The organism is Klebsiella sp. HN106 (genome assembly GCF_051209435.1).
In the GTDB taxonomy this organism is placed as follows: domain Bacteria; phylum Pseudomonadota; class Gammaproteobacteria; order Enterobacterales; family Enterobacteriaceae; genus Klebsiella; species Klebsiella oxytoca.
In genome coordinates, this window is the sequence record NZ_JBLURD010000022.1 from 1 (window position 1) to 44,217 (window position 44,217).

A 44,217-nucleotide genomic window follows, 5' to 3' on the forward strand; every position below is an offset into this window, starting at 1 on the left:
TAGCGCTGATGTCCGGCGGTGCTTTTGCCGTTACGCACCACCCCGTCAGTAGCTGAACAGGAGGGACAGCTGATAGAAACAGAAGCCACTGGAGCACCTCAAAAACACCATCATACACTAAATCATTAAGTTGGCAGCATCACCGATTTTTTAAACATATAAAATACCATCAATGAAGTGATTAAGAAGTTATAGAGTAACAGAGAATTAATAAGATTCTTTTCTCTGAGACGCCAGAATATTTGTTCTGGCGTCTGATTTTGAGTTTATTTGACTAATGAAAATAGATCATTGAGTGATTCGCTCATCGACGGATGAGTAAATATCTGATCGCGTAATATGCTATAAGGCAGCCCGGCATCCATCACCATTTTCACTATATTGATCATCTCGTGGGCTTTGTTGAATAAATCGAACTTTTGCTGAGTTGAAGGATCAGATCACGCATCTTCCCGACAACGCAGACCGTTCCGTGGCAAAGCAAAAGTTCAAAATCACCAACTGGCCCACCTACAATAAAGCCCTCATCAACCGTGGCTCCATAACTTTCTGGCTGGATGATGAAGCTATTCAGGCCTGGTATGAGTCGGCAACGCCTTCATCACGGGGAAGACCTCAGCGCTATTCTGATCTCGCCATCACCACCGTTCTGGTCATTAAACGCGTGTTCAGGTTGACCCTGCGGGCTGCACAGGGTTTTATTGATTCCATTTTTACACTGATGAATGTTCCGTTGCGCTGCCCGGATTACACCAGTGTCAGCAAGCGCGCAAAGTCGGTTAATGTCAGTTTCAAAACGCCCACCCGGGGTGAAATCGCGCATCTGGTGATTGATTCCACCGGGCTGAAGGTCTTTGGTGAAGGCGAATGGAAAGTCAAAAAACATGGCCAGGAACGCCGCCGTATCTGGCGAAAGTTGCATCTGGCAGTTGACAGCAACACACATGAAATCATCTGTGCAGACCTGTCGCTGAACAATGTGACGGACTCAGAAGCCTTCCCGGGTCTTATCCGGCAGACTCACAGAAAAATCAGGGCAGCATCGGCAGACGGCGCTTACGACACCCGGCTCTGTCACGATGAACTGCGGCGTAAGAAAATCAGCGCGCTTATCCCGCCCCGAAAAGGCGCGGGTTACTGGCCCGGTGAATATGCAGACCGTAACCGTGCTGTTGCGAATCAGCGGCTGACCGGGAGTAATGCGCGGTGGAAATGGACAACAGATTATAACCGTCGCTCGATAGCGGAAACGGCGATGTACCGGGTAAAACAGCTGTTCGGAGGTTCACTGACACTGCGTGACTACGATGGTCAGGTTGCAGAGGCTATGGCCCTGGTACGAGCGCTGAACAAAATGACGAAAGCAGGTATGCCTGAAAGCGTGCGTATTGCCTGAAAACACAACCCGCTACGGGGGAGACTTACCCGAAATCTGATTTATTCAACAAAGCCCCATCCAGCATTCATCAGAGGAAACCGACTTCCTCAAACTGACCAGGCCATCATTATCAGTTCGTAACGACCTTTTATTCTTTTTGATGCCAGGCGAGTCTCCTTTTGCCTGGCCACTTTGATTTATTGCCTGGGAGTAACCTATGGATGAGCAAGATATTCTCCGCGTTATAAACGGCCGTGAGATTGATGCTTCTGACCTCCTGGAAGAAGCTATGCCGAACGCAGCCCGACGCTTTTATCGTTTAACTAACAGCATGAACAAATTGCTTTAGGAGGTCAGGGAGCACTTTCCTGACGCGATGTATTACTCTGCCAGCGGAACGGTAAGCCTGCTGTTGGGGAGCAGCCACGACAACAATGACCATCCGGTTAGAGAAATGGTCGCTGTAAGGTCACCAGATCTAAACATTGAAGGCGGTGATTGGTAGGTCAAGCAGGGGATCTATGTGCACTTCATGTCCTAACTTCATCCAGTGCTGAATTCAGTGCACAGACAGTAGGGGACTTCTCCTTTAATCAGAATGGCAAAGGGTTACGTGAGGATCAGATTCTATTTTTTTGCCTCGAAAACGGATAAACCCAGGTTTTGGCGCTTTAACCGAAAAATCAGCAGAACGGTAAATGATAGGCTGTCATGGATAACCATTTTGAGGCAAAAATGAACGTTTCAACTGACAGCAGCAACATATCGATAGCAGAACTCAAAGAAGAATTTATACCCGGTCTTCTGCTTAATGCTGGGGCAATAAGCCATTACGGCGACTCGGCTTTATCTTCGAAGGCTATGGATAAGTATTCAAATCTTCTGGAGAAAGACGCAGTTACCGCTTTATCAGGAGCCTTGAACCGTATCGTAAGTGCCTTAGCGGAGGCAGATCCACGTTCTATCAGTAGCAATCCATCCTGGTTTTCCCGCTTTACGGGCAAACACCTTGAAAAGCGCGTTCGTTACCAACACGCACGTGAGAAGGTGGAAAATCTTATTAATGAGGGGAACGGATATCTGACACATGTGAATGAGACGCTACTGGCTTTAGAAGAGCTGCTTGAAACATATGTGTCAGAAATCAAACGCCTTAAAATTTTTATCCAGGCAGGCCATGAGTTCCTTAGGGATTCTACCGAAGAAAAAAATAGTGACGATCTAAGCCTTGTCTTCGATAAACCGAGGGAAAGATTTGCCAGACGTTTAGCTAACCTGGCAACACTGCTTGCGTCTCATGAAATGGCCGCCATGCAGATGGAAATCACTCGCGGGACTTGTATAGATATTGCTGACCGCTTTAACGAAACTATAAAAGTCCTGGTTCCAGTATGGCGGCAACACACACTTTCGCTGTTATCAGTAAATAACACTGACCCTACGATTGTTAGAAAAGCTAATCAGGCCCACGAGGCTCTTCTAAAAAGCCTGCGACAAAATTTAGAGGGATTCCAAAAATGATTAATAATTTGACCACCAAAACTGAGGTTGTTGCTTTTACTTTGACTTCCGCTGAACTGGAAAAGTTCGGGCTGAATGAGCAAGATGAACAAGAGATTAAAGCCGTCGCGGAATGCATTAATGCCGATGATCCAGGAACAGTTTATCGTTTTGGCCGGGCAATGGGGGAAAACACTGCTAATTATGCGGATAGCCTGCTTGAGCAAATTCGCAATAAAGATTTAGACGAAGCCGGGAGCAAATTAACTGAAATTATCAACCTTGCAAGAAATGTAAACATCTCGAACTTAACTGAAAGTCGTTCAAATCTGCCAGTTATTGGCCCTTTGTTGGATAAAATCCGCACCCGTGGGAAGAATTTCGCCGCACAGTTTGAATCAACTCGTGAACAAATCGATGCTCTGGTTTCAGAGGTTTCAGTTACACAGAATAGCCTCGGTTCTAATAATATTTCGCTCCAGCAAATGTTTGATGAAGTCGTTAAAGAACACCACTTAACAGGTGTACATATTGCTGCCGGTAAATTAAGGCTGGGAGAATTACAATTAAAAGCAGAAAATCTCAGAGCTAATGTTGGTAACAATCCTGCTAAGTTCCAGGAAGTATCTGATCTGGATACGCTAATTGCTAATTTAGAAAAACGTATTGGCGATTTAGTTGTTTCTCAGCAGTCTGCTATGCAAGTATTGCCAATGGTACGGATTATACAGGCAAATAACCAAAGTCTTATCGACAAGTTTCATAGCGTCAAAGAGGTTACTGTCCCTAATTTCAAGCGTCAGTTTCTGTTAGCCATTTCTCTAAATGGACAGCGTAACGCTGTAAATCTTGCCAATGATATCGATAATGCCAACAATGAGTTACTCCGTAGTAATGCAAAATTACTGCATCGCAATGCAGTAGAAACTATGAAAGCAAACCAACGGCTGGTTATTGATATAAGCACCCTTAAAGAGGTGCAGGATACGCTTATCCAGACGGTTGGCGATGTTGTTAAAATCCAGAGAGAAGGGGCTATTAAGCTCAGGGAAACAGAAAAACAGGTTCTTGCCATGCGTGAGAATTTGCGCACCCGACTGACACAAAAAGGGGTAGATCATGGTGCGTAACCTTAAGAGTAGTGACGATTTTTCCCGTGAACTGTCATTTCTTTTTCACCGGTCTATAAAGATTAGAAATTCAGGTTTCGCGATATTTGGTGCGGGCCTGCTGATAATGATTTTTGGTCTTTGCTTGTGGTTGCTGTCATTACACCTCTCACCTTCAGTTCTGGACTTTGATATTGATGTGCCCTTGTCATTCTTCAATTCATCTGAAGGTGAAGATAAGTTAGTGGTTTCGGATTTTGGCGATGCATTTGGAGGCTTCCTAACTACATATTCTAAGTTGCTATTAGGGATTATGGGGCTATTAGTAGTTTCTTCAACTGCCTTTAAAATTTTAAAGGGGGAGGAAATAGGTGAGATATTCCCGATGCTTCTAATTGCTGGCGCTTTTCTTATCGGCTTGTCAGTTTTTACATCTGCTTTAGGTTCGGAAGAGACTGATGCCACTTCAGCTTCGACTGTAAAGGTTATCAAGAAATATGTAAAACATGAAAAATACGATAAACTTGTCGCATATTTAAATGATAGTAATTGGCCCTCAGGCGAAGAGGTATCTGTAAACTATTTAAAGGCGCAACTACATATAAAACTCGGCAAGCCAGATGTGAAGTTAACACAGAATGTTGTTAGGGCGTATATGTCTGGTGTATTACAGTCAAATATTCCCGTGAAAGTTCGTTATGCATTGGAAAAGACAGCTTTAGATAAATCCGTCTCACCACTTGCGATTCGTTATGAGCAAAAACGTATGTCTAAATCACATACCTTTTCAAAAGCGTCGGTTAATTGTCTTAAAGTAGGTAGTCCCGTCGCATTCGTTGGCGTTTTGTTCGCTCTTCTTGGTATAAAAATCAGGCGGCGAGTCAGATTCTTAGAATCAAATTGAATGAAAGCCCGGTACGCTGGGCTTTTTTATTCAGTAACTTTTATCAAATATGTAGTAATTTACCGGAATCTGCTTCTCCAGCTTGTTAGCTGAAAAGCTTACTCAAGTATAATAATCTACTTCTGATTATGTTTTTTATGGTTTTATTTTTACACAACTTATTAAGGATACATGATGTGTAACTTTACTCCTGTTCAAATTATTGCTGATTATATACTGAGGTTTCTTAAAAATAATACTGATGCCAAGCTTTATGAGGCAATGCAGCGTCTTGAAAAGAAAATTGGTCAGTTTGTCGCTGATGGGGTTGATGAACATCAATTACGCTCTTCATTAAGCAAAGTCTGTCGATCTCGTTCCAGGGCGGCTCTTAAAGAGGAGTGTGAACAACTCATTCCATAAAAAGAACATCATACGGGAAAGTTACTTTAACGGTGAATGGCTCGCTTCTGGCGGTTTAAGTTGACGGCCATTCCTACCATAGCCATCATAAAGTATGATTAGCATTCGAGTGTGGCACTACTAATTTTAATGGGCTACGCATTCAGTCTCCACCTCTCTAACTATAAAGGTTCTTTTCATGTCCAATAGCTTCGATAAGCCGCAAACGCTCCCGGTACATAATTCTGATGCCGAACCCTTTTTTCCGAAAAACCTTGGTCCATTTATCGAGCAGGTATCCGGAAGGGATCTGGCAATGCTCACAGAATCAGAGAAGGAAAAACTTGCGCACCTGATCAGAACTGGGCGTAAATATGGAGTTTCTGTCGCTATCGTTCCTGATACAGATTCTGCTGAGCTTCATGAATTACTGTCTAATGCCGATTCCATTGAAAGGCAGTTTTCCATCTATGAACGCATCCAGACGAAGATTGCGTTCACGCGGTGTCAGGAAGCATAAACAAAGTGAGAAATACAACTACGTGGTATGACGTAGAACATATTGAAATCACCACAGGCGAGCGAGGCGGCAGGATATGGGTGCTGAAGCTCTCCTGTGGCCATACAGTATTTCGCCGAATACCTCCTATACGTCTTCATAACCTCACAGCTTTTTCTCTGCGGGAGCCCCCAGAAAAATGTCGGTGCTCTCTTTGCAATTCAAGTCCATAATAAAGCCTTTTTAAAGGCCACAAACTGCATATCACTGGATAAATCATCCTCTACAGCGTTCATTCTTAAACGCAAAATTTATATTTCATTCATTCTATTTTAAAAGCGTTATAAAAGACGGAATCCTATTTAGTCTGTTTGATGCTTAAATCATCTTCAGTGCCTTTTATCTTTTACCCAGCGACTTTAACATTAACCTGAGCAGAAAACTTGTTTTCAAACTAAGTTCGAAAACTTTCTGCTCAGGTTATTAGCCGGGTAAGCCACTTTGTTATATTTGTTTCATGTTAACAGAGGAGGCGATATGCAAATTGAAAAGGTGATGTCATTACTTGAAGTGCTTTCAAGCTGGCTTGAAGATAACATCAATATGGATTCTGAAATTATCTTTGATAATGACGAAGATAATACCAACTCAGAAATTCTGTATCCTGCTGTAGAAAAGGCTAATGCCGTTTTGCGCAAAATGGCATCTTTATCTTCAGATTCTGTTCATGCAATTCGACAGCGCTTGCAGCTTGCCGTAGAAGGCAAAGCTGAATTGTCCCTCAAGGATGTGGGAGAGCTTCTGCTGGCAACAAAGTATCTGATGTTGTCCACTGAAGAGGGAGAGTAAGCCTGTGACCACTCTCGTATTTGAAATGGCAGATATCAATAAACTGATCGAAGAAATTCGCACCGCAAAAACGTTTTCGGTCACCCCAGATCAGATCTATGACCCGGCATGCTATCCGGGGGGAGCCCTCCTTAACGCTGAGGGACAGACTGAAGAAGAGGCGCGTAAAGCTGGTAGGGTTTTCTTTCCCTCATCCTCAAAAATTGCCAGCACACATCTGGTGCCAAAAGTGCTTCTCGCGCACAGTCATGGTGTATACCTGATCACTAATGCTGAGCTTGAGGGCTCTCCCGCATCCCGCGATACTGTGGCTTACGCCCAGGGGATGAATCCAAAACTGGATGAGGACTGGGATTACGCTTGTGATGCCGCTTTGGGTGGGTCTGATTGTAGCTATACCATTCCCGTTGAGTGGCTGGAGTTAGCGGTAGAGCAGGGTTTTCAGGAGTTTCGACTTCGAATGAGTGAAACCAATATCAAACTTGTCAGCAAATAGTATGTCCTTGCTGTTTCCAGTCAAACATTGTCCGCCAGTCGAGCTGCTGGCGGATTGTTTTATATAAGGCCGGGAAGGTATGTCAGGTTTAAGCAGTTCCGCCCAGAAGCTTACAAGGGCGCAGATTTACGTGTTAAGACGGATGGCATCCGGCACGATCTATGATATCTCTGGCAATTTCAGACGGGCCAGAGAACGGCGTACGTTTATGGGGAATCCTGATGATGTGACGTGCAGGAGCTCTCCGGTCCTGTTCCGGCTGGGCCTCGTGGAGTTATGCCAGCCAGTAAGGCATCTGGAGCCAGGTTTATACTATCGGCTCAAGTTGAGCTCCTCAGGGCATGAAGCTCTTAAGGCGAACGCACACCTCTAACATTTGAGATAGTTCGTTCGCAGCCAGGAAAGTAACTTTCATCTCAAGTGTGACCCTTACTACCTCATTTATGAGTAAAACCCCCCTCTGATATGTCGAAAATGCTCATTTATACGAAAATAGTTTCTCTTCAGGTGTGATGTAATTACTGAGAATTCTCCCTGAATGGAAGGCAACCGATGAAAATGTTTTTTACCCCTTATGTTCGTATCGTTTTCTATTTTTGCGCATTGATTTTTATTGTTTACAGTTTCAGTGATTTTTTCCAGGGCGTCCCTGACAGCACCTTCTTCAGTGCGGTCATCACGCTACTTGTTATCGGAACCATTGTTGCCCGGCATCTGGATCGCAAAAAATCTCTCAAATATACTTCACAGATTTAAGTTTCCACTCAGGCCACTCTCGGGTGGCTTTTATAATTTAATAAGGACCGGTTCATGCATAACCACGAAATTCAGACCATTGCTATATTTAGTGCCCAGTATAAAAACATCGAAGATGCTGAAAATGCAGGTGCTTTATATTCAGTAGATATTGAATATCCGATGACACTAAATGATTTATCGCGGCTTTGCGACTCTATTGCCGAAGCAGTAGGTGTGCCTGGCGGCGTCAAATACCAGTTCGTGTCCCAGCCGGAAGCGCATGAAACCAGCTTCTGATAACCAGTAACCAAACTGCCTAAAAGCAGGTGCAAAGCCATGAAACAAACAAAGTCTTCTATGTCACGTATTGTGCAGCTGTACGACGGGAGCCGATACGGAAACTGCGAGCAGGCTGATAACGAAGGAGAGCTTTTTACGGTGGTGTTGAATAAGCCTTCGCAGATCGATGACATCCGTAAAATCGTAGACACAACCGCCGAAGTACTTGGCAAAGCTTTGCCAGTACTCCTCTTTTAAAGCTTACATCCGTGAAGGATAATTACGGTCTTACTACTTTCAGTTTTTCATTCCAGTGCCGTCCATTTTAATTTATCGATTTTAAGCGGTCGGCGCTATTTCATTGTTTCTTTTCCGACTGTAATTCCTTATATATAGGAATATTTCAAAGAATTTATCTCAGGTTATTTGTGGCGTGGTGCCAGTTGTTATAATGATTCCACATAATCTGGAGAGTCAATCATGATCACATCTCTAATGAATTTCCGCGATTTAACCGGAGAGGCAGTCATCCAGGCGCGGCAATGCGTTATTAATGCTGAGATCGAAGCGGCCCGGGAAAAGGTAATTCATGCTCGTTCGTTATTCAAAGCGGGTATACATAATGTTGTAAACGGTAGTTCTGGCATTAAGGCTGCGGCAGCACATTTTCTGGTGATAAAACGTTTACAGACTGACACTCGGTATCTGGACGCGGTTATCACTGATAACCTTTGCATGTTTTCTCCTGAGGGTTATCTGTATCTGTTTATGCAACAACGTTATTTCCTATAAAACAATGGGTTAGGTAAGTATCTTTCCATTAAAAACATTAAAAAGGTGACTTGATGAAACCATTTGGACTTGCCGGAAAACCCCGGCCCGAACCTTGCGGCTGCTGCTGGTATACCCGTGAGGACTGCCCTTACGTCAGCGCAAAACAGATCTATCGCCGCAGGCAGCGCAAGGCAGAACGCCAGCGTCAGCGCAGCACCATTGTGATGGCCGTTTCTGAATTTCGCTGACCTCTTCTGGAAATATCATTTTTTCTCCAGAAGAATTTTAAAATAAAGGGAAATCTTTTCACGGGTATCTGATGTTTATTGTTTATGGTAAATTGCGCCACATTAATTGTTTGTGGCGCAGTTCGTGATGGCTTAAGGATATAATATGAAAATCAGCCAGCTGGAATCCGGGATGCAGGTTTGGTCTGTAACCCGTACCAAAATGGGAAATACCACCATTTCAACGGTCATTGTCCACCCCGTTGTCATTATTGAAATTCATGATAACCATGTGATTGCTCGCTGGAACGGCAATGCACCACGTCGGTTTGGAGAAACGGCTATCAGGGGCTGGAAGAAGGAGAAGCCACTGCTTGTCCGTGAGCCTTTCGGAAATGTTCGTCTGGCCACCCGGGCTGAAAAAACCGCTATGCAGGAAAAAGAGTAATACCCCCTTTTAGCACCCACAATTTCACCGTCCATCTGCCTTTAACCTTGCCTGTTATTAACGGAATCCTTTCTGACTGGGCGGATCCCACGCATAACCTGAACTGTTGGCTAACCGTCTTACAGCCAAATTCCCTCCTTTATCTGGCAGGAGTGCGTCCGTGAGCTCTGTATGATCTACGTGTTTGTTAAGTAGAGCACATAACAGGAGTGGGGTATGACTGAATTAAATAAAAGCCCGTCCGGTTTTTCCGGAGCTGATGTCAGTAAAGAACAGGCTGCCATAAGGGCACTTGTAGAAAGAGTAGTGACCAACTATCGCAGCCGGACAGCACCTGATCGGGTTCAAAAGGCTTCGGTAGCGTTTAATGGGGGATTAATCCTGACCCTGATGCTGGCCTTGACGCTATTGGGCTACCTTGTGGCGGAATTGCTCAGGGGGTATGTTGCGGATAGTTCACCCTATGTGCCCGGTCTAAGTTATTCGCAATTTTCGATGCTTATGGTCGTTGAGCTGTGTCTATGCTTTCTTGCATGGTTTTTGGTTGTCACAGGGGACTATCCCCGGCCGTGGATATTTCAGGTAGTCCCGATGGAGCAGTACTGGTTCTTTGACGAAGTGGATGACGACGATCTTGCCCGGCTTTCCTGTAACCCTTACATCAAGCGCTGGCTACTTGATGAAATGTCCGGTATTCATCGACTGACCTACACGAGGCTGCATGATCGACTGGAGCGCATCTGTAATATTGCATCCCATCTCGAATACAGCCGTATTCAGGCACATAAGATTTCCCTAATCAACGGAAGCAGTGCCTCCTGATCCTACCATTGCATCCGGAAATTAAACGGGCAGGAACTGCACTGTATGTTCCGACCCAGCAGCTGCCCGTTACCCTTTTCTTTAGTATAAAATGACTTTCGCCGACAACCGGAAGTGAATCATGTCAAATAAATGAAAAATCAGTAATTTATGTAGGCGGGGTGTTTGGCTGATCAGGGCAGGGTGGTATAATAACGCTGGTGCTGGAGGCTTTTGCCCCAGCCAGCGGTAACACTGTTTGACTGTGGTAAAAGCAGAAAGCCCCGAGTAATTTTTCAATTAACCCGAGGCCCCTGTATGCTAGTCACATTCAGGTTACTATGGCGAAGATATAACCGCAAATATTTACTACACCGATATCCCTTGGGTACAGAAAGAGCTACTGAAATAGATTTTTGTATGCATATTTTATTACATATATAAAGTAAAATGTCATTTAACTAAAATTTTACACCTAAAACCCGCTATTTAATTACATTTTAATATGGCAAAAAATAGTAGTAGTTGGCGAAGTTCAGTTATTATTAGTGCCGTTCAATTCCTAGAAGAGCTTAAGCTATAGTGTTAACCCCAGCTCGCGTCCTGCATTCCAAGGAATTAGCCAAATATAGCAGCTAACGCATTGATCGGATTGCCCCTATCGAAACTGTGTTCAATGGTTAGATTGCAAGTAAAAGGGTTAATTGAACTACAATATATCCCTTAGGCCGCTTTGAGCGAGAAGCGGACGCCCGCATAGCGTTAACAGGCGTCCGATATTTTGAAGTGGGCAGATTACTTAACCCGTTTACCCGTTTCGTCAATGACCTTCTCACCATCCTCTTTGGAAAACACTCCTTTCTGACCTTCCGGTAGAATATCCAGCACCATTTCGGAGGGACGACAAAGACGTGTGCCGATCGACGTCACTACAATCGGCCGATTAATCAGGATCGGATGCTGAAGCATAAAATCAATCAACTGCTCATCAGAAAATTTGTCTTCATCAAGACCCAACTGCTCATAAGGTTCGACGTTCTTACGCAGCAATGTACGTACTGAAATGCCCATATCTGTAATCATTTTGCTAAGTTCATCACGAGTTGGGGGAGTATCGAGGTAATAAATAATGGTTGGTTCGTTACCGCTGTTACGGATCATCTCCAGCGTGTTACGTGAAGTGCCACAGGCTGGATTGTGATAGATGGTAATGTTGCTCATATCTGTATCTCATTACAAAGTGATGGAGAGCCGCAACGCCAGTGCGGCCAGAGTGATAAACAGCACGGGCAGAGTCATGATAATGCCGGTGCGGAAGTAATATCCCCAGGTAATCGTTATATTTTTCTGGGCAAGCACATGCAGCCAAAGCAGGGTTGCCAGACTGCCAATCGGGGTGATTTTCGGGCCTAAATCGCAGCCGATCACGTTGGCATAAATCATTGCCTCTTTGACGGCGTCAGTCGCCATACTCCCATCAATCGACAACGCGCCAATCAGCACTGTCGGCATATTGTTCATCACCGACGACAGGAACGCGGTCAGGAAGCCGGTGCCAAACGTTGCTGCCCATAACCCCTTTTCTGCCAGCAGGTTTAGCACGCCAGACAGATACTCCGTTAGCCCTGCATTGCGGAGGCCATAGACCACCAGGTACATACCCAGCGAAAAAATAACGATCTGCCATGGCGCACCGCGCAGGACTTTTCCGGTGTTGATGGCATGACCTCTTTTCGCCACTATAAACAGTACAGCTGCGCCAGTAGCGGCTATCGCGCTGACCGGGATCCCCATAGGCTCCAAAACAAAGAAACCGACAAGCAGCAATAACAGGATAATCCAGCCCACCCTGAATGTTGCCGGATCTTTTATCACACTGGCAGGAGTCTTCAGCAGCGAAACGTCATACGTCGCCGGAATGTCCCTGCGGAAGAAGAGATGCAGCATGACAAGCGTAGCCGCAATTGCTGCCACATCTACGGGGATCATAACGGAGGCATACTGCGTAAAACCCAGACCGAAAAAGTCCGCCGATACGATATTCACCAGGTTGGAAACAATGAGCGGCAGGCTGGCCGTATCTGCTATAAATCCTGCTGCCATCACAAAGGCCAGTGTTGTACTCTTGCTGAATCCCATTGCAAGCAGCATCGCAATCACAATTGGTGTCAGGATCAGCGCGGCGCCGTCATTGGCGAACAAAGCAGCGACAGCGGCACCGAGCAACACTATCCAGGTAAACAGCAGGCGACCACGTCCGTTACCCCAGCGGGAGACGTGTAGTGCGGTCCACTCAAAGAAGCCGGACTCATCGAGCAGCAGGCTGATGATAATGACCGCAATAAATGCCGCTGTCGCGTTCCAGACGATATTCCAGACAACGGGAATATCAGTGATATGGATGACACCGGTTACCAGCGCCAGCACAGCCCCGATACTCGCACTCCAGCCAATGCTCAAGCCTCTGGGTTGCCAGATCACCAGTATCAGCGTCAGTAAAAATATACTCCCTGCCAAAAGCATCTCAGACTCCGTTATATATGATTATGTAAATGTGTTTTCTTTTCTCAGCAGGAGGTGCAGGCTGCTTTATCCAGCCATTCACGCACATCCTCCCGCATACACTGCCAGGACGTCGTGATTGTCTCAGCTGCCCATGCCGGTATGTGGGGGGACAGACGATAGTGGATCCATTTGCCTTCACGACGATCCAGAACCAGCCCAGCCTCACGAAGGATAGCCATATGTCGCGAGACTTTGGGCTGCGATTCGGAAATGGTTGCACAGATATCACAGACGCACAGTTCTCCTGACTCCCGTAGAATCATGACGATGGCGAGCCGGGTTTCATCCGACAGGATTTTGAAAAGCTTAACAGGTTGTAGCATTTTTCACTCCGTTCTCTTTAGAATATACATATGATAAATCATATGTGTTAAATTTGAAATCATCTGATCTCACCGGAGTAGAAAAATGGAACAATTTCCAGCCCTGAATAGTGAATGCTTTGATCAACACATAGCCGAGCGCCTGCACCTGCAAAAGCCGCCACGAATTCTGATCCTATATGGCTCAGTTAGAGAGCGCTCCTACAGCCGCTTTGTTGCGGAAGAAGCTGGTCGCCTGCTGGCGGCGATGGGCGCGGAGGTAAAACTCTTTAATCCCTCAGGTTTACCCCTGCCGGATGATGCGCCAGATACTCATCCTAAAGTCACCGAGCTACGCGGTCTGGTCAGATGGTGTGACGGGATGGTGTGGAGTTCTCCGGAACGGCACGGGGCTATGAGCGCAGTTATGAAGGCGCAGATTGACTGGATACCATTAAGTGAAGGCGCAGTTCGTCCTTCGCAGGGCAAAACACTTGCGGTAATGCAGGTTTGCGGAGGTTCACAGTCCTTCAATGCAGTGAACCAGATGCGTATTCTGGGCCGGTGGATGCGGATGTTTACGATCCCCAACCAGTCCTCCGTAGCCAAGGCATGGCAAGAGTTCGACGAAAACGGACGAATGAAACCTTCGTCATGGTATGACCGCATTGTCGATGTAGCCGAAGAGCTGTTTAAAATCACTCTGCTGCTTAAGGGGCAAACCGATTATCTTGCAGATCGTTACAGCGAGCGAAAAGAGAGCCATCAGGAGCTTTCATCCCGAGTCAATCAGGACAAAATATAACGTTGTTCTTTGCATAAGCTTAACAACGTCCGCTATTGGCACGAAGCAGACATGTCCGGAGTCGTAAGACATCTGCTGTGAGCGAAAAGCGGACCTTCAAATCCGAACAGGTTCAATTGATTAACCTTGGCTGTCAGTTCCGCCATCGTTAACATGAAGCAGATCGAATAATTCCCTATCCCATTTTTTACAAATACGCAGTGGCAAGAAAGATAGATTCTGGCTCATGACAAGTAGAGTAATTCATTTGTATAAAGAGACTTCGCCTTCAGGACGCGTTTTGAACCTGCGATGCATCCACAGGTATTGCTCAGGGGCACGGAGAATTTCACACTCGATGATCTTGTTCATATAAGCCGCTGCGGCGATCTTGTCTTCCCCTGGATAGCCTGACAACGGATTGCTGATATACATGTGATAACCTTTTTTATCGCTACGTCGAATCATGCTAAGTATGATCAAGTGTGCACCAGCGAGTTTTGACAGAGCATACGTTCCGTTCGTCGTGGCTGCTTTTTTTACCGAGAAAAAAGGTGCAAAAACGCTTCCCTTAGACCCATAATCCTGATCTGGTGCAAACCACACGGCTTCCCCGGCCTTCAGCGCATGAACAAAACCAGATAAATTACGCCTATTAATCATGGCCTTATTTGAACGCATACGCCCTTTTGTCTGTACCCATTCCATTAATGGATTATTGTGTGGGCGATACGTTACCATCATAGGATGGCATAAACCCATTACTCTTCCACACAATTCAAGGGACATAAAATGAATCCCGACAACCATTACTCCTCTGGTCGCACTGGTCAGGTTTTCAAGCCCTTCGACATCAAACCATTTTTTGACTCTCGCATCGCTCCAGAACCAGGCCATTCCTGTTTCCATCAGTCCCAGCCCGAGAGAAACAAAGTTTTTATTGACCATCTGGCTCCGGGCAAACGGTGTCATCCCTGGAAAGCAGAGTTCGATATTTCTAATCGCAATTCCTTCCCGGCGTTTCAGAAAGGGTCTGGATATTTTTCCAAGGCCAGAGCCCAGAATATGTAAAACCGGGTAAGGAAGTTGAACGAGAAGCCACAGCAGACCCAAACCAGACCAGGTAAGCCAGTAGCGGGGATGAAGTAAATTATGAGTAAAAGTCTGTGCCATAAATTGCCTTAATGCTAATGAAGGTTATAACGTAAAAGGAAAACAATGAGACAATTCGTCTTTAGCGATACATTTTTTTAGACAATTTAAACTTGTCTAAATTCAGAAAAAATAAATAACTTTGCAATGGCTGGTAAAGAATTTAAAGAGTCAGGAATGAATTGTAACCCAGCAAGGTTATTCTGTTATAAATTCATGGATTTATCATTGATATTCAAGAAATTGTCTTCTTGATTCATCATCATCAAGGTACTCAAAAGAAAGAAGGCGAATTTTGGTAAGTTTATAAAACCACTCGCAATTGTTTCGTTGAATAATTTCGCCAGGTTTGAAACATATCCCGGATTCCACCCGGATAATCGCATATTTACCATTACTAAACCTGACCCGGTGAATACAAAAAGGTTGACCGGCCTGCCCGTGACAGCTGTTCGACAGGATATGCCCTTCAATAAAAACAGATTTTTTAGATTTCATTATCATACCCTCGACAACTGCAGTACAGGAGAAATATTGTCATTTCCTGACATCACTTATGTTAAGTGGCAGAAGTTGATCAGCCGCCGATACACCAGCATTCTGAAGGTCTGAACAACAGTCCGCAGACTGGGCACTCAAGAACCGCATCTTTTCTTAGTTTTCCTGCTTTCTGAGCAGATCTGTGTGCGCATACCGGACAGGCAACATGAACTGCTCTTTCTTTAAAGTGCCTGAGTCCTTTTGTATAAGACATAATTAAAGCTCTCCGAGGAATACAATAATTATTATACGCTTTAATATAATAATAACTGGTTTAAGTTATGTTGATTTATGACTGAACCAGAAGAAGAGATATTGAAAATTAAACGTCTGATTTATGATATACTAACCTTCCATGAGAAATTTATGATGAAATCAGAAGACACCCTTGACTGGTATCCGGCACAACTACCGCCAGTGAAAATTATTCTTGGCGAAGCCGTGCTGGCTGTGGGTAAACAGGGCCGACCGATTAATACCCGCACCTTGCTGGAATACCTTCAGGTCATGCAGGATAAACAAAAAAGGCGGGATGACAAAATAGCCATGCAGACTGCGATTGATGTTCTCAGGGATAATCAGCGCATTAACGGCAGACGTTAATGCGCCTCCGGGATCAGTGTCAGTTCTGAATGATCTCAACCGTATGGTTTTGTCCATCATCCTTCAGCGGTATTCTGTCATCAGAGAGGAGAACACCATCCAGTGTCACGCGATATTCTGCGTCGCCGCGTGAGACACTAATCTGATAATGGCTTTCGCCATACTGATAAGTAATAGAAAAAGACGGCCACGCATCCGGTAACCGGGCATGAATAGTAAAGTCAGCGCCAGTGCGTTTTATCCCCAGTAATTCCTCGGTAAGTAAACGCCAGGCCCAGCCTGCAGAACCGGTATACCAGCTCCATCCTGCACGTCCGGTATGGGGAGCGACGCTGTAGACATCAGCACTCATGACATAAGGCTCAGCTTTATAAACCCCGACAGAGCCCGCATTCAGAGTATGATTTATAGGGTTGAGCATTGACCAGAGTTGCCAGGCACGTTCGGCATTCCCCATCCGGGCAAATGCCATCACGGCCCAGATGGCGCCATGCGTATACTGCCCTCCGTTTTCCCGCACACCGGGCAGGTACCCCTGTATGTAACCTGGATTTGGACCGTGTCCATCGAAAGGAGGCGTTAACAGTTTTATCAGCCCCCCTTCGTTATCCACAAGATGCTTATCCAGCGCCTGCATGGCCATTGCACACCGCCCCGCGCTCGCGGCCCCGGACAATACAGACCAGCTTTGCGCAATCGCATCAATCCGGCAGTCCTGTGAGGCTTTCGCCCCCAGGGGAGTTCCATCGTCAAAATACCCGCGCCGATACCATTCACCATCCCAGGCGTGGGTTTCGAGATTGCTTTGCAGGCGCAGAGCCTGTGAACGGCACATCGAGGCGACACTTTCGTCCAGCCTGCGATCCGCCAGCGCAGCAAACCGCTGCAAAATATCGTACAGGAAGAAGCCCAGCCAGACGCTTTCACCTTTGCCTTCGATACCCACCCGGTTCATCCCGTCATTCCAGTCACCAGCCCCCATCAGCGGCAGGCCATGCTCCCCGAACAGCAGTCCATGTCGGATAGCTTTGACACAGTGTAACCAGAGAGTCTCTTCGGTACCGCTGATGACCGGCGTGTCATAGACAGACTCTTCACCAGGCTGAAGCGGGCGTCCCTCCAGATAAGGAATGCGTATTCCCAGAGCATCTATATCCCCCGTCGTTTCAACATAGTGGCAAACTGCAAGTGGCAGCCACAGGTAGTCATCGGAACAACGGGTACGGACACCGTTGCCATGTGGCGGGTGCCACCAGTGCTGCACATCCCCCTCGATAAACTGCCGGGATGCACAGAGTATTATCTGTTCACGCATTCGGTTCTGATCAGCATGGCTCAGTGCCAGTGAATCCTGCAGCTGATCGCGAAAACCAAATGCACCGCCAGACTGATAGTAACCACTGCGGGCCATGAGGCGACAGGCGACTGTCTGATACAACAGCCAGCCATTAACCAGTAAATTTACGGACGTGTCGGGGGTGTTGACCACGATTTTATCGAGCACATTGTGCCAGTGGTTATGAATCCGGTTCAGCTCCTGGCGGGCTGTATCCTCGTTCATGTAACGGGCCATCGTCTCATGAGCACAAACATCATTCTCTCCTGCGCCGAGGATAAAAATAAACGTCCTCTGATCTCCATCAATTAATGTTACCGTCGACTGTACCGCCCCGCAGGGATCCAGACCGGCGCCCGTGTTACCTGAAAGTCTGCGCAGTTGCATGGCAGACGGTGCGTGAAGGGAACCATTACGGCCGATAAACTCCCGGCGGTCCCCTGTCAGCGAACAGTCATTACCGCTGACGGCAAAAAATGCAGTTCGGCCGCCACCATTATCACCATAAAAGTTGTTCGCCAGCACCCCGCAGCCGCCAGGCGTTCTGGCCGCATGTGTCACAATGTGAGGGGCTGAGCGAGTTCGTGATCCTCCAAGCGTCCACTCCACATAGCCTGTGACGGAGAGTTGACGTGTCCGTCCCGAAGAGTTACTGAGCGTCAGGAGCACCAGTTTAACTGGCGCCTCTTCGGCAACCAGGACCGTCAACTCGCTGTCTATACCACTCTCACGGTGGGCAAAAACGCTGTAACCAAAACCATGTCGGGTCAGGTAATCACCGTGTCCGCGAACAGGCAACGCTGTCGGTGACCAGTTTTCCCCTGTCTCTTCATCACGCAGATAAAACGCCTCGCCAGAGCGATCGCTCACCGGATCGTTTTCCCAGGGTGTTAATCGGTATTCATGGGCATTCTCATACCAGGTATAGGCCTGTCCTGCATCTGAAATCACGCTGCCAAAACGGGGATTTGCCAGTACGTTTGACCAGGGAGCCGGTGTCTGCGCATTTTCCCGCAGAACAATTTGATATTCCCGCCCATCCTGAGAAAATCCACCGAACCCATTGAAATAGTATAACTGACTGATATCGGGGCTCCAGTCCGTATGTTGATTACGCTCGCGAACAGCACGCGGAATGAATGCTATGGCCGGCGATTTCAGAGTATGGATACGCTGGTTAAGCTGCTCATTAATACTCCCTGCGCGATCATCAAGATAAACACAGGCCACGCTCATCAGTAGCAACTTATCTTCTGCGGAGAGATACTCGCCATTACGGACAAAAATCCCGCCCGTTTTGTCCAGCAGACTGGCTTCAGACCCCGCATAAATTAACTCCATAATCTGATTTTGTAATCCCTGCTGGTAGCCGCCGGGGCTGTTATTCAGGATAACCAAATCAACATCCAGTCCTTTCTGTCGCCAGTAACGGTGTGCCTGAATCATTGTGATCACTGAGGCGATACTTTCTTCGCCGGTTATACTGAGCAGCACTATTGGCAGATCGCCTGAAATTGCCCAGCCCCACAGACTGGACTGACCACGCCGATTGCGGCTGATCACCTGGCCTTCAGCGCGTAGCTCCTGGACAGGGTAAAGCACAGCGCTGGCGAGACGATTAAACAAAGTTGCATCATCTTCACTGGCATTCATCTGGCGTAATACCACCAGACTGTGAGACCAGGCCAGTTCAAAGACGCGATCGGCAATAGGGTAATCGCGATATTTTTCCAGCAGCGCCAGGCTCTGCTGACGGGTCTCGCTGATACCATAAATGATATCAATCGTGACCGGATGCCCCGGCTGTAGAGTGATGGCGTGGCGAATTGCCAGTATCGGATCCAGCACTGATCCCGACGTGTTGCTGAGCGTCCCTCCCGCCTCTATTGCCTGGGCATCAGCAGAGTTTCTGCCACGACCAAGAAATTTTGCCCTGTCCGTTTCAAACGAGACGTTATGTCGGTTATCGCCATGCACCACCATCATGTGAAACAGGCAGGGGCTCGCTTCATCCGGAGAGCGCGGGCGCCGGTGGCAAAGAATGGCGCCACGCGCAGGATCCAGCTCAGTCTGAATAAACAGATTGCTGAATGCAGGGTGTGCCAGATCGCTGGCATCAGGTGCCAGTACCACTTCAGCATAGGTTGTCAGTTCCAGAGTGCGGGGCTGGCGACCACGATGGAGCAGAGTGAGCCGTCGCAATTCAACATCATCCTCCGGGGAGATCACCACCTGAGTTTTGACGCTAAGTCCTCCGAAGGTGCGTCGGAATTCAGCCCCTGCATCGGTGAAGAAAACTTCCTCGTCTTGTCCGCTGGAGTTGCCTGTCGGTTGCCAGGTATTGCTCCAAACATCCCCCGTCTGTGTATCACGGATGTAGCAGAATGCTCCCCAGTGATCACGGGTGGTATCACTGCGCCAGCGTGTTAGTGCAATATCGTTCCAGTGACTGTAACCACCGCCACCCGCGGTCAACATCAGGTGATAATGGCCGTTGGACAGGAGTTGAATATCAGGTGCTGGTGTATCCACGCTATAGAAAATACGGGGTTCATAGCGAACGGGTTTGACTCTGCCTTCATGAGATTCAAAATGACGGCGCGGACTGTACAGATCGACCGCATCCGGCACGCGGTCCTGTAACAGCAGGCTCGCTGACCGGAATACCGTACTGGACATGAATCGTTCAGTCATGGGGGCGTCAAGCAGCACATGAGCCAGTGCCTGAAATGCCATGCCCTGGTGATGCGCCATCCAGGACTGTACCACCGCATAGAGCTGGCCGGTTGCGAGGCGTGAGGGGGTATAGTCCAGCGCTTCATAAAAGCCGTATTCGCCGTGTGCGCCATTTTTTTGCAGCCTGAACAGGTTCTCACAGGCTCTCTGTGGAGATACCATCAGCGCCAGCATTGTGGCGTAAGGCGCGACAACCATGTCATCGGCAAGCCCCCTGCGCAGACCAAGACCCGGCACACCAAATGCCTGATACTGATAATTATGTTGAACATCAAAAGCGTGATAGCCAGACTCTGAAACACCCCATGGTACCCCGCGTTCTTTCCCCCAGTGAATCTGGCGCATAACCGCCGACTGACTCATTTCATCAAGCAGGCTGCCGGGCCAGGTGGGCATCACCAGATTCGGCATCAGGTATTCAAACATGGACCCGCTCCATGACATCAGGGCAGTTTCATTATCAATCGTGGTAAACAGTCGACCCAGCGCGTACCAGCTTTTAAGAGGTAGCTGATTAGTCGCGATGGCAAGAAAACTGGTCAGGCGGATTTCAGACGGCAGGAGATCGTAGTGGCTCTTGTCAGACGTATTCGTGTCACAGTTATAACCGACGCTGAGCAGACTGGTTGCTTCACTGTACAGAAAGGCGAAATCCATCCGGGCATGCTCATCCAGCCGCTGTTCAAGTTCAGTGATAATATTGAGTCGCATTCGGGCCTGCTCCGTCGCTGACGCCGGTGATATTCCTGTACCGGTTAATGTCGGACGGGCAAGCTCGCTCAGCGTCGGCAGCGTCTGTTCGTTCCACGATACAGGTAACCAGCCAAGCAATAACGACCACTCATGGCAGAACAGAACCAGTTGATTCTCCAGATGTCCTGCCCAGCGAATCTGAAGGGGTGACCCCTGATGACATAACGTGGACAGATGGTTGCACTGGATGCTCATGTTTTTCAGTTCACAGAATAACGCCTGTGGAGAGAGTGACACCGCGCTCAGGCATTGTTTGCGCAACAGTCGCAGACTGTCAGGTGGGTTCTGACCCCACTGTTTTTCCAGAATATCCAGCGTATCGTTCAGTCCTGCCAGTATCTTTTGGATGTTTAAAACAGGCTGATGACGCATGGAGGACAGCCCTGCACGCAGCGTCAACAAATGTCCGGCCATATTACCGCTGTCGACGCTAGAGATATAGCGTGGACTGAGGGGGACCAGCGTACGGGTGTCATACCAGTTGTAGAGATGGCCCCGGAAGTGCTCCATTTTATCCAGCGTGTCGAGCGTGAGCGACACGCGCCGGAGTACCTCTCCGCCTGGCAGGTAGCCAAAGTCCCATGCCGTCAGGTTAGCCATAAGTGAAAGACCAATATTGGTAGGGGAAGTTCGATGTGCCACCGTCGGTTGTGGTATTTCCTGATAATTATCAGGCGGAAGCCAGTTCTCTTTTGCGGTGGCAAAGGTTTCAAAAAAAGCCCAGATTTCACGGCTTGTCTGGCGTAAAAGCTGTTTTTGTTCCTTATTTGGCGAAAACACCTTACGCACGTGCTGGCGACTCAGCCAGCTCATCAGCAGCGGTGCCATACACCATAACAAACCGATCGGCAACGCCATCCACATCAGTTGGAGGGCAAATTGTCCGGTCAGTATCATCAGCGTCACGCCACCGGCAACATTCTGCCACATCGCCTGATAAAAACATGCAACAGTGGGTCTGGCCTGATTGCTGTCCTGGCTGTGGCTGACCCACTGGCTGAGGTGACGCCTGCTTATCCCCAGTCGCCATAGCGTCACGGCGATCGCTTTCAGCGAATATCCGGCTTCGTGCGGCAGTATCGCAAAATTAAGACCGATACCAGACAGACGCTTCAGCGCGCCCGCCCCCACAAGTAGCAGATGCGGCTTCAGGCGGCGGCGCAGAGGTTTATTGATAAGGTCATGGGTGATGCAGAGGATGGCTGGCAACAGCCAAATCAGTGACAGTATACCCAGCCAGTAAACCGGATTGGGTACCCAAAGCAGGGTGAGGTACAGCAATACCAGTAAAGAGGGGGCTACCAGACTGCGACGCAGATTATCGAGTAATTTCCAGTAAGAAAGCGCGGTCAGCGGATTCCGGACATGGGTTCCATCGGTTTTTCTGACGCGTGGTTTCAGCCAGTTAAGCAGTTGCCAGTCACCCCGGATCCAGCGTGAACGGCGTGCAACATCCGACAGATAATTATTAGGGTACTGTTCGTAGAGTAACACCTCACTCAGCAGACCCGATCGTGCATAGCACCCTTCGAGGAGATCATGGCTGAGAACCAGATTTTCCGGGCAGGTATTGGCAGTTGCCTGCATAAAAATGTCAACATCGTAAATCCCTTTGCCCACGAACGATCCTTCCCCAAAGAGATCCTGATAGATATCCGAAGACATCATCGAATAGGGGTTGTTACCCGGTATGCTGCTGCGCAGGGCTGCGTAACGCCCCTGACCGTTGCGTGGTATCTCCTCCGCGAGACCGGGTTGCAGAATACCGAATCCTTTGACAACCCTCTGGCGTAGCGGATCATACTCTGGCGTATTCAGCGGATGCGCCATCGCCGCAACCAGTTTATGTGCCGTATCGCGCGGCAGCATCGTATCACTGTCCAGGGTAATGACGTATTTAATGTGACCCGGTAAAAGGTGTGCCGGCATATCGGCAACGCTGACGAATTGCGTTCCCGGATGGCGCAACCAGCTGTTCAGCAACGCCAGTTTTCCCCGCTTGCGTTCATAGCCCATCCACATTCCTTCCTCGGGGTTCCATTGAGGCTGGCGGTGTAACAGATAAAAACGTGGTCGACCGGAGGGGTAGCGCCGATTCAGCGCCTGCGTATCAGCGACAGCCTGCCTGAGCAGCTCGTGACTTTCCGGCGAGGGTTCATTTTCAGAATCTGCAAAATCAGTGAGCAGCGCGAACCTAAGATTTTCGTTTTCATTCCCCAACCAGCAGACTTCAAGACTGGAGAGGAGCTGGCTGAAACTTTCGTGGCTGGTCAACATGCAGGGGATGACTAACATGGTGGCGCTGTCAGCGGGAATGCCGGTTGAAAAATCCATCCCCGGCAAGGGGCGAGGAACGTGAAAACGGGTGGTTGCGTCACTGAGTAAATCACTCATTAACTGAGTTAAAGCGATAATCAGAGGCAACATCACTGCGATTAACAGCCAGTCTGCGCCCTGCATGGCAGTTTCGTGCAATATTGTCGCGGTCGTTGCGGTGGTCAACAACGCCAGGCTTCCAAGCCATGACAGCAGGGTTATTCTGTTGAAACTGTGTCGCAAGTGTATGAGCCTTGAAGTGTCTGCCTGGAGATGAATTTCCAGCGCCTGTCGACCTTCACCCGCGAGATAATAACCAACATGATGTTCCGGTGTATTGGGCGCTTTTTCCTCTGAAAGCGCCAGCACTCTGTCAGCAACCTCCGGCTCGCTGAGACCACTGTCTCTGGCCAGGACCTCAACTACGTGCCGGTAATGATCCCGGGTATTGAAGTGCATCCGGGGATAGATACCGGCAGGATCATTGCTTAATGCCTGTTCGACGACACTTATCGTTTCGGTGAAATCAGCCCAGTCTGTTTCACCCAGTAATCGCAGACCTGCGATGCTGTTACTGACAGACAGCTGGCTGGCGGCAAGCTGTTGATTGAAACTATGTATGAGAACGTCGGTGGTGCTCCCCTGTTCCCGAAGGCACTGATCAACCCAGGTCAGAGGTAACGACAGCGCGTTGCCATGCCCCTGCAGGCGCCGCACCAGCTCTGCGACAAACGCACTGGTTAACGGGGGGCGGGAGCGCGCCATATCAGCAACCACCATGATTAAATCACCAGGTGCACTCTTTGCACATTCGAAAATCCTGGTTATCCACGTATCGGCAAGGTTTCTGTCCTGCTGGGCTTTTATCACTTCCATGCTGATACGACGAAGATTTTCAATCAGCGCCAGGCGCATCATTCCCGGTAACGCCCAGACTTCACCTAGCGTCAGCGGTGTCACCTGTTGATAGGCTGTAAGATAGCTGGTCAGGCTGGCAGCATCCCAACGGCCATCGCCGTGAGCAATGGCCTCTGATGCGATATGATAAATTCGTGGGCAATCAAGCGGCGATATCAGCGACGGAAGACCTTTTCCAAAACTTTTCGGCAAGTGCTGGCGGACGGTGCGGATTTGTTCCTCAATAAGATAATAATTGTCCAGCAACCACTCCCCGGCGGGCATGATACTGGTCTTTTTACCCGCGTTAAGCTCATAGCAGTTTTGGGTGATGACGTCCTCATTGTCGCCAAGCCTTTTCAGAAGATAATAAGGATGTTTATCCGGCGATACTTTATGAGTCCGCGCCAGCTTCTGGCCGTAGCGTTCCATCTGGACGGTCGAAAAGAGTTCAGACCGCGGAGTGCTTTCGCTTGCAGGATCGTTCGCCGATAACGTTACGTATTCGGCAGCATTCATCGGGATATGGGAGCGGTTAAACCACGCTCTGGGGTTCATTTTCATAGCATTGCTCTGATGCAACGTTAGCGCGCAGGAGCAGTTGCGAAATCAGTTCAGAAACGTTCTCTCAGGATGGGCGTAAGGCATCAGGGATTTAGCAGCCGCCGAAATTTGACTTAAGTATAGATCATGGGCTCTGAGTGCTGTTTTGGTTGGGACTAGCGTCGGGAGATAAACAGAGCCTTACAGCCGGGGCAAAGCATGGCCTGATTGCGCCGGATTTTTGACAAGGGTTGAGCTGATTTTAAGCCACAAACGGGGCAGGTGGCGGTAGACGCACCGCTGAAAAGTTTCATTGCGTAATTGATAATAGACATAATCATTAACCTTTCAATGAATGAGCCTCACCATATCACATGAGGTTAAGTTTTAATCTATTTGTTTTGAAGCACTGAAATTCAGAAAAGGTAGATGTTCTCAGCCACTGGTCCCCTGAGACGGTTCATCCGACAAAATTCAATGCGACTTCCTGTGATGAGTAATTCTGATTTGCGGGAGTTAACAACTGAAATGTGAAGCTGAACGTCTTTTCGACTCTCAGAAGGGATGATGAGACCTTTAACACTAAGAATGTCATAACGGACTTCACCAGCCGTATTAAAATAGGGGCTCCACTGAACAATGCCGATCCGGCGACCTATTATGGCGGTGGTGTCGAAGGATATACTTATTATCCCGAAATGAAGTAATTTATTATGCCAATTATAAGGATAAGCCTTTAGGCATATCCTTTTTTTCATCACCCTACCATATTGCTCTTGTCTTTCGGGGTAATGGCATTACTTACTCATCATTAGCCCCACTACTTAGACTATTTCCACTTACCCACATTTATACTTAACCAATATGTAACTTAATATATTGATGAGTTGGGCTGCTAGCAATGTCCGCTCCTGGCACCGAGCTACCATAAGACCACAAAGCAGTTCACAGGATATCTCTGTCTCGCATTGAAAGTGCTTTTCCAGCTTGGCGTTGACACTTTTCTAAAAGGTTTTCTCTTTGTGGGGAAGTCCCTTTAACTTTTGCACCCTTCCTTCTCTGGTAAATATTTCGCCAGTGTTGTTCCATATTGTATAATCAGATAATCAAATGGAGGGCTATCTATGACTATGAAGGTGTTTTCCCCCTCAGTTCCTCGCACTCAGCCTAGCGACCTCTGGAGCGTCGTCGGACTTGGGGCTCAGGATGGCATCGCGCTGATGGGTAAAATCAGACCAAGGTCTATAAGGCGATGTCGCAAAGCTTTTTTCTGCTTGGACAAAAATTCCGCCAAGTGAACTGTGTAAAATGTCGGGCATCCCTAACACCACGTTTAACCGCAGCATTAAGGATCGGTTTACGACCGTTCAGAGCGAGCGGATTGTTCGCGTCATTCGGGTATTGTCCTGGGCCATTGAACTGTTTGAAGGAGACAGAGAAGCCGTGAATAAATGGCTGAATGAAAAAAACCGGACCCTCAGTTGGCAAAAGCCTGCTGATGTTATGCCGTCAGAAACCGGGGCGCTGGAAGTAATGCGACTGATTACCCGTATTGAGCACGGCGATTATTCATGATCATCTACGAGCTTACTAACAATCGCTATCTGCTGCCTGCTTGGTCCTAATCATCATGGGCCTTACCTAATTATTACACGCTCCTTTGACAGAGTGTCACTCATTCATTCGCTTCGTAAAACGCGTTAAGTAGTCTGCGCAGGTCGATCTCCTTGCTTGTGGTATTCAGAAAGGCATCCAATTTATCGACCTGTTGCGATCTGACCATTTCCAGTTCTTCGCGAAGTGCCAGATTTTTTGCTTCCAGCTCACCTATCTTTTTTTGAAGGACGGAGCGTGCCGCTGTCTTGTATTTCGGGGCTGTATCGTTGTGCATACGGCGCTGGATGTTCTTGGCCTCACTAAAAGCCTCGGAAATGAGCTTGCGCCCGTGCCATTTCTTCTGGCTGAGCATCTGCCGATTGAACGCATGACCATACTTTTTCTTCGAGTGGGTCATGACATTTTCCCATGTGACCGGTATCTGGGAATCCGGGAATAGTGAGACCATTCTGGCAATCTTTCGTGCCAACTCCTCAGTCAGGATCTCCTTACGCCCCAGCTTGCCGGTAGATTCACTCATCTGCAATGTCCTCACTACCATCTCGTTCGTTGTTATCATCACCAGAGGCGAACAGGGCTCGTTGATCCTTCAGGCCTCGTGTTGCCGGAGCAAACTGCGGGTACTTCTCGAGCATGGCTAGTCGTTCCTTCTCGATACGTTCATGTCCCCCGTAGGCATCCAACGCCCGCTCCACTCCAGGAGCAGCATGATGCGTTGGGTTGTGGTACTTCATCAAGGCACCATTGATGTACATTGGATTGTCCAGCTTCTCAACAAAACCTGTTGCCACGAATGCTTCGTGGAGCATGTTTTTAAGCACGGTATCCTTAATGAGGTGCTTGATCTCATGGAAGCGCGCTATCAGTTCATCCGTCATTTGCGATGGGGTCAGCCCACGCTCGACCAGATGGTAAACATGCTGGGCAAGGGTTTCCTGATCGTCTGCAATCTCGCGATTATGAATAATTATTGTTTGTTCCACGATGTTCAGAATGGCAGAGTGCAACTCACTTGATCGAGCCCGCGTCCGGTCATTGGTAGGCCGATGGCCCTTGACCAGATGGCTATTATTGCAGGGCAGACAAGAAGTATAGGCGCGACAAGGCTTCTCATGGTGCTGATGAGAGCAGAATCCATACCATGTAGGATAAATTATGATTATCTGTTCACCCGTCCTCGCTATAGGCCGGTCTTCAGTAGCCGCTGATATGGCGTCTAGGGTAGTCCCGCTTATCCCTGCATCGTGAACGGTAACAATATCGATCCGGGGCCCATACTTGTCTTCCAACTGACGGCAGGACATCAACCCTTTTGATAGTTCCGTCAACTCCAGAGGGACGGGAATAGTACCTGCTGTTGCATTGGTTTCAACTGAGCGGAAGTCATAATGCCATAGTTGTGCAACACTAAGTCGGTTGGCCCACTTATTGATTAGCACGTTGGAGAGTTTTTCGCCGTAGGTCAGGGCCATGGTTGTTAACCAGCGGCGCGGATCATGGGCATTGATCTCCGCAATCTGTGTGACCCCATTTATGGGCATTGTGATACCGAGTTTTTCGAAGAGGGTTGGCTGCTTTACATGCAGCCGTTCTGCTGCTGTTTGTTTCAATCGGCGCTTGAGAAAGTCGTATTTAATCGCACTTGGTATATAGAGAGCTGCATCATGATCAAAGAGGAATAGCATTTTCGCCAAATCACCTTTGTAGTGGTTTGAGGATGTTACGATGCGGCAATTCTCCAATGCTTTGTAGACCTTGCTTAGCAGAATCGGCTCAATGTCGTCCCAGCGAACGGAATCGACTTCTTCCATTGCTGCCGAAGTTCCGTATTTTGTTATGGGATCCGGATTCGGTACTTTGAAGCACTTTTTACCAAGTTCTGCCATCAAATGCTTAGCCATGTATTGTGACGAATCGCCATCCTGAGTCGATAAACCAATAATATAAGAGAGCGAGCGTGCCGTAAGATTTGTGTAGCGCAGATGTTCAAGTTCGGGAGGCAGGTAGAGTTGGTAAGGGTAGTGCTTGTACCATTCGACGAGCATACGGGAACGCTTACCATGCTCCAGAATAACCTTCAGACAATAGTGGAAAAGCTTGATCATAAAGTTAAGCACGGGTTTGGCGTTCCATTGTGTCCCTTTGCTACCCTTCATGGTGACGAGTAACATTTGGTGAGCCGCGTGCACTGTGTCGACTTCTTTATTCGCCACACGTTGCGCGTAATCGTCGACGCTCACATAATCGTCAACGCAAAGGCAAAGTATTTCATTTATGCGAGATGGGGCACACAGCTCCAGTCCCATCGTTGCAAGGGCGACCCGATCCCCAGCAGAAAGACGTGGGTCTTTAGCAAACAGTGCGTTGAAAGCTTCATTGAGCGCTTCGATCATCCTGTCGAGTGCTGCGGCTTTGGCCTGTCGCGATTGCGTCACATAGAATGTTCGCAACACGTTCAACTCCTGCCGAGTTTCCGGCTGCATGCGATATCGCATGCGCGGTATGACGCCTTTAGTCGCGAGCACGTCAAGAATTCGGTCGAGTTGACCAAGCGATACCAATGTCCTTTGGGCAGAGCCTGGATTATTTCGGGCTCTTTGGAGTGCGGTTGTTTCGATGGTTCGCAAAGCTGCATGATCGAGGTCAAACAAACTGTCTGAAGAGGCTAACCGAATCAGACGTAACCTACGAACGTAATCTCTTATATCCTTGATCTTCTCACCAAGTACGGTTTCTGCAACAAGACAACGCAAAACCTCTGAATAACTAGGGTGTTTATCGGCGAAAGCGAGCAGAGCCGGGGTAAAGGAAAAATCACGCGAGTCCATGACAGTGACTCCTTTCAGGTGCCAGTAGTCAGCGTCAAACGCAATAGTAGGATACCGCTGCGCCATTCGCTTTCTGCAATCGGCCTGCCATTTCTTTAGCGCCAGTTCACACTTGAAACGGTCAAGGTCAACGAGCCTGTTCATGGAGAAGTTTCCTGTAAAGAGAGGATATGTTGATACCGATTGGCCGCCGCCACAACCAGCATGATGTAGCGTCGGGATTCCTTGAACTGCACAGTAAGCTCGCGAAAAGGCAGGTTGCCGCTTTCGTATTTGATAATCTCGGACTCGACCAGACGCAGGTTGATGCTGTGGTCGGCATCGAAGCAGGGCGTGAAGCGGATACAGGAGTAACAGGCAATTGGGGCGTACTGGCATGCGCTGGTCTTGCCACATTCGCCAGCGAGTTCATGACGTCCAGTCCCCAGTTCGATGCTGTTGATAGCCTTTTCCGGGGGAACCGGATCATTTTTCGAGCGAAATTGCGGGAAGTGAGTTTCAAAGGCTGGTTCCATCGCCTCACTCAGTACGTCGATCAGACCCTGAAAGGCTACATCGACATATTTCTGACAGGTAATCTGGGAAGCATGCCTGAGTACTGCGGCAATGGTTGTAGCCGAGCAACCAGCCACGGCGAGCTGTGTTCCAACCGTATGTCGCAGCCCGTTGAAGTCGAAGGTGATCGATTTCTGTAATTTTAGGATCGGATCGAGGTAGCCACGTCTGAAAGTGAAGTAATCTGTTTCTCCAAAATGTGCCCGGGCATGGTTTGCTATCCATTGTCCGTTTGGCCCAATCCCACGTGCAGGGAACAGCGCTAATTGACCTATTTCTTCGTTGGTCACCTGATGCCCCCAGGTCTTAATAACCTGAATGCGTTGTGCTTCGAGCAGTTCCCCTACGATGCTATCGAGCTGGTAGGGAATCTTTTGGAGGGACTTGGCGCTGATGCCTGTTTTTTTGGGAATGACCAACAGGAAGTATGTCTTAGCCTGCGTTTCAGGATCAACGTCGATTTGCAGATCGGCCAGCGTCAAACGTTGATAACTGGATGGCCTGCAAAATGCGTGAAAGGCAAGGTGCAAGAAGGCGAAATGCCCTATGTCGATGGAACCGCTCTCGTAGGCATCCTCGCTTCGCCGCAGAATTTCTACTTGCGCATTGCGAGAAAGCGCTTTGGCGAGGATTGCGTCAATTTTAACTCCCTGATGGCCCTTAACGGGTTTCCTTACCGGAAAATCACTGGGGACGAGGTCATGGGCAAACAGCGGTGATTCGCGGTTTTCGGAAAACAGTTGCTTGAAAGATATGAGGTAGTGAACGGAAACATCCTGAAGTATCGTTCGCAGGATGAGCAAAAAGGCGTGGTCAATATGAGTGATTCGAGGATTACCCACCCGTTGTAAATGGACTTTTCGTAGCAGAACTCGTATTTGACCCACCTCATTTTTTATCGTCAAGATCCCGACCCGCTTTCGACGCGCGATCATTGTGTCCTTCAGTATGAAGAGGAAGGCGTCCTCGTAGCCGGTCCGTAGTTCGCTCAGATCGAACGATTCAGTCAGTATCCGCGGATCGTTCTTTGGGCCAGTGGCCTCACTCATTGTCCACGCAAGCGGAACAATATCATCCCATTCCACAACCGTATTACCGATTACCTGGTGCATTATGCCCATGGCCTAGCCCTTTCTTTTTTGCACATCGGTGATTAATTGACTGTAAAGTGCTTTGAGTTCCATGTTGGCTTGCTCGCTCAAGGCGCGAGCTGCATAGCGTTGAGGTTGGGTGCTATGCAGCGTCCAGCCAAATCGGCTTTTCATTTTATCCAATGTGCCACTGTTGGTACCCTTCAGTTCAATAAAAAGATTAGCTGCGGAATGGCGTAAGACATAAGCGTAGAAGTTATATTTTTTCTCATGGTGGAAAAAAGGATCATTACCAACATCCAGCATTCCTAGCTGAGCTAGCCGCTTGCCGACCCGATTGAACATATCTGTCAGTGTTGAACGGTGCTTGATGGGTTCTCCCTTTTCATTCAGAAAGAGAAAATTTAGGCTCCGGTTCTTTAAATGTTTAGCAAGGACTGGGGTGCGTTCTTTTACAAGGTAGTCGGTGATGGCTGCGACGGTAAACGGCCATAGCGTGATCATCGTCTCAGAGGCATAAGTGACCTTCTTACTACCGGCTCCTTTAAGAACCGGCCTACCCGTTGTCATCCGACCTGATCGTTGCTTTGCGTTGTCCTTGAGGACCAGGTGCCCACTATTTGGACGGAAATCTTCACGGGTGAGGTTGCCAAGGGCGCCGGGCCGCAAACCTTCACATGCAAGCAGAAACATGGCTCTGTTCCGGAGGAGAGTAGCTGATGGTTTGCCCCCTTCCGTCAGAAACAGCGTTTCCGGCATCTGGACAACGGCACGAATAATTTGCAAGAATCGATGAGATGGGAGACTCTGAATTGTCAGGTAATGGTTCTGCTTGGTTCCAGAAATCTCGCGCTTCAATCTTTCCTGCGTCTGGTCATAAATGGTGACCAACTCACCACGCAAAGTATCCGACTGGATGTGCGGATCCAAAAAGACTTCCCGATAAAACTTCAGGTAGCTGGCGATGTGATTGAGGCGCTTTGCAGCCGTATTTGCCTCAAGTGCACCGGGCATGTTTTCAGGTAGAGTGTATGCTTTGGCACTGGTGATCAACACGACACCTGCATTGGAAAGCCGTTCAATCTCCCCAATCGGTCGATAGCAAAGCCCTGAGAGGCGCTTAATCTCGTCGTAAGTCAGGCAGCGTTTTTCCAGCATGCGGATGACCAACTCGATCTTGTTGGCCACAAAAAAGCGTTGCAGAATGCGCAACGATTGGCTCACCAATTCCTGAGTGTTTGGATTGTCGAATTCTTCGGTGAGATACTTGCTGAACGGGTAATGAATCGTTCCGTCGTCGTGCAGCAGAAGGTAGTTCCTTTTGGCACTAAATTGACGCATATAAATTACCATTTATATCTAATGTGAAACCAAATTATAGCCCCAACAAAAAAAGACAAACGATTTTACGCTTGTCTTTTCTGTATGCCCCTATGATAAGAATCTCAGCATTTTGTTACGTTTTGCATAGAATTTCATCATCCAGAGTAGCCTCTTGCCTGCTTAAATGCAAGGAGAAGAAGGCCATGAAAATGCCGAACCAACCCATTGTTTTGTGCATATTAATAGTTTGTTTAACGCTGTTGATATTCACCTGGCTCACACGAAACTCGCTTTGCGAGTTGCGGATGAAAGACGGAACAAGGGAGGTATCTGCTATCCTGGCCTACGAATCCGGTAAGTAGCTGACAAAGAGGGGGGCAACCCCATAAGCGCTAACTTAAGGGTTGAACCATCTGAAGAATGCGACGCCTCGGTGCCTCGTTAAGACGATGCCTCGCGTTCTTCAATTGCGTTTTGTAGGCTGTCAGGGATACTGTCCCACGAATGGCCACCTGTAAGCTCCAGATGACCATTTTTGTTATTCTCCACAACGAGTTAGTTCTTCTTTTCGGATCCGGCACTTCTGGGGGGGAAATCCAGCGATGGCTGGATTATGTCGTCAATTAAAAATGCGGCGAGTAGATTAGCAAATATCCACGCTTTCGCGAGTTCAGGTTCCTTTGCACGCAAAGCATCCAGGTGCAGCAAACTTTTGAGCCGCTTAAAAGCCAGTTCAATTTGCCATCGCAGACGGTAACAATCAGCCACTTGCTCTGCTGAATATTCATCTTCCGGTAATGATGTTAGCAATAGCAAATGGCCCGCTGCTTCCAGCGTTTCCGCCTGAACTACTCGTCCTTTTCGACGATTCTCGCTGAGCAGTCGGGTTTTACTGATTAATGCTTTTTCGGGAGGAAGTGATACGGCAATGAGACGTGCCGGAAAGGGAGCTCCGGCTTTTTTATTACCTGAATTGCCTATCATTACAGTGGTTTCACCGTTCTTACCGCAATCCAGCCCGCGCAGAAAACCCATCATGTCAAAGCGCATTCCTTCTGCAGTTAACCAGCGCAATCCTCGCCAGTGAACCCGGACGATATAATCAGCTTCTCCAAAAGCAAGTGAGCGGATACATTCGGGACGCGAACCGAATCCCCGGTCAGCAATGCGTATCTCGTCTGCCGTTTGCGCAAATCGGTCCAGCCGTTCAGCGTCTCTGCTGTCGGTTAGCTCAAAATCAGTGAACTGACAGGTATGAGGATCATATCCCATATGTAGTCGCCATTCAGCGCTGCCGCCCCCGGGCGCACTGATTGCTGTTCCATCGACAAGACGCAATCTCTTTCCGCTTGTACAACCCGTAACTGCGGCGCGTACAGCAAGTGTTTGTGCGGCAAGTATGCCAAACCAGTCGGCGGCATTCCGCAGCCGCTTCAGGAGAGCCACGTCAGATAATGTTGCAACGTCATGGAGCTGAGCCCATGCAGTGACTTCACGTAATGACATCCCCCCGGGGCCGTAAGCCAGCCCCAGACGTAGCAGAGTTGCAGCATCACGAATTTCGCGGCGGCGGGTTAGAGCCCCGGCATTACGTGCCGAAGTATCCAGTTCTTCGGGCTTACCAATATGGGCCAGAATTGCTGACCAGTTATCGTGAGAGTAATTCATCGGCACGTTAAATCATATCAGTCGTAATACCACAACCCTTAAGTTAGCGCTTATGGGGGCAACCCCCTCTTTTCGGGGTGTGGATTAGTATGCCATCGGCACCTTTTGAAAGGGTTTCTCCAGTCGGGGAAACCCTTTTTTCCTCCCGTCTTGTGGCATATAGCCTTTTGTATAAATCAAGAACCAGACCCAAAGAGTCCCACTTCACGCAAACCGTTCAAAAGCCTTAGCGTAATCCAGTCGGGAAAAATTTCACCGGTGCTCGTCCGGGCACGTACCGGAAACAATGGACTTCTCACTGGTCGGTAGCTCATAGAACGTAGCCATTGCGGTCAGTCCTTATTCTGTACCCAGTAGAGTTTTATGGCCGTCTGGCAAATCGTTCAAACATTGTCATTTCTGTTCTCGCTGCATCCGGTCAAATGATACGGTGAATTCAGCTCATGGGCATTCGCATCGCAGTCTACGAAGGCACCAGAAGTTTGAGGATGTTACGCAAAGAACAGTTATCAGGTTTGCTGGTGGGCGTAATGCCTACCTCTACTTTACTTCATAGGGATTCTTCTGCGGGGAAGCAAGAATTGACTCAACGTTGTCCGGTCGTACCAGATTTGTCGCGGAAAGCGCCTTTTTGTGAGGGGGGCCGCAGCGCTAAACCTTTTCCTGGAACGACATGAAGGACAGCAGAGCGTCCGCCCTGGAGGACAGCTCAATACAGTCTCCACGCTGCGGTTCTATCTCTTCGTCAATGGTTTCATTGTACCAAATACGCAGCCGCCATCCCTTCGCAGGGAAAGCGCTCTGCATCGCCAGGACCATCCCCTCCGGCGACAGCAGTTCTCGACAGAGGTAGCAGGCCCCGATCCGGGTTGAATCCCGCAGCCACATTACGGGATACTCTTTAACCAGTTGGTCATACACGCATTCTGCCATATGAAAGTAATTTTCGTCAGCCCTGCAAAAATCACACATTCGATTTCCTTAAATGGTGTTCATCGAGATAATTCAGAAAGTTGATTCGCCAAACTACGGGGCATTTCTTTAATGGCGGAGCTTTACATCACTATTTCTGTCATTTTCAAATCCGCCGGATACAGCAATAATTGCACCGAACAGCGGTTTGAACTGCAATGCATCCGTAGGGTATGCGACAATAATAAGGCTCTTCCCGTACTCTTAAAAATGGAAGAGTTTAAAACCCATACTGCTGGGATGAGCGAAGCACGGTACATTATGCCAGCGTATAAGGGCCGTCATAACTTGTTTTTTTCTAGAACACGGCGAAGTTTTCTTACCTGGGAAGCTGTGGAAAGCGTACCGGTTCGGGGATGGCATGCGCTTGCCTTTTCACCTGGTTTGAGTACATAGGCTAATGCCAGCTCGTTCAGAGCCGCCTCAGCTTTCAACAGGGCCTCAATGGCCGTGTTCAGGTATACAGTTCGGCTCTCATGGTTCATCAGGATTTTCCTCACAAGGGTAAAAATGACAGGCGATACCTGCCGTTTACCCTTTGTCTCCGTTAAGAATGGCATCACGGCAGGCTTCCCAGATTACCTGGGCATTAGCATCACACTCCACGAACCCGCCGCACTGATCGTATATCACCTGGTATACCTCAGGGGGAATCTTCCCAGGCGCAACCGGAGTTGAGCGTTTGCCTTTATGAATCTCATCTGCGGTATCACAGACAGCGTCGAGATGCCGCGACATCCACTCAGATAATTTCAGACCCTCTCGATTTGCCTGTTTTACATAGCGAACCTTTCTGGAAACCGTAGATCGCATCTGAATCTGTGTCACAGCTGGCACATCTTCTTTCATGGCATTCTGTAATGCAGCTTTGGGCTTTTTCATGTTCATGGTTGCTTTAAATTATTCTGGAGTTCGTCTGATATAAATGCTGACGTGATCTGTCAGCGTCGCTTAAATAGTTTATCGCCTTCCGCCAGTTCGCCGTTGAGCTGTTCAATCACGCTCCAGATGAGCCGATCATCCGGCGTTGAGCCTGCACACTCTTTCACGACCGCCACGGGTCTAAATTCTTCAGGGTCTGCCTGCCCGGAGGTGAAGAGCCTGCTCTCAATCCAGTGGGCCCCCTCTGTGCAGCAGTGGCAACTGGTTTCAGGTGGTTCATCCAGACCGTCCACTCCACAGGCTGAGCAGGTGAACAGTTTGCGAGACCCACCAGCCAGTGGCGTATCGCAAGCTGCTGGAAGTGCGCCAGCATTGCGCCAGTACAGCACATGATTTGAATCGTAGCAGTGTCCATGAAGCAGAAGCGAAACGCCGCAACTGCGAGTTTCAATGGCTTTGCCTGTGCCAAGGTATTGCCCGATCTCGTCCCATACGTCCACTAAGGTGTCAGGCAGCGGACGCGTAACAGGGAACTTAGCGCAGTCGTCCGGGGTGCCTTTAATGCAGCAGAGGGCCGAATACGCAAGCTCCTGCATTTCGTAGGAGTACTGACCACATACCACGCGTTCCAGTTTGTCGATTAGTTGTTCTTTATTCATCATACTCAGCCTTATTAAACAAATTCATTACGCCACTGGCACCATCTGGCCGGAGCAGACTGCGGCCCGGTAGTAGAGCCGCAGGGGGTGTCGCTGGACTAACAGGTGCTCAGTGAGTCCCGCACTTCCTCATGACTGGTCATTTTCAGAAGAAGCTTTCCAGGGCAGCGTGGTTCCGCCTGTGAACGGGTGACGTCTTCGTTGATTGCCTGGATATGAGCAGATTCAACGGTCCGACGCTGTACGACATGGTTGCTCAGGTTGAATTCGCACTGGAGCCTTCTGGCATCAGAATCCGCGTTCATTGCAATACGTTCATCAAAGCGGCGGTTCATTCGCAGAGCCTCTTCGTGAGCTGCATCAACAAGGGTGCGTCTGGTGACATAGTCGTTACCAGCAAAAAACGATAGCTGAGCGTGTTCCGAAGAGTAGTCGGAGCTTCCCTTACAACGGGCAATCGCGGCTTCAGAGTGCAGGATTAATGAACTCAACCGTGAACAGACGTCATTGATGGTGCCGGTTTTCAGACAGTCGTGGATAAGTGTCCAGGCGGAAATGCTCAGCGGGCGGCTGGTGATCACATAGGGATTGTAATGATCAACCGTTACGATAGTACGCAGTGAATGAAGCGATTCGGACTGCGTACGTAAGTCACGGCGAACAGTACATGCCACCGAGGCAACATCTTTACATTCTTTGTCGGACATCGAGTCCAGTACGCGGATCTCCACCTCTGCCGCCTTTGAGGCGATATGCGCACTAATCTCACCCTTAAGACGTTTGTAGTCAGCCTTGAAGCTTCCCACGCTGTCAATATCGATCCAGTAACCACAGCTGTAACCAGCATTACCAAACTCGTCATCTTTCTCATAGTTCGGACAGCCGTCATTGCTCCAGCCAGCTTTTTCCAGCAGCTCGTCAATAGCGACCAGCTCAGCCATTGGTGCATGTTCGATAATGAAATAATGGACACGGCCCCAGGCATATGCGCGTGAACGGCCATCAACAGAAGTATCAGAAGTCGTCTGACGGGAAAGTTTCATGAGGTACTCCAGTTCTGCCCGGTACCGCCGGGGCGGTGGTGCGAAAGCCGCACCATGAATGACACTATGATCCTCCTAACTTCTATTGTCAATACAATTGAAGTGGCGTTGTATTTATTCATTATTTGGACCCGGCTCGTACGGAACGACCGTCGGGACTTGCCAATTATTCTGCGGTGAGCAGGGGGAAGGGAACATCCCACCGCTTGTTTCAAGATGTACAGCCAAGGAGGGCGCAGAATGCCTGACAGAATCATCGTGCAGCGGTAGCGAAAGACCTGACAAACGGGAAAAGTATCCTTTTATTCCAAAGCCAACCTCAGCTTTTAATGTCGCCAGTACGTTTCTTAAACATGCCAAATCGGTCTCTTATACGGCCGGATGGGCCCGATGAAAACGATAAAATGAGAAACAGAACCCGACACATCGCTGCTCTCTGGGAAAGCCGGTCAGCAGATGGAGCGCCAGGAACTAAATCCGCTGGTTTTAATAATGATTGAGGAGAACAAGATGAAAGATAACAAGACACGTCCTGTAGACTCGTATGCTCATGCTGATTTCATGGAGTCCGTCTTCAGCAACCTCAGGGCTTTCTGTGATGCGGAATGCCAGCGGCTAACTGCCGGTTATCCCCCAACTGTCAAACCAGAACAGCAAAGCACTGACGGCCAGCTGTCGGCGGCATAAATCATTACCTGCCAGTTCGTTCAAATTTCCGCTTCCTTAAGCCCGGGCCAAAAGCCCGGCTCAATCCAAAAACTGAACGTACCGGTTTACCTCTATATCTCCTCAATCCCCTGCGACTTACAAGAGACCCGCACCGGTTTAGCCATTCCTGTCCTGCCACTCTCTCATCACTGGCCCAGACAACCGGAAAAGTAACTTTTCTCTCCGACTCACCTTCTGAACCAGCTATTTTGCTTAAACGTAAAAACGGCCCACTGTTGTGAAGATTTAAAACGGACGGATCGAGTAGTATTGTCTCAGGAATTTTTTTTAAGAAAAGTTACTTTTTCTTCTGTGCAACCTATTAGAAAAAATGTCGAACCTGGTATTGTTGTGTTGTAGCGCAGTTAAACAACCAACCAAAAGAGAGAACAAAAATGTCCGCAATCGAAACTGAAGTAAAAAACAACAGCAACGAAATCAGCCTTCGTGGTTACCTGGAACGCACTGGTAACGGTGCCCGTAAAGGTAACGGCCTTATCATTGACCCTTCGGTTGTTGTAGAGCAGGAAGGCTTTAACACCCGCACGGCCGGTATGGGCGAGCTCTACTATTCAATGCCTCACGTTGTGGAACACCTGAACAGCCTGGCCGATGCCTACATGGAAGACCCGTTCAGCGTGACGCCTATCGTTGTTCAGATGGTTAATGGCGTACCTGTACTGCGTCAGGGGGCTTGCCGTATCCGTTCCATCGCTATTGCAAACCGCCAGCTGGAAGCAGAAGGGCGTGAACGCATTACTCGTATTCGCTGCGAAGAGTTTCGCGGTAGCGCTTCAAAAGCAGAACTCTTCACCCTGACCGGCAACTCCAACCTGGCGCTGTCTGTCGTAGCTGAAGCGCTTTCAATTAAGCGTCTTGTTGAAGATAAAGAAGAGCCTAAGACCTTTGCGGAACTGGCAAAAAAACGTGGTAAATCAGAGCAGCATCTTCGCCAGATGGTTCGCGTACTGGACCTGCCTTCTGAACTACAGACCATGCTTGTGAGCGATCAGGTGAGCATGTACGTTGCGCTGGACGAGTATATGTACAGCGGTGAGGATGCGGTAGATAACATCAACAAGGCGATCTCCATCTATGGTAAAGCGACGAAAAACACGCTGAAATTCGTCAAAGCTGCCAAGGTAGAAGAGCGCATGGCAGATCCGCAGACTCCGGAAAACTCCGGTGATGAGCAACCGGCAGGTAATGCTACCGTTAACACCCCGGTACCGGATCAACTGAATGATGAAAGCAATACAGAGACGCTGGTTACGCCACCGGTACAGGAACCAGCTCCGGCTCCAAAGGACAGCGCTCCTAAACAGAACCCGGCAGGTAAAGCACCATCCATGTCCAGCGTTCTGAACAAAAAGACCGTGACCGTCATTGCCGACACCGCGATCCCGATTTTTGAACGTATTGCTGAAGAAGCCAAGCTTAAAGAAGGTGAATCTGTCAGCACTGATACTTACACGCTTGTTCTGACCAATGATGAAATGAACGATATCATCAATGCTCATGCTGACCTGAAAGAGTACCTGCGTAAGCATGCTGAGAAGATGAATAAGGGTCAGGCATGATTTTCTGACCGACCCCTCCATCCGGACGGGTCGGTAACTTTTTCAGGACAAGGGGAAACAGGGCAATGAAGAAGGCTTTTATCAACGTAGACAAGACTAACCCACTGCCAGTCCTGACGGATTCGGTGACCCGGGTAAGTATTCAGTGCACGGCAAAAGATGAAAACGGGGCAGGGATCGAAGTGAACATCCTCGACCTGATTCAGGATCATGATACGGATGAAGTGAAAGTGCAGTTTGGGAGCTCGCCTGTTCAGGCTCTGGCGATGCTCCGCCGGGTTATGACAGCACTGGAAAAGCAGGCAAATGCAGAACTGCAACAGAATTCCTGCTCGCGTATGCAGTAAACGGTAAAAGCAGAATGTTCCCTACTGGATAAACCCGGTGGACCTCACGGAGAGCAAGTCACCGAATGGTTCACTGTTAAGTGATATACATCCGGATTTATAAGGTTTTGCAGCATCCGAATAGGCAATAAATAGAATTATTTTGATTTATCTCAGCAAGGAAATGGAAAGCTACCAGATTTTAGGATAGCGAAATGCCTGTATCGCTACTCTGCTGAATTAGAAATGATTTTAAACGCAATGCATAATGATAGAATAGCAATGCCTTTAATTATTTGTCACGTCTGAATTATATGTAGACTTACGGAGAGGATATGGTAATTACTTATTCATTATCGGAAACGTTTAATATGTTTTTACGCGAGATTATTGCATCTGGACTTGCAGTTTTTTGCGCATGGTGCGTTTTGTGTCTTTTCTCTGATCAGGAACGAGGTAAAGAGGTTCCTGTTTCTATGAAAAAAATAACTTCAAAGTCAGCTTTCTCCTACTTTATCAGTTCTCAAATTGCCGCTTTTATTATCTCCTTGTTGGGTTCAATCTTAAGCACGAAATGGGACAACATCGTCTGGAATGATGAAATAAGACAGTTTTATCTGCATGTAGGATTTGGGCTGGTAGCTTGTGTATTCTGTCTGCTTGTAATCTTGCATGAGAAATTTATCAAAAGAAATTTAAATGTTTATTCTGGTTATTGTGGTTCACTGGCAGTTAGTCTCACAGGAATCTTTGTACTTTGTGCGTTATATCTGACATTTTCATTACCATTTCATTATGAAGAACGTCTACTTAATGATGCATCCTTGGTGGCTTCGGATGGCGTTGAAAATTCAGTCGTTTTTGCAGACGGTCGTTACTGGGTTTTTGAACTGGGCTTACCATATTTCAAACAGTCATTGCTCAAAGAGGTAAGAAGGGGCAGGTACCAGCTAATCTGCACTACAGAAAAAAAACCAACATGCTGGTCTGGCAAAAAACTTCCCGAAAAACCAACCTCTTTGAAAGCTAGTTCATAAAGATTTAAACTGCTCGCTTAAATCCACACTGGTCCAATTTTGAAAATTTATTGTGTTTTTAAAAGAAATTACAGTGTGGGTTATTAGCCAGTAGGTCGGAGTTTTATATAATACCCAAAAACACAGGAGGTATTATGAAAACCAATCTGGCCTATGCATCTAATTGCTCCGATTCTGTCTACTCCTATATTTATCAGGCACTGCAACAACGCTCTGGTGCCGAGAATGAAAGCCTTTATCAGCAGGCCATTTCCAGCTGCTGCACAGATAAACAAAAAAAGAAACTGGCCGGGTATTATGCCGGTCCATGGCAGCTGCTATTCAACGCGTGGTGTAACAATCGCGTCCCTAACACAGCGGTGCTGGCCCTTTTACTCCAGCAGTGCTTATCTCATTTCCAGTGCGAAGAAGTGATCGCAGCCTGGCAGTAACCCTATCAAGCCCCTTCGTATAGCGGAGGGGCAGGAGATATCTCATGTACAGAAACGACAGAAACGTGGATTCCTTCAACCTGGTTAATGCTCTTCAGCCGGTCTTTCGTAACACCGGCTGTGGGATGTTTGAATATGATCGTAAAAAGCAGAATGAAACCGCTGATTCAATCTTACGAGCGTTGGCGTTAAATGCCGATTTCGCGAGGGCCTTAAAACAGTACGTCCGGATTAATTCTGTACGACGGGTTGTTCAGTTCGATGACGGCTCGGTTCGCTATGGTATTCATGCCGAATTTGAAGGGCATAATAAAATTAATTCCTTCCGTATTTTTAAAGATGAAGATACAGACGCATTTGACTCCTATTTTTATTCGGTTTGCGATAATAAAGCTGAGCTGGTGGATTTTAAAATGGACTCTCTCGATATTCAATTGCAGGCAGTTTTTGAAAAGGTGACAGGTATTTTTCTGTCACATTAAATATTCAAATTTTCAATCCTCGGGCTGATAGACAAAAAACGCACTTTAGAATATAGATGAGATGAATATGAAAAACGTAAATATTTTGGATACCGATATTGCGGCCATTAATGCTCTTTCTGGCGTAGAACTGACTGACTTTCTCACTGCCGGGTATCAGGTAAACTGGTTAGGAGAAAGGGAGGTTTCGCTGGTGGGCTTTCCGTGTTTAGCAAGCAACAAGCAGCCGGTAGAAGTTGGTCCCGGCATTTTCATTAATCGCGTGTACAGCAGAGACAGCCAGTCTCTGAGCGGGAAATTGCGCTATGACCTGTCTAATGGTCTGGCAACGAGTGCATTTTCATTTTTCTCCCAGTCAGGCTGGTATGGGGGATTCCGTGTCGTATCTTTCCGTGACAACGGGCCAGCTGCGTTAATCAACATTGGTATTGTCCATGAGAATGTTTTGAATGCATTTTGTGCTGACTTCCCCCGGGCCAATGTGAGCGTAACCCGTTTTCATTGTGGCATGACGCTTGAGCAGATCCGAATGTTCATTTCAGACACTGCTTACGATATGCCGCTTTATAACAACGAGTCTGACTTTCGCAGGCTCGCCAGTTAGCATGGAGGCTGACTTCAGTGCTTACGCCTAAAAGCCGGTGAGCGAGGTGGCGGAACCGGTTGGCTTCGCCCAGTCTTACTTACTTCTCTCAAGGTACTGCGCTGCAAGCGTACGTAAAAAAAGTAAGTAGCTAAATGGCGTGAGCGATTAGTTCTATACGGGAAGAAGTCATAGTATTCTGAAATGATAGTTATCTCATACGAACGATAGTAATGGAGTTTCTTAATGGGCGTTGATATCTGCTGGCGATTTCAAAGGGAAGAAAAGCCTGGTAAATGGATTAATTTATCAAGCAATTATAAAGGGGACCGATCATATCTCCACTTTGCCTGGCTCGGATTTGATGTAGATCGTGAAAGGGCGAGCACATCAGCAGTTTTTATCCACGCATTACGCGGATTACCTGATGATATACCGTCCGAAGATGATGATTTATTCGGTGAACATTCATACTCATGGCTGACTTCGGAAGAAATTTTGTCAGCCATACCACCCGATAACGCCGGAGAGGTGATCCAGGAATTTGTCGAAGAAGTAAAGCGTCTCCACGTGGAGAACGGCAGCGTCCGTTTCGTCTTTGGATTTGAAGGGTAACCCGTAAGAAAGTAGCTATCTTACCCGGCTAGGTCTCCAATCTCTCAGATGCTCAAAGAGGGCCGGGCATGGTGCCCACACATCCCCTACCATTCCGATTTGATATTCGTCTAATACACCCTTTAAAGAAAACAAGCAGACGGCAATGAGACGTCGGATTAGCGTCAGCAAATATGAGACGTCAGTAGTCGATGTTTGTCCTGCGGAACGTGAATCTGTTTACAAGGGGTAAAGCCGTACCATCCATGAGGGCTCAGAGAGCCGGGGTCTCCTCCAGATCACTGGAAGTTATTGACTCTGGCAGGCCTATCCCTATGACTTTTTCCCGGATGGCAAATTAAGAGCGAACAGGGCCAAATTAGTACTCTTTTCTAAACGGAAATACTGAATCACCCTGATATAACTGGTCTCTCACAAGACAGGAGATCATCAATGGAACGTGTAATATTTTCAGTAATCTTTTTTATGATGCTGGGCGTACCTTTTTACCTTCTTTATAAAATTGCCCGGGACATTTTTGGTACCGCCGGTGCTGGTGAGCCTGCACAATTGCCTCAGGGCAAGCAAAGACGCTCAGGACTGATGAATCCCCTAATGATTTTTATCAAAATCATTAAGTTAAGGTAGATACACATCTTGTCATATGATCAAATGGTTTCGCCAAAAATCAATAATCAGACAACAAAATGTGCGAACTCGATATTTTACACGACTCTCTTTACCAATTCTGCCCCGAATTACACTTAAAACGACTCAACAGCTTAACGTTGGCTTGCCACGCCTTACTTGACTGTAAAACTCTCACTCTTACCGAACTTGGCCGTAACCTGCCAACCAAAGCGAGAACAAAACATAACATCAAACGAATCGACCGATTGTTAGGTAATCGTCACCTCCACAAAGAGCG

Annotated in this window: 48 protein-coding genes and 3 pseudogenes; 30 read left to right on the forward strand and 21 right to left on the reverse strand. The window is 48.0% G+C overall.

From position 1 onward, the window contains the following. Together ACSIPU_RS27865 and ACSIPU_RS27870 are read right to left on the reverse strand one after the other, a co-directional pair. Positions 1-89 (reverse strand): IS1 family transposase (locus tag ACSIPU_RS27865; protein ID WP_001515738.1); only part of this gene is annotated, 89 nt, incomplete at its 3' end. A gap of 177 nt (positions 90-266) precedes the next feature. Next, positions 267-398 (reverse strand): annotated as a pseudogene (locus ACSIPU_RS27870) (pyridine nucleotide-disulfide oxidoreductase); the annotation flags it as partial. Positions 399-427: 29 nt separating this feature from the next. Here ACSIPU_RS27870 and ACSIPU_RS27875 point away from each other — a divergent pair. The 16 genes from ACSIPU_RS27875 to ACSIPU_RS27950 all read left to right on the forward strand — a co-directional run bounded on the left by ACSIPU_RS27875 (position 428) and on the right by ACSIPU_RS27950 (position 10,404). After that, positions 428-1,396 carry an IS5-like element IS903B family transposase gene (locus ACSIPU_RS27875; protein WP_022649395.1) on the forward strand — a complete coding sequence of 323 codons (969 nt, stop codon included), beginning with the start codon at positions 428-430 and terminating at the stop codon, positions 1,394-1,396. Between the two features lie 199 nt (positions 1,397-1,595). Further along, a complete protein-coding gene (locus ACSIPU_RS27880; RefSeq protein WP_001371936.1) occupies positions 1,596-1,727 on the forward strand; it encodes a hypothetical protein in 132 nt (43 codons plus the stop codon). Positions 1,728-2,089: 362 nt separating this feature from the next. Beyond that, positions 2,090-2,899, forward strand: a complete 810-nt coding sequence (locus tag ACSIPU_RS27885; RefSeq protein ID WP_000368643.1) for a toxic anion resistance protein — start codon at positions 2,090-2,092, stop codon at positions 2,897-2,899. Continuing rightward, positions 2,896-4,008 (forward strand): toxic anion resistance protein, encoded by a 1,113-nt coding sequence (locus ACSIPU_RS27890; protein WP_000609386.1) that lies wholly within the window; start codon positions 2,896-2,898, stop codon positions 4,006-4,008. Before ACSIPU_RS27885 ends, ACSIPU_RS27890 begins: the two co-directional genes overlap by 4 nt. Then, entirely contained in the window at positions 3,998-4,891 is an 894-nt protein-coding gene (locus ACSIPU_RS27895) for a hypothetical protein (protein WP_000252081.1), read from the forward strand. The genes ACSIPU_RS27890 and ACSIPU_RS27895 overlap by 11 nt, the downstream gene beginning before the upstream one ends. 174 nt (positions 4,892-5,065) lie before the next feature. Beyond that, positions 5,066-5,293, forward strand: coding sequence for a hypothetical protein (locus tag ACSIPU_RS27900; RefSeq protein WP_000336109.1), 228 nt, complete (start codon positions 5,066-5,068; stop codon positions 5,291-5,293). Between the two features lie 178 nt (positions 5,294-5,471). Beyond that, positions 5,472-5,792: a hypothetical protein gene (locus tag ACSIPU_RS27905; RefSeq protein WP_000071366.1), complete on the forward strand. Its 321-nt coding sequence runs from the start codon at positions 5,472-5,474 to the stop codon at positions 5,790-5,792. Between the two features lie 516 nt (positions 5,793-6,308). Beyond that, the gene (locus tag ACSIPU_RS27910) at positions 6,309-6,620 is read left to right on the forward strand and encodes a DUF957 domain-containing protein (protein WP_001165367.1); all 312 of its coding nucleotides are present in this window, start codon (positions 6,309-6,311) and stop codon (positions 6,618-6,620) included. Between the two features lie 4 nt (positions 6,621-6,624). Further along, positions 6,625-7,116, forward strand: coding sequence for a DUF3085 domain-containing protein (locus tag ACSIPU_RS27915; RefSeq protein WP_001371932.1), 492 nt, complete (start codon positions 6,625-6,627; stop codon positions 7,114-7,116). Positions 7,117-7,668: 552 nt separating this feature from the next. Further along, positions 7,669-7,872 carry a hypothetical protein gene (locus tag ACSIPU_RS27920; RefSeq protein WP_000781547.1) on the forward strand — a complete coding sequence of 68 codons (204 nt, stop codon included), beginning with the start codon at positions 7,669-7,671 and terminating at the stop codon, positions 7,870-7,872. A 54-nt stretch (positions 7,873-7,926) separates the two neighbouring features. Continuing rightward, positions 7,927-8,151 carry a hypothetical protein gene (locus tag ACSIPU_RS27925; RefSeq protein WP_000551490.1) on the forward strand — a complete coding sequence of 75 codons (225 nt, stop codon included), beginning with the start codon at positions 7,927-7,929 and terminating at the stop codon, positions 8,149-8,151. Between the two features lie 39 nt (positions 8,152-8,190). Further along, entirely contained in the window at positions 8,191-8,391 is a 201-nt protein-coding gene (locus ACSIPU_RS27930) for a hypothetical protein (RefSeq protein ID WP_000814953.1), read from the forward strand. 222 nt (positions 8,392-8,613) lie between these two features. Next, complete coding sequence (locus ACSIPU_RS27935; protein WP_000633161.1) at positions 8,614-8,925, forward strand: hypothetical protein; 312 nt, start codon at positions 8,614-8,616, stop codon at positions 8,923-8,925. Between the two features lie 53 nt (positions 8,926-8,978). Beyond that, positions 8,979-9,155 (forward strand): hypothetical protein, encoded by a 177-nt coding sequence (locus ACSIPU_RS27940; RefSeq protein ID WP_000802040.1) that lies wholly within the window; start codon positions 8,979-8,981, stop codon positions 9,153-9,155. A 145-nt stretch (positions 9,156-9,300) separates the two neighbouring features. Continuing rightward, a complete protein-coding gene (locus tag ACSIPU_RS27945) occupies positions 9,301-9,582 on the forward strand; it encodes a hypothetical protein (protein ID WP_000703842.1) in 282 nt (93 codons plus the stop codon). A gap of 216 nt (positions 9,583-9,798) precedes the next feature. Beyond that, positions 9,799-10,404, forward strand: coding sequence for a hypothetical protein (locus tag ACSIPU_RS27950; RefSeq protein WP_000137794.1), 606 nt, complete (start codon positions 9,799-9,801; stop codon positions 10,402-10,404). Positions 10,405-11,178: 774 nt separating this feature from the next. Here ACSIPU_RS27950 and arsC read toward each other — a convergent pair. Genes arsC through ACSIPU_RS27965 form a run of 3 tightly spaced genes read right to left on the reverse strand, consistent with a single transcriptional unit; the run spans position 11,179 to position 13,271 of the window. Beyond that, positions 11,179-11,604 carry a glutaredoxin-dependent arsenate reductase gene (arsC, locus tag ACSIPU_RS27955; RefSeq protein ID WP_153743510.1) on the reverse strand — a complete coding sequence of 142 codons (426 nt, stop codon included), beginning with the start codon at positions 11,602-11,604 and terminating at the stop codon, positions 11,179-11,181. 12 nt (positions 11,605-11,616) lie between these two features. After that, a complete protein-coding gene (locus tag ACSIPU_RS27960) occupies positions 11,617-12,906 on the reverse strand; it encodes an arsenic transporter (protein WP_153743511.1) in 1,290 nt (429 codons plus the stop codon). Between the two features lie 44 nt (positions 12,907-12,950). Then, on the reverse strand, positions 12,951-13,271 hold the full coding sequence (locus tag ACSIPU_RS27965; RefSeq protein WP_153743512.1) for a transcriptional regulator: 321 nt from the start codon (positions 13,269-13,271) through the stop codon (positions 12,951-12,953). Between the two features lie 85 nt (positions 13,272-13,356). On the opposite strand from ACSIPU_RS27965, the gene arsH reads away from it, so the two are divergent. After that, positions 13,357-14,055, forward strand: a complete 699-nt coding sequence (gene arsH / locus ACSIPU_RS27970; RefSeq protein ID WP_153743513.1) for an arsenical resistance protein ArsH — start codon at positions 13,357-13,359, stop codon at positions 14,053-14,055. Between the two features lie 243 nt (positions 14,056-14,298). Here the strand turns inward: arsH and lpxP are convergent, their stop codons facing one another. From lpxP to ACSIPU_RS27985, 3 genes are all read right to left on the reverse strand, one after another. Further along, a complete protein-coding gene (lpxP, locus tag ACSIPU_RS27975; RefSeq protein WP_153743514.1) occupies positions 14,299-15,207 on the reverse strand; it encodes a kdo(2)-lipid IV(A) palmitoleoyltransferase in 909 nt (302 codons plus the stop codon). A 204-nt stretch (positions 15,208-15,411) separates the two neighbouring features. Next, entirely contained in the window at positions 15,412-15,684 is a 273-nt protein-coding gene (locus ACSIPU_RS27980) for a hypothetical protein (protein ID WP_181518265.1), read from the reverse strand. 79 nt (positions 15,685-15,763) lie between these two features. After that, positions 15,764-15,940 (reverse strand): YnfU family zinc-binding protein, encoded by a 177-nt coding sequence (locus ACSIPU_RS27985; protein WP_220129636.1) that lies wholly within the window; start codon positions 15,938-15,940, stop codon positions 15,764-15,766. Between the two features lie 155 nt (positions 15,941-16,095). On the opposite strand from ACSIPU_RS27985, the gene ACSIPU_RS27990 reads away from it, so the two are divergent. Further along, the gene (locus ACSIPU_RS27990; protein WP_004132711.1) at positions 16,096-16,329 is read left to right on the forward strand and encodes a hypothetical protein; all 234 of its coding nucleotides are present in this window, start codon (positions 16,096-16,098) and stop codon (positions 16,327-16,329) included. A 19-nt stretch (positions 16,330-16,348) separates the two neighbouring features. Here the strand turns inward: ACSIPU_RS27990 and ACSIPU_RS27995 are convergent, their stop codons facing one another. The 3 genes from ACSIPU_RS27995 to ACSIPU_RS28005 form a co-directional block, all read right to left on the reverse strand. After that, positions 16,349-24,931 (reverse strand): GH36-type glycosyl hydrolase domain-containing protein, encoded by an 8,583-nt coding sequence (locus ACSIPU_RS27995; RefSeq protein WP_278319677.1) that lies wholly within the window; start codon positions 24,929-24,931, stop codon positions 16,349-16,351. Between the two features lie 155 nt (positions 24,932-25,086). Further along, positions 25,087-25,251, reverse strand: a complete 165-nt coding sequence (locus ACSIPU_RS28000; RefSeq protein ID WP_323744695.1) for a YnfU family zinc-binding protein — start codon at positions 25,249-25,251, stop codon at positions 25,087-25,089. 75 nt (positions 25,252-25,326) lie between these two features. Then, a complete protein-coding gene (locus tag ACSIPU_RS28005) occupies positions 25,327-25,668 on the reverse strand; it encodes a cold shock domain-containing protein (protein WP_153743518.1) in 342 nt (113 codons plus the stop codon). Positions 25,669-26,034: 366 nt separating this feature from the next. Between ACSIPU_RS28005 and parS the strand changes: the two are divergent. After that, positions 26,035-26,485 (forward strand): annotated as a pseudogene (gene parS, locus ACSIPU_RS28010) (type II RES/Xre toxin-antitoxin system antitoxin). Positions 26,486-26,585: 100 nt separating this feature from the next. Here parS and ACSIPU_RS28015 read toward each other — a convergent pair. The 4 genes from ACSIPU_RS28015 to ACSIPU_RS28030 are packed head-to-tail and all read right to left on the reverse strand — an operon-like array spanning position 26,586 to position 32,342. Next, positions 26,586-27,047 carry a hypothetical protein gene (locus ACSIPU_RS28015; RefSeq protein WP_153743519.1) on the reverse strand — a complete coding sequence of 154 codons (462 nt, stop codon included), beginning with the start codon at positions 27,045-27,047 and terminating at the stop codon, positions 26,586-26,588. Then, positions 27,040-29,499, reverse strand: coding sequence for a hypothetical protein (locus ACSIPU_RS28020; RefSeq protein ID WP_153743520.1), 2,460 nt, complete (start codon positions 29,497-29,499; stop codon positions 27,040-27,042). Before ACSIPU_RS28020 ends, ACSIPU_RS28015 begins: the two co-directional genes overlap by 8 nt. Next, positions 29,496-31,022 (reverse strand): hypothetical protein, encoded by a 1,527-nt coding sequence (locus ACSIPU_RS28025; protein ID WP_278319674.1) that lies wholly within the window; start codon positions 31,020-31,022, stop codon positions 29,496-29,498. The genes ACSIPU_RS28020 and ACSIPU_RS28025 overlap by 4 nt, the downstream gene beginning before the upstream one ends. 12 nt (positions 31,023-31,034) lie before the next feature. Beyond that, positions 31,035-32,342, reverse strand: a complete 1,308-nt coding sequence (locus tag ACSIPU_RS28030) for a site-specific integrase (RefSeq protein ID WP_153743522.1) — start codon at positions 32,340-32,342, stop codon at positions 31,035-31,037. A gap of 185 nt (positions 32,343-32,527) precedes the next feature. Between ACSIPU_RS28030 and ACSIPU_RS28035 the strand changes: the two genes are divergently transcribed. Beyond that, the gene (locus ACSIPU_RS28035) at positions 32,528-32,686 is read left to right on the forward strand and encodes a type I toxin-antitoxin system Hok family toxin (protein ID WP_001447866.1); all 159 of its coding nucleotides are present in this window, start codon (positions 32,528-32,530) and stop codon (positions 32,684-32,686) included. A 193-nt stretch (positions 32,687-32,879) separates the two neighbouring features. Here the strand turns inward: ACSIPU_RS28035 and ACSIPU_RS28040 are convergent, their stop codons facing one another. The 6 genes from ACSIPU_RS28040 to ACSIPU_RS28065 all read right to left on the reverse strand — a co-directional run bounded on the left by ACSIPU_RS28040 (position 32,880) and on the right by ACSIPU_RS28065 (position 37,548). Next, entirely contained in the window at positions 32,880-33,992 is a 1,113-nt protein-coding gene (locus tag ACSIPU_RS28040) for an IS4-like element IS421 family transposase (RefSeq protein WP_001615628.1), read from the reverse strand. Positions 33,993-34,643: 651 nt separating this feature from the next. Then, on the reverse strand, positions 34,644-34,964 hold the full coding sequence (locus ACSIPU_RS28045) for a hypothetical protein (RefSeq protein ID WP_000332796.1): 321 nt from the start codon (positions 34,962-34,964) through the stop codon (positions 34,644-34,646). Positions 34,965-35,245: 281 nt separating this feature from the next. Then, a complete protein-coding gene (locus ACSIPU_RS28050) occupies positions 35,246-35,449 on the reverse strand; it encodes a hypothetical protein (RefSeq protein ID WP_001015183.1) in 204 nt (67 codons plus the stop codon). 46 nt (positions 35,450-35,495) lie between these two features. Continuing rightward, a complete protein-coding gene (locus ACSIPU_RS28055; protein ID WP_000743059.1) occupies positions 35,496-35,846 on the reverse strand; it encodes a hypothetical protein in 351 nt (116 codons plus the stop codon). A 59-nt stretch (positions 35,847-35,905) separates the two neighbouring features. Then, a complete protein-coding gene (locus ACSIPU_RS28060; protein ID WP_001371889.1) occupies positions 35,906-36,508 on the reverse strand; it encodes a hypothetical protein in 603 nt (200 codons plus the stop codon). Between the two features lie 95 nt (positions 36,509-36,603). Further along, positions 36,604-37,548 carry a DUF5417 domain-containing protein gene (locus ACSIPU_RS28065; protein WP_000778029.1) on the reverse strand — a complete coding sequence of 315 codons (945 nt, stop codon included), beginning with the start codon at positions 37,546-37,548 and terminating at the stop codon, positions 36,604-36,606. Positions 37,549-38,058: 510 nt separating this feature from the next. Here ACSIPU_RS28065 and ACSIPU_RS28070 point away from each other — a divergent pair. The 10 genes and pseudogenes from ACSIPU_RS28070 to ACSIPU_RS28115 all read left to right on the forward strand — a co-directional run. Next, positions 38,059-38,235: a hypothetical protein gene (locus ACSIPU_RS28070; RefSeq protein WP_001371930.1), complete on the forward strand. Its 177-nt coding sequence runs from the start codon at positions 38,059-38,061 to the stop codon at positions 38,233-38,235. 416 nt (positions 38,236-38,651) lie between these two features. Further along, positions 38,652-39,836 (forward strand): hypothetical protein, encoded by a 1,185-nt coding sequence (locus ACSIPU_RS28075; protein ID WP_001272971.1) that lies wholly within the window; start codon positions 38,652-38,654, stop codon positions 39,834-39,836. Between the two features lie 65 nt (positions 39,837-39,901). After that, positions 39,902-40,183: a hypothetical protein gene (locus ACSIPU_RS28080; RefSeq protein WP_000708863.1), complete on the forward strand. Its 282-nt coding sequence runs from the start codon at positions 39,902-39,904 to the stop codon at positions 40,181-40,183. Between the two features lie 314 nt (positions 40,184-40,497). Then, on the forward strand, positions 40,498-41,199 hold the full coding sequence (locus tag ACSIPU_RS28085; protein ID WP_000237191.1) for a hypothetical protein: 702 nt from the start codon (positions 40,498-40,500) through the stop codon (positions 41,197-41,199). Between the two features lie 134 nt (positions 41,200-41,333). Then, positions 41,334-41,630 carry a hypothetical protein gene (locus ACSIPU_RS28090; RefSeq protein ID WP_000856246.1) on the forward strand — a complete coding sequence of 99 codons (297 nt, stop codon included), beginning with the start codon at positions 41,334-41,336 and terminating at the stop codon, positions 41,628-41,630. A gap of 44 nt (positions 41,631-41,674) precedes the next feature. Next, the gene (locus ACSIPU_RS28095) at positions 41,675-42,112 is read left to right on the forward strand and encodes a hypothetical protein (protein WP_000286108.1); all 438 of its coding nucleotides are present in this window, start codon (positions 41,675-41,677) and stop codon (positions 42,110-42,112) included. 67 nt (positions 42,113-42,179) lie between these two features. Beyond that, positions 42,180-42,716: a hypothetical protein gene (locus ACSIPU_RS28100; RefSeq protein WP_000800251.1), complete on the forward strand. Its 537-nt coding sequence runs from the start codon at positions 42,180-42,182 to the stop codon at positions 42,714-42,716. Between the two features lie 225 nt (positions 42,717-42,941). Further along, on the forward strand, positions 42,942-43,310 hold the full coding sequence (locus tag ACSIPU_RS28105) for a hypothetical protein (RefSeq protein ID WP_000537761.1): 369 nt from the start codon (positions 42,942-42,944) through the stop codon (positions 43,308-43,310). A 432-nt stretch (positions 43,311-43,742) separates the two neighbouring features. Then, on the forward strand, positions 43,743-43,937 hold the full coding sequence (locus tag ACSIPU_RS28110) for a hypothetical protein (protein ID WP_058671460.1): 195 nt from the start codon (positions 43,743-43,745) through the stop codon (positions 43,935-43,937). A 59-nt stretch (positions 43,938-43,996) separates the two neighbouring features. Beyond that, a pseudogene (locus ACSIPU_RS28115) lies at positions 43,997-44,217 on the forward strand (IS4 family transposase); the annotation flags it as partial.

Coding starts and splice junctions, on each gene's coding strand:
- ACSIPU_RS28075 (WP_001272971.1), top strand. CDS start 38,652: ATGTCCGCAATCGAAACTGAAGTAAAAAACAACAGCAACGAAATCAGC.
- ACSIPU_RS28045 (WP_000332796.1), bottom strand. CDS start 34,964: ATGTGTGATTTTTGCAGGGCTGACGAAAATTACTTTCATATGGCAGAA.
- ACSIPU_RS28095 (WP_000286108.1), top strand. CDS start 41,675: ATGTACAGAAACGACAGAAACGTGGATTCCTTCAACCTGGTTAATGCT.
- arsC (WP_153743510.1), bottom strand. CDS start 11,604: ATGAGCAACATTACCATCTATCACAATCCAGCCTGTGGCACTTCACGT.
- ACSIPU_RS28070 (WP_001371930.1), top strand. CDS start 38,059: ATGAAAGATAACAAGACACGTCCTGTAGACTCGTATGCTCATGCTGAT.
- ACSIPU_RS28030 (WP_153743522.1), bottom strand. CDS start 32,342: ATGCGTCAATTTAGTGCCAAAAGGAACTACCTTCTGCTGCACGACGAC.
- ACSIPU_RS28080 (WP_000708863.1), top strand. CDS start 39,902: ATGAAGAAGGCTTTTATCAACGTAGACAAGACTAACCCACTGCCAGTC.
- ACSIPU_RS28020 (WP_153743520.1), bottom strand. CDS start 29,499: ATGAACAGGCTCGTTGACCTTGACCGTTTCAAGTGTGAACTGGCGCTA.
- ACSIPU_RS28050 (WP_001015183.1), bottom strand. CDS start 35,449: ATGAACCATGAGAGCCGAACTGTATACCTGAACACGGCCATTGAGGCC.
- ACSIPU_RS27990 (WP_004132711.1), top strand. CDS start 16,096: ATGAAATCAGAAGACACCCTTGACTGGTATCCGGCACAACTACCGCCA.
- ACSIPU_RS27930 (WP_000814953.1), top strand. CDS start 8,191: ATGAAACAAACAAAGTCTTCTATGTCACGTATTGTGCAGCTGTACGAC.
- ACSIPU_RS28105 (WP_000537761.1), top strand. CDS start 42,942: ATGGGCGTTGATATCTGCTGGCGATTTCAAAGGGAAGAAAAGCCTGGT.
- ACSIPU_RS28015 (WP_153743519.1), bottom strand. CDS start 27,047: ATGAGTGAATCTACCGGCAAGCTGGGGCGTAAGGAGATCCTGACTGAG.
- ACSIPU_RS27890 (WP_000609386.1), top strand. CDS start 2,896: ATGATTAATAATTTGACCACCAAAACTGAGGTTGTTGCTTTTACTTTG.
- ACSIPU_RS27935 (WP_000633161.1), top strand. CDS start 8,614: ATGATCACATCTCTAATGAATTTCCGCGATTTAACCGGAGAGGCAGTC.
- ACSIPU_RS28025 (WP_278319674.1), bottom strand. CDS start 31,022: ATGCACCAGGTAATCGGTAATACGGTTGTGGAATGGGATGATATTGTT.
- ACSIPU_RS28055 (WP_000743059.1), bottom strand. CDS start 35,846: ATGAAAAAGCCCAAAGCTGCATTACAGAATGCCATGAAAGAAGATGTG.
- ACSIPU_RS27960 (WP_153743511.1), bottom strand. CDS start 12,906: ATGCTTTTGGCAGGGAGTATATTTTTACTGACGCTGATACTGGTGATC.
- ACSIPU_RS27925 (WP_000551490.1), top strand. CDS start 7,927: ATGCATAACCACGAAATTCAGACCATTGCTATATTTAGTGCCCAGTAT.
- ACSIPU_RS27910 (WP_001165367.1), top strand. CDS start 6,309: ATGCAAATTGAAAAGGTGATGTCATTACTTGAAGTGCTTTCAAGCTGG.
- ACSIPU_RS27995 (WP_278319677.1), bottom strand. CDS start 24,931: ATGAAAATGAACCCCAGAGCGTGGTTTAACCGCTCCCATATCCCGATG.
- ACSIPU_RS28065 (WP_000778029.1), bottom strand. CDS start 37,548: ATGAAACTTTCCCGTCAGACGACTTCTGATACTTCTGTTGATGGCCGT.
- lpxP (WP_153743514.1), bottom strand. CDS start 15,207: ATGGCACAGACTTTTACTCATAATTTACTTCATCCCCGCTACTGGCTT.
- ACSIPU_RS27880 (WP_001371936.1), top strand. CDS start 1,596: ATGGATGAGCAAGATATTCTCCGCGTTATAAACGGCCGTGAGATTGAT.
- ACSIPU_RS27895 (WP_000252081.1), top strand. CDS start 3,998: ATGGTGCGTAACCTTAAGAGTAGTGACGATTTTTCCCGTGAACTGTCA.
- ACSIPU_RS28090 (WP_000856246.1), top strand. CDS start 41,334: ATGAAAACCAATCTGGCCTATGCATCTAATTGCTCCGATTCTGTCTAC.
- ACSIPU_RS27950 (WP_000137794.1), top strand. CDS start 9,799: ATGACTGAATTAAATAAAAGCCCGTCCGGTTTTTCCGGAGCTGATGTC.
- ACSIPU_RS28110 (WP_058671460.1), top strand. CDS start 43,743: ATGGAACGTGTAATATTTTCAGTAATCTTTTTTATGATGCTGGGCGTA.
- ACSIPU_RS27945 (WP_000703842.1), top strand. CDS start 9,301: ATGAAAATCAGCCAGCTGGAATCCGGGATGCAGGTTTGGTCTGTAACC.
- ACSIPU_RS28085 (WP_000237191.1), top strand. CDS start 40,498: ATGGTAATTACTTATTCATTATCGGAAACGTTTAATATGTTTTTACGC.
- ACSIPU_RS27900 (WP_000336109.1), top strand. CDS start 5,066: ATGTGTAACTTTACTCCTGTTCAAATTATTGCTGATTATATACTGAGG.
- ACSIPU_RS27985 (WP_220129636.1), bottom strand. CDS start 15,940: ATGTCTTATACAAAAGGACTCAGGCACTTTAAAGAAAGAGCAGTTCAT.
- ACSIPU_RS28035 (WP_001447866.1), top strand. CDS start 32,528: ATGAAAATGCCGAACCAACCCATTGTTTTGTGCATATTAATAGTTTGT.
- ACSIPU_RS27920 (WP_000781547.1), top strand. CDS start 7,669: ATGAAAATGTTTTTTACCCCTTATGTTCGTATCGTTTTCTATTTTTGC.
- arsH (WP_153743513.1), top strand. CDS start 13,357: ATGGAACAATTTCCAGCCCTGAATAGTGAATGCTTTGATCAACACATA.
- ACSIPU_RS27965 (WP_153743512.1), bottom strand. CDS start 13,271: ATGCTACAACCTGTTAAGCTTTTCAAAATCCTGTCGGATGAAACCCGG.
- ACSIPU_RS28100 (WP_000800251.1), top strand. CDS start 42,180: ATGAAAAACGTAAATATTTTGGATACCGATATTGCGGCCATTAATGCT.
- ACSIPU_RS28005 (WP_153743518.1), bottom strand. CDS start 25,668: ATGAAAAAAAGGATATGCCTAAAGGCTTATCCTTATAATTGGCATAAT.
- ACSIPU_RS28040 (WP_001615628.1), bottom strand. CDS start 33,992: ATGAATTACTCTCACGATAACTGGTCAGCAATTCTGGCCCATATTGGT.
- ACSIPU_RS27940 (WP_000802040.1), top strand. CDS start 8,979: ATGAAACCATTTGGACTTGCCGGAAAACCCCGGCCCGAACCTTGCGGC.
- ACSIPU_RS27905 (WP_000071366.1), top strand. CDS start 5,472: ATGTCCAATAGCTTCGATAAGCCGCAAACGCTCCCGGTACATAATTCT.
- ACSIPU_RS28060 (WP_001371889.1), bottom strand. CDS start 36,508: ATGATGAATAAAGAACAACTAATCGACAAACTGGAACGCGTGGTATGT.
- ACSIPU_RS28000 (WP_323744695.1), bottom strand. CDS start 25,251: ATGATTATGTCTATTATCAATTACGCAATGAAACTTTTCAGCGGTGCG.
- ACSIPU_RS27980 (WP_181518265.1), bottom strand. CDS start 15,684: ATGAAATCTAAAAAATCTGTTTTTATTGAAGGGCATATCCTGTCGAAC.
- ACSIPU_RS27885 (WP_000368643.1), top strand. CDS start 2,090: ATGGATAACCATTTTGAGGCAAAAATGAACGTTTCAACTGACAGCAGC.